Annotated in this window: 48 protein-coding genes; 29 read left to right on the top strand and 19 right to left on the bottom strand. The window is 63.8% G+C overall.

What is annotated here, in order from left to right:
• Positions 1 to 795, bottom strand: a 795-nt coding sequence (locus tag B2V90_RS15575) for an AraC family transcriptional regulator (RefSeq protein WP_293922132.1), incomplete at its 3' end; no start/stop codon positions are given.
• A 346-nt stretch (positions 796 to 1141) separates the two neighbouring features.
• On the opposite strand from B2V90_RS15575, the gene B2V90_RS15570 reads away from it, so the two are divergent.
• A complete protein-coding gene (locus tag B2V90_RS15570; RefSeq protein ID WP_009823333.1) occupies positions 1142 to 2194 on the top strand; it encodes a quinone-dependent dihydroorotate dehydrogenase in 1053 nt (350 codons plus the stop codon).
• A gap of 71 nt (positions 2195 to 2265) precedes the next feature.
• Positions 2266 to 3975 carry a gamma-glutamyltransferase gene (ggt, locus tag B2V90_RS15565; RefSeq protein WP_228221446.1) on the top strand — a complete coding sequence of 570 codons (1710 nt, stop codon included), beginning with the start codon at positions 2266 to 2268 and terminating at the stop codon, positions 3973 to 3975.
• Between the two features lie 104 nt (positions 3976 to 4079).
• On the opposite strand, the gene B2V90_RS15560 is transcribed toward ggt, so the two are convergent.
• Positions 4080 to 4760, bottom strand: a complete 681-nt coding sequence (locus B2V90_RS15560; protein ID WP_009823331.1) for an OmpA family protein — start codon at positions 4758 to 4760, stop codon at positions 4080 to 4082.
• Positions 4761 to 4916: 156 nt separating this feature from the next.
• On the opposite strand from B2V90_RS15560, the gene B2V90_RS15555 reads away from it, so the two are divergent.
• Entirely contained in the window at positions 4917 to 6236 is a 1320-nt protein-coding gene (locus B2V90_RS15555) for a hemolysin family protein (RefSeq protein ID WP_228221445.1), read from the top strand.
• Positions 6237 to 6296: 60 nt separating this feature from the next.
• Positions 6297 to 7112 (top strand): kinase, encoded by an 816-nt coding sequence (locus B2V90_RS15550; protein WP_228221542.1) that lies wholly within the window; start codon positions 6297 to 6299, stop codon positions 7110 to 7112.
• On the opposite strand, the gene B2V90_RS15545 is transcribed toward B2V90_RS15550, so the two are convergent.
• The 11 genes from B2V90_RS15545 to B2V90_RS15495 all read right to left on the bottom strand — a co-directional run bounded on the left by B2V90_RS15545 (position 7066) and on the right by B2V90_RS15495 (position 14100).
• Entirely contained in the window at positions 7066 to 7560 is a 495-nt protein-coding gene (locus B2V90_RS15545) for an MmcB family DNA repair protein (protein WP_228221444.1), read from the bottom strand. The two genes, B2V90_RS15550 and B2V90_RS15545, sit on opposite strands and share 47 nt — an antisense overlap.
• A gap of 95 nt (positions 7561 to 7655) precedes the next feature.
• Positions 7656 to 8309: a cell wall hydrolase gene (locus B2V90_RS15540; RefSeq protein ID WP_009823327.1), complete on the bottom strand. Its 654-nt coding sequence runs from the start codon at positions 8307 to 8309 to the stop codon at positions 7656 to 7658.
• Between the two features lie 175 nt (positions 8310 to 8484).
• Positions 8485 to 8796 carry a DUF1491 family protein gene (locus B2V90_RS15535; protein WP_266103068.1) on the bottom strand — a complete coding sequence of 104 codons (312 nt, stop codon included), beginning with the start codon at positions 8794 to 8796 and terminating at the stop codon, positions 8485 to 8487.
• A gap of 19 nt (positions 8797 to 8815) precedes the next feature.
• Positions 8816 to 9304: a PaaI family thioesterase gene (locus B2V90_RS15530; protein WP_228221442.1), complete on the bottom strand. Its 489-nt coding sequence runs from the start codon at positions 9302 to 9304 to the stop codon at positions 8816 to 8818.
• Complete coding sequence (locus tag B2V90_RS15525) at positions 9264 to 9731, bottom strand: PTS sugar transporter subunit IIA (protein ID WP_228221441.1); 468 nt, start codon at positions 9729 to 9731, stop codon at positions 9264 to 9266. The genes B2V90_RS15530 and B2V90_RS15525 overlap by 41 nt, the downstream gene beginning before the upstream one ends.
• A 132-nt stretch (positions 9732 to 9863) precedes the next feature.
• Positions 9864 to 10457, bottom strand: coding sequence for a ribosome hibernation-promoting factor, HPF/YfiA family (gene hpf / locus B2V90_RS15520; protein ID WP_009823323.1), 594 nt, complete (start codon positions 10455 to 10457; stop codon positions 9864 to 9866).
• Positions 10458 to 10532: 75 nt separating this feature from the next.
• The gene (gene dnaQ / locus B2V90_RS15515) at positions 10533 to 11225 is read right to left on the bottom strand and encodes a DNA polymerase III subunit epsilon (RefSeq protein ID WP_009823322.1); all 693 of its coding nucleotides are present in this window, start codon (positions 11223 to 11225) and stop codon (positions 10533 to 10535) included.
• Positions 11226 to 11256: 31 nt separating this feature from the next.
• The gene (gene coaE / locus B2V90_RS15510; RefSeq protein WP_009823321.1) at positions 11257 to 11850 is read right to left on the bottom strand and encodes a dephospho-CoA kinase; all 594 of its coding nucleotides are present in this window, start codon (positions 11848 to 11850) and stop codon (positions 11257 to 11259) included.
• Positions 11847 to 12674, bottom strand: a complete 828-nt coding sequence (gene aroE / locus B2V90_RS15505; protein WP_228221440.1) for a shikimate dehydrogenase — start codon at positions 12672 to 12674, stop codon at positions 11847 to 11849. Before aroE ends, coaE begins: the two co-directional genes overlap by 4 nt.
• Positions 12671 to 13276 (bottom strand): Maf family protein, encoded by a 606-nt coding sequence (locus B2V90_RS15500; protein ID WP_228221439.1) that lies wholly within the window; start codon positions 13274 to 13276, stop codon positions 12671 to 12673. The genes aroE and B2V90_RS15500 overlap by 4 nt, the downstream gene beginning before the upstream one ends.
• Positions 13273 to 14100 carry a pyruvate, water dikinase regulatory protein gene (locus tag B2V90_RS15495; protein ID WP_228221438.1) on the bottom strand — a complete coding sequence of 276 codons (828 nt, stop codon included), beginning with the start codon at positions 14098 to 14100 and terminating at the stop codon, positions 13273 to 13275. Before B2V90_RS15495 ends, B2V90_RS15500 begins: the two co-directional genes overlap by 4 nt.
• Positions 14101 to 14387: 287 nt before the next feature.
• Here B2V90_RS15495 and hemE point away from each other — a divergent pair, with 287 nt between their 5' ends.
• Entirely contained in the window at positions 14388 to 15446 is a 1059-nt protein-coding gene (hemE, locus tag B2V90_RS15490; protein ID WP_228221437.1) for a uroporphyrinogen decarboxylase, read from the top strand.
• On the top strand, positions 15446 to 15886 hold the full coding sequence (locus B2V90_RS15485; RefSeq protein ID WP_009823316.1) for a CopD family protein: 441 nt from the start codon (positions 15446 to 15448) through the stop codon (positions 15884 to 15886). Before hemE ends, B2V90_RS15485 begins: the two co-directional genes overlap by 1 nt.
• 15 nt (positions 15887 to 15901) lie before the next feature.
• Here the strand turns inward: B2V90_RS15485 and panC are convergent, their stop codons facing one another.
• Positions 15902 to 16747 (bottom strand): pantoate--beta-alanine ligase, encoded by an 846-nt coding sequence (gene panC, locus B2V90_RS15480; protein ID WP_228221536.1) that lies wholly within the window; start codon positions 16745 to 16747, stop codon positions 15902 to 15904.
• Between the two features lie 107 nt (positions 16748 to 16854).
• Between panC and B2V90_RS15475 the strand changes: the two genes are divergently transcribed.
• The 12 genes from B2V90_RS15475 to B2V90_RS15420 all read left to right on the top strand — a co-directional run bounded on the left by B2V90_RS15475 (position 16855) and on the right by B2V90_RS15420 (position 29808).
• Complete coding sequence (locus B2V90_RS15475) at positions 16855 to 17661, top strand: division plane positioning ATPase MipZ (RefSeq protein WP_228221436.1); 807 nt, start codon at positions 16855 to 16857, stop codon at positions 17659 to 17661.
• The gene (locus B2V90_RS15470; protein ID WP_228221435.1) at positions 17661 to 18095 is read left to right on the top strand and encodes a molecular chaperone DnaJ; all 435 of its coding nucleotides are present in this window, start codon (positions 17661 to 17663) and stop codon (positions 18093 to 18095) included. The genes B2V90_RS15475 and B2V90_RS15470 overlap by 1 nt, the downstream gene beginning before the upstream one ends.
• The gene (gene pgmG / locus B2V90_RS15465; protein WP_228221434.1) at positions 18092 to 19474 is read left to right on the top strand and encodes a phosphoglucomutase/phosphomannomutase PgmG; all 1383 of its coding nucleotides are present in this window, start codon (positions 18092 to 18094) and stop codon (positions 19472 to 19474) included. The genes B2V90_RS15470 and pgmG overlap by 4 nt, the downstream gene beginning before the upstream one ends.
• A gap of 423 nt (positions 19475 to 19897) precedes the next feature.
• The gene (locus B2V90_RS15460; protein ID WP_228221432.1) at positions 19898 to 21199 is read left to right on the top strand and encodes an OmpP1/FadL family transporter; all 1302 of its coding nucleotides are present in this window, start codon (positions 19898 to 19900) and stop codon (positions 21197 to 21199) included.
• Between the two features lie 85 nt (positions 21200 to 21284).
• Positions 21285 to 22445: a flavodoxin-dependent (E)-4-hydroxy-3-methylbut-2-enyl-diphosphate synthase gene (ispG, locus tag B2V90_RS15455; protein WP_009823310.1), complete on the top strand. Its 1161-nt coding sequence runs from the start codon at positions 21285 to 21287 to the stop codon at positions 22443 to 22445.
• A gap of 13 nt (positions 22446 to 22458) precedes the next feature.
• Positions 22459 to 23361 (top strand): DMT family transporter, encoded by a 903-nt coding sequence (locus tag B2V90_RS15450; RefSeq protein WP_228221431.1) that lies wholly within the window; start codon positions 22459 to 22461, stop codon positions 23359 to 23361.
• A complete protein-coding gene (locus B2V90_RS15445; protein ID WP_228221430.1) occupies positions 23358 to 23846 on the top strand; it encodes a GNAT family N-acetyltransferase in 489 nt (162 codons plus the stop codon). Before B2V90_RS15450 ends, B2V90_RS15445 begins: the two co-directional genes overlap by 4 nt.
• A gap of 102 nt (positions 23847 to 23948) precedes the next feature.
• Complete coding sequence (locus B2V90_RS15440; protein ID WP_228221429.1) at positions 23949 to 26270, top strand: DNA translocase FtsK; 2322 nt, start codon at positions 23949 to 23951, stop codon at positions 26268 to 26270.
• A gap of 265 nt (positions 26271 to 26535) precedes the next feature.
• Positions 26536 to 27174 (top strand): LolA family protein, encoded by a 639-nt coding sequence (locus B2V90_RS15435; RefSeq protein ID WP_009823306.1) that lies wholly within the window; start codon positions 26536 to 26538, stop codon positions 27172 to 27174.
• A 266-nt stretch (positions 27175 to 27440) separates the two neighbouring features.
• Complete coding sequence (locus B2V90_RS15430; protein WP_228221428.1) at positions 27441 to 28238, top strand: exodeoxyribonuclease III; 798 nt, start codon at positions 27441 to 27443, stop codon at positions 28236 to 28238.
• Positions 28238 to 29308: a GTP cyclohydrolase II gene (gene ribA, locus B2V90_RS15425; protein ID WP_228221427.1), complete on the top strand. Its 1071-nt coding sequence runs from the start codon at positions 28238 to 28240 to the stop codon at positions 29306 to 29308. Before B2V90_RS15430 ends, ribA begins: the two co-directional genes overlap by 1 nt.
• A complete protein-coding gene (locus B2V90_RS15420; RefSeq protein WP_228221426.1) occupies positions 29305 to 29808 on the top strand; it encodes a L,D-transpeptidase family protein in 504 nt (167 codons plus the stop codon). The genes ribA and B2V90_RS15420 overlap by 4 nt, the downstream gene beginning before the upstream one ends.
• Positions 29809 to 29834: 26 nt before the next feature.
• On the opposite strand, the gene B2V90_RS15415 is transcribed toward B2V90_RS15420, so the two are convergent.
• Both B2V90_RS15415 and mutS read right to left on the bottom strand, forming a co-directional pair.
• Entirely contained in the window at positions 29835 to 32597 is a 2763-nt protein-coding gene (locus tag B2V90_RS15415; protein WP_228221425.1) for a [protein-PII] uridylyltransferase, read from the bottom strand.
• 10 nt (positions 32598 to 32607) lie between these two features.
• A complete protein-coding gene (gene mutS / locus B2V90_RS15410) occupies positions 32608 to 35268 on the bottom strand; it encodes a DNA mismatch repair protein MutS (RefSeq protein ID WP_228221424.1) in 2661 nt (886 codons plus the stop codon).
• A gap of 147 nt (positions 35269 to 35415) precedes the next feature.
• Here mutS and B2V90_RS15405 point away from each other — a divergent pair, with 147 nt between their 5' ends.
• The 4 genes from B2V90_RS15405 (at position 35416) to B2V90_RS15390 (ending at position 40560) form a co-directional block, all read left to right on the top strand.
• Entirely contained in the window at positions 35416 to 37677 is a 2262-nt protein-coding gene (locus B2V90_RS15405; RefSeq protein ID WP_228221534.1) for an NADP-dependent malic enzyme, read from the top strand.
• A gap of 85 nt (positions 37678 to 37762) precedes the next feature.
• On the top strand, positions 37763 to 38257 hold the full coding sequence (locus tag B2V90_RS15400) for a flavin reductase family protein (RefSeq protein ID WP_228221423.1): 495 nt from the start codon (positions 37763 to 37765) through the stop codon (positions 38255 to 38257).
• Positions 38258 to 38371: 114 nt separating this feature from the next.
• Positions 38372 to 39352: a polysaccharide deacetylase family protein gene (locus B2V90_RS15395; RefSeq protein ID WP_228221422.1), complete on the top strand. Its 981-nt coding sequence runs from the start codon at positions 38372 to 38374 to the stop codon at positions 39350 to 39352.
• Positions 39349 to 40560: a carboxylate--amine ligase gene (locus tag B2V90_RS15390; RefSeq protein ID WP_228221421.1), complete on the top strand. Its 1212-nt coding sequence runs from the start codon at positions 39349 to 39351 to the stop codon at positions 40558 to 40560. The genes B2V90_RS15395 and B2V90_RS15390 overlap by 4 nt, the downstream gene beginning before the upstream one ends.
• Here B2V90_RS15390 and B2V90_RS15385 read toward each other — a convergent pair.
• Positions 40532 to 41083, bottom strand: a complete 552-nt coding sequence (locus B2V90_RS15385) for a low molecular weight phosphatase family protein (protein WP_228221420.1) — start codon at positions 41081 to 41083, stop codon at positions 40532 to 40534. The genes B2V90_RS15390 and B2V90_RS15385 overlap by 29 nt on opposite strands.
• A 163-nt stretch (positions 41084 to 41246) precedes the next feature.
• Entirely contained in the window at positions 41247 to 41966 is a 720-nt protein-coding gene (locus tag B2V90_RS15380; RefSeq protein ID WP_228221419.1) for a hypothetical protein, read from the bottom strand.
• Between the two features lie 254 nt (positions 41967 to 42220).
• Between B2V90_RS15380 and B2V90_RS15375 the strand changes: the two genes are divergently transcribed.
• The 6 genes from B2V90_RS15375 to B2V90_RS15350 all read left to right on the top strand — a co-directional run bounded on the left by B2V90_RS15375 (position 42221) and on the right by B2V90_RS15350 (position 49597).
• The gene (locus B2V90_RS15375) at positions 42221 to 42667 is read left to right on the top strand and encodes a DUF3576 domain-containing protein (RefSeq protein ID WP_228221418.1); all 447 of its coding nucleotides are present in this window, start codon (positions 42221 to 42223) and stop codon (positions 42665 to 42667) included.
• Between the two features lie 104 nt (positions 42668 to 42771).
• On the top strand, positions 42772 to 45327 hold the full coding sequence (leuS, locus tag B2V90_RS15370; RefSeq protein ID WP_228221417.1) for a leucine--tRNA ligase: 2556 nt from the start codon (positions 42772 to 42774) through the stop codon (positions 45325 to 45327).
• 58 nt (positions 45328 to 45385) lie between these two features.
• A complete protein-coding gene (gene lptE, locus B2V90_RS15365) occupies positions 45386 to 45895 on the top strand; it encodes an LPS assembly lipoprotein LptE (RefSeq protein ID WP_009823292.1) in 510 nt (169 codons plus the stop codon).
• Positions 45892 to 46932 (top strand): DNA polymerase III subunit delta, encoded by a 1041-nt coding sequence (gene holA / locus B2V90_RS15360; RefSeq protein WP_228221416.1) that lies wholly within the window; start codon positions 45892 to 45894, stop codon positions 46930 to 46932. Before lptE ends, holA begins: the two co-directional genes overlap by 4 nt.
• Before the next feature lie 31 nt (positions 46933 to 46963).
• Positions 46964 to 47368, top strand: coding sequence for a peptide-methionine (R)-S-oxide reductase MsrB (msrB, locus tag B2V90_RS15355; RefSeq protein WP_009823290.1), 405 nt, complete (start codon positions 46964 to 46966; stop codon positions 47366 to 47368).
• Positions 47369 to 47488: 120 nt separating this feature from the next.
• Positions 47489 to 49597, top strand: a complete 2109-nt coding sequence (locus B2V90_RS15350) for a transglycosylase domain-containing protein (protein ID WP_228221415.1) — start codon at positions 47489 to 47491, stop codon at positions 49595 to 49597.
• Between the two features lie 8 nt (positions 49598 to 49605).
• Here the strand turns inward: B2V90_RS15350 and B2V90_RS15345 are convergent, their stop codons facing one another.
• Positions 49606 to 50565: a retroviral-like aspartic protease family protein gene (locus B2V90_RS15345; RefSeq protein ID WP_228221414.1), complete on the bottom strand. Its 960-nt coding sequence runs from the start codon at positions 50563 to 50565 to the stop codon at positions 49606 to 49608.
• Positions 50566 to 50832: 267 nt separating this feature from the next.
• Here B2V90_RS15345 and rho point away from each other — a divergent pair.
• Positions 50833 to 51982 (top strand): transcription termination factor Rho (gene rho / locus B2V90_RS15340; protein WP_293922102.1); only part of this gene is annotated, 1150 nt, incomplete at its 3' end.

The raw sequence follows: 51982 nt of genomic DNA, 5'->3' as shown, positions 1-51982 counted from the left end.
AAAGCCGGCCTCCTCGCATAATTGCTGCCAGCTTTCGCCATCCAGCGCGATCCGGGCGGAGCAGCGCAGCGCCCGATATTTGCGCGCCAGCAATTTGGGCGGCGCGCCATAATAGCGGTTAGTGAGCCGCGCGAGCTGGCGCTGCGACAGGCCGGTGGCTTCCGCCAGCGCTTCGATACGCGGCGAACCTTCGCCGATCAGCCAGGCATCGACGGCGGCGAGCAATTCCCAAGTCGCCTTCCGCAATGGCTGCACGATCCGCCCAAGCTGGGTCCAGATCAGATCCGCCATGGCATCGCCGTCAGCCGCGTCCATATCCCGCAGGCGATCGAGCAAGGCGGCAAAGACGCCTTCGTGCACGTCGGTAAAGTCGAGCAGCCGGTCGGCAAGGTCGCTTGCATCCTGTCCGCACAGCGACCTCCAGCCAGCAGGCAACAGGGAAATGCCCAACACGCGTGCCGGGCCATTTAGCACGAACCGGGTTGCCCCCATGGTCGGTCCGAGCAGGCACACGGTCGGCGTTGCGACCTTCGCGCCGTCCTGAAACTGGTAATGACCATTGCCGCTGAGCATGAACCGCAATTGCGGCACATCGGCGCGCGTGGCGTCGGCGTAGGAATCAGCGGTCACGCTGAAATGATAGAGCGAACCAAAATAGAGACGCAGCCGCTCGGGCGGCGGCATATAGTGCAACCGCACCGGTCCCTGCGCCGCAGCCACCGCATAGGACAGTGGACCCCGCTCATCCGGCAACGCAACCGCGCCCGCCGGCTTAGATGCCTGATGCGACCCCATATTTTCACCCCGCCGCCCACTATGCGCCTGACGTCACAATACGCAAGGGCCATGAAGTCCAATGGCGACCCGCGCCAGCAATGGCAGAGGGGCAAAAAAATGACCCGACGGTTTTCACCGCCGGGTCAGGAAAAGGTCTCGTTGGCCATAGGGCCTAGGAGCCTTCGGGTCGCAGGAGCGCTTTACGCCCGAATCATTGAAAGTTTATTGGACAGAACGGACATTTCTGCGTCCGAAACGGTCTCAATGATGACGTTTGCTGTCATTAAGTAACGCGGCGTTGGGGCGTGTGGCGCGGCTGTCACAGTGACTCGACGGCGATGGGCGGCGCTGGCATAGCGCCACCATGTCCTATCGCCTGATCCGTCCGCTGCTCTTCGCGCTGGACCCTGAACGCGCGCATAATCTGTCGATCGCCGCCCTGCGTATGACGCCGACGGCGCACCCGCTGCCTGCCGACCCAATGTTGGAAAGTCAGGTTGCCGGTCTGCGCTTTCCCAATCCCGTTGGCCTTGCCGCGGGCTATGACAAAGACGGACGGGTCGCGCACAAGATGCACAGCCTGGGCTTTGGCTTTGCAGAATTGGGCACGCTTACGCCGCTGGCTCAGCCGGGCAATCCTCAGCCCCGCCTGTTCCGCCTTGTCGAGGACCGGGCCGTCATCAATCGGTTCGGCTTCAACAATGGCGGCCAGGGCGCAGCGGCCGACCGAATCGCCCGCTATCGCCGGCCCAAGGGCGAAGGTCCGGTGATCGGCATCAATATCGGCGCGAACAAGGACGCGACGGCGGCGGGCCGGGGGATTGCCGATTATGTCACGGGCGTCACCTGCATGATGCCGCTCGCCGATTATCTGACGGTCAATATCTCCTCGCCCAATACGCCGGGACTGCGGGCGCTTCAGGACCGCGCGGCGCTCGATGATCTGCTGGGGGCGGTGATGGCGGCGCGCGGCGCGGACCGGACGCCCATTTTCCTTAAAGTGGCGCCCGATCTGACGCCCGCGGACATGGAGGACATTGCCGCTGCCTGCACCGATCACGCGATAGACGCGCTCATCGTGTCCAACACCACCACCAGCCGGCCACCGCTGCGGTCCGTTTACGCGACGGAGGCCGGTGGCCTGTCGGGCGCGCCGCTCAACGACCTGTCATTGGCGCGGCTGCGCGATTTCCGGCGGCTGCTGGGCGATCGGCTACCGCTGATCGGCGTGGGGGGCATCGCAAGCGCGGAGCACGCCTATGACCGAATCCGCGCCGGCGCATCGCTGGTGCAGATCTACAGCGCGCTTGTCTATGAAGGCCCCTGGCTGGCGCGGCGCATCAATGCCGGGCTGAAGGCGCTGATGATGCGCGACGGGGTGCGCACCATCGCCGAATTGGTGGGAAGAGACGCCTGATCCGTTCAACGGAGCATGATGACGCTATCGAAAAGGTTGCGGCATGTCGCAGAGCGCCTAGGGTGCCGGTCATGACGTTCCGCCTATCGGCCGCACTGGCCCCGCTCGCCCTTCTCACGACCACCATAGCGGTTCCCGCGCCGCTGCTGGCCCGCACACCGGTCGCGCTCAACGCCACCGTTTCGGCGGCCGACCCGCGCGCGGCTCAGGCCGGGCAAGAGATATTGCGCCAGGGCGGCAGCGCCACCGACGCCGCGATCGCGATGATGCTGACGCTGGGCGTTGTCGAACCCCATAATAGCGGCATCGGCGGCGGCGGCTTCCTTATGCATCATGATGGCGGCACCGGCCTGCTGGAATCGATCGACGGGCGCGAAACCGCGCCGGCCGCCGCGCGGCCCGACCGCTTCCTTGGCCCCGATGGCAAACCCCTGCCCTTCATCCAGGCCTGGCCGGGCGGCTATTCGGTCGGGGTGCCCGGCAATCTGCGGCTGGCATGGGAAGCGCATCGCAAATGGGGCAAGCTGCCCTGGGCCGACCTGTTCCAGCCGGCGATCAAACTGGCGCAGGATGGGTTTGAACTGGGGGAGCGCACAGCGACCGCGCTCAACCGGTTGAAGGATATCTGGAAGGATTTTCCCGAAATCCAGTCCTATTTCTGGGTCGATGGCGCGCCGCCGCCGGTGGGCACGCTGCTCAAGAACCCGCCGCTCGCCGCGCTCTACAAGCGGGTAGCTGTGGAAGGGCCGGACGCCTTTTACCTGGGAGAAAACGCGCAGGCCATCGCCAGGGCGGTGACGGACGCGCCCAAAAATCCGGTGCCGATGACGACCGCAGATCTGGCCGGCTATACCGCCAAAATGCGCAAACCCGTGTGCGGCAAATATCGCGCCTATACCGTGTGCGGCATGGGTCCGGCATCAGCCGGCGGCGTGACCGTGCTCGAAATATTGGGAATGGTCGAACGCTTCCCGCTGGGCCAATGGGGCAAGGATGATCCACGCAGCTGGCATGTGATCGGCGAAGCGATGCAGCTGGCCTATGCCGATCGCGATACCTGGCTGGGCGATCCCGACTTCGTGTCGGTGCCGGTGTCCGGCATGATCGACCCCGCCTATTTGAAGCGCCGATCCGCCATGATCCGGCTGGATCGGTCGTTGCGCACCTATGAACCGGGCACACCGCCCGGAGCGCAGCCGCGCACCGCGGCAGGGCCGCAGCCCGAGGCCGGCACCAGCCATTTCGTGGCAGTGGACCGCAATGGCGATGTCGCCAGCTGGACCTCCACCATCGAAAGCTTCTTTGGCAGCCAGCTGGTCGCCAATGGCGTGATCCTCAACAATGAACTTACCGATTTCAGCTTTGCGCCGGAAAAGGACGGGAAGCTGGTCGCCAATCGCGTCGAGCCTGGCAAGCGACCGCTGTCCTCCATGTCGCCGACCATCGTCTATAATGACAAAGGCGTGCCGATTTTCACCGTGGGCGCAGCCGGCGGGCGGACCATCATCATGCAGGTGGCCAAGGCGCTGATCGCGCATTTCGACTGGGGGCTGTCAGCGCAGGACTCGATCGCGCACGGCCTTATTTATTATAACAAGGACGGTCTGGTGCTGGAGCAGGGCACATCGCTAGAGGCCATGAAGGTGCCGCTCGAAAAGCTGGGCCATCATGTGACGCTGAGCCCGCTCGGCCTCAAGGCCAATGCCGCCGAACGCACCGCCGAGGGCCATTGGGTCGGCGCGGCAGACCCCCGCAGTCCGGGCGTATCTTTGCAGGAATGACGGGATAAGGTCTGCCACTGCGACCTATCCAATAGGCCTTCCAAATAGCTGCACCCGATCCGCGAGCGGACCGGGTGCAGCCATGTTCATAAAAGCCAGACGGATCAGTTACGAACGTCGGCTTCCGTAACCGGCGCGATCTTGATTTCGACGCGGCGATTGGCGGCCTTGCCCTCCTCGGTTGCGTTGGACGCTATGGGCTGCGTTTCACCAAAGCCGCGCGTGCCGATACGCGCCGACTGGACGCCCCGGCCGACCAGATAATTGGCGACTGCCTGCGCACGCCGTTCCGACAAGGTCTGATTATAGGCGTCCGACCCATCGCTGTCGGTATGCCCATATACGTCGATATAAGTCTTGGGATATTGGGCCAGGACGCTGGCGACATCATTCAACGTCGGCTGGAACTGTGGCTGCACGTCGGCACGGTCATAGCCGAAGGTAATGCCTGACGGCATGCGCAGCAGCAGATTGTCGCCGTCACGGATCACATCGACGCCGGTGCCGGCAGTTTCCTCACGCAGCTTGCGCTCCTGCGCGTCCATATAGGCGCCAATACCCGCGCCCGCGACAGCGCCGATGCCTGCGCCCAGAATCTTTTCGGTACGATCATTGCGGCCGCCGACCAGATCGCCCAGCAGATAGCCGCCCAGCGCGCCGCCGATGCCGCCGATCGCCGCCTTGGAAATCGACCGCTGACCGGTGTTCGGATCGGTCGTGCAGGCGGTGGTTGCCAACATGGCGGCCAGACCCGCCGCGCCCATGATGCGATGAGAAATCCTCATAATATCCGTTCCCTTGTCTTTATCCGCCCGCAAAAGGAGCGCATGGCCCCCCAAATGGCCAAGCCTCGATCTTTGTTCCACAGCCGAACTGAACTACCGATGATGGCGATGTTGTGAAATTGAAAGAATAGGCGCTATAGGGGGCAACTGACCACCATGGCCACGATCCCCTCCCCAACTCCGACGCCCTTTCCCTGGGTCGACATCGTCATCATCCTGGCGCTGGTTGCGCTCAATGGCGTCTTCGCCATGTCCGAGCTTGCGATCGTATCGGCGCGGCGGCCCCGGCTGCAGGCGATGGAAAAGGCGGGGCGGAGGGGTGCCAGGGTCGCGCTCGACTTGGCGGCGGATCCCGGCCGCTTCCTGTCGACCGTACAGATCGGCATCACGCTGATCGGAATCGTCGCAGGTGCCTATTCAGGCGCGAGCTTGGGCGGTCCCGTTGGCCAGCGACTGGAAGCTCTGGGCCTCGCTTCTAATATTGCAGCCACGGCCGGCTTTTCGCTCGTTATTGGCCTTACGACCTATGCCTCGCTGATCGTGGGCGAACTGGTGCCCAAACAGTTTGCGTTGCGCGCGCCGGAGACGATTGCCCTGCTGGTCGCGACGCCAATGTTGTGGCTGGCTAAGCTGACCGCGCCGCTGGTCTGGATATTGGATGGATCGAGCGCGCTGATCTTCAAGCTGTTGCGCATGGATCGCGAATCGGAAAATCACGTCACAGCTGAAGAATTGCACCTGATCGTTGCGGAAGCCAGCCGGTCAGGCGTGATCGAGGAAAGCGAGCGCGCGATTATTTCGGGCGTGGTGCGCCTGGCCGATCGGCCAGTGCGCGAGGTGATGACCCAGCGTATGGATGTCGACTGGATCGACCTGAATGCCGACGAGGAAACGATTCGCGCCCGGCTGCTGGCGACGTCCCATACCCGTTTGCCGGTCGGGCGCGGGTCGGTCGAGGATATTGTCGGCGTCGTCCAGGCGCGCGACATCATGACTGCCCTGTTTCGGGGGGAAGCGTTGACGCTCGACATATTGATGCGCCGGGCGGAGATCGTGCCCGATCAGGTCGATGCCATGGACGCGCTGGAAGTGCTGCGCCGGTCGGATGTGCCGATGGTGATGGTGCATGATGAATATGGTCATTTCGAAGGCATTGTGACGCCGGCCGACCTTATGTCCGCGATCGCGGGGCATTTCGCGTCGGACCGCGACGCCTTTGACGAGCCGGACTTGGTGGAGCGGGAGGACGGCAGCCTGCTGGTGTCGGGCCAGATGCCGATCGACCAACTGGCAGACCGGATCGACATCAGCCTGTCGGAAGACCGTGATTATGCGACGGTGGCCGGCCACGCGCTCTGGTTGATGCGGCGCCTGCCCGAGGTAGGCGATTTCGTGGATGACCAGGGATGGCGGTTCGAGATTGTGGACATGGACGGGCGCAAGATCGACAAGCTGCTGGTGGCGGCATTGCCCTGAGCGGCTGAGGCCGATGAACAGGAAGGTGGGCGGTTGAACGCCATTGACATCGCCACGGCAATGATCGCGCGGACCCTGGCGCAGGTGTTCAATCCGCTGATGATCGTGGGGATCGCCGGCGCGCAGGGCAGCGGGAAGTCTACCCTTGCCGCAGCCATCAAGACACGCATGAACAACGCGCATGTGCCGACCGCGCTGCTGTCCATCGACGACCTGTATCTCACCAAGGCCGAGCGGACCGCGCTGGCGCGAGATGTGCATCCGTTGCTGCGCACGCGGGGGGTGCCGGGCACGCATGACATTGGCCTTGGCGTTGAGGTTATCTTGGCTCTTGAACGCGGCGTGGCTGCGGCGCTCCCGCGCTTCGACAAGGGCAGCGATGACCGCCTGCCGCAGGCGCAATGGGATCACGCCCCGACAGGCACGCGCCTCTTGCTATTGGAGGGGTGGTGCGTCGGCGCCCGGGCGCAGTCGATTGACGCTTTGGAAGCGCCGATCAACACCTTGGAGCGCGACGAGGATGCGGACGGACACTGGCGTCACTTCGTCAACGCGACATTGGCAGGACCCTATCAACGGTTGTTTGACCGGATCGATTGCCTTGTCTTTCTGGCCGCGCCCGATTTTTCGGTCGTTCATCGATGGCGCAGCGAACAGGAAGAACCCCTGCGCGCGGCCGGCAAAGGGATGGACGACGCTGCCCTGTCACGCTTCCTTCAGCATTATGAACGGATCACGCGCCACATGCTCGACCATATGCGGGCGCAGGCCGACTTGCTGATTGAACTGGACGCGGCGCGGGCGGTTGTAAAGGCGCGAGAAACAGGCGCTACCAGCCCAGTTCCACGGCATGATCCGGGTCGGCCAGCGCGGTAAGACGGCGCGCCGCACGACGGGCAAAGCGCAGGGTTTCCGCCTTGCGCCGGGCGGCGGCAAGGGGTTCGACCGGCGCAGGGCGTACCAGTTCGGCGTCATATTGGTCGGCGACGATCAGTCCCGTGCGCCCCGGCCAGAGCGATTCGCCTTCAAATGGGCTAAGGTCGAAACCTGCTGGCACAGCCCAGTAGAAACGATCACAATAGTCGAAATAATCGGGCCATTTCATGTCGCCCAGCAAATCGGCGCGGCTGCATTTGATTTCAACGATGGTCAGTCGCCCGGCGCTGTCAATCGCCATGATGTCGGCACGCCGGCCATTGGGCAGCGGCACTTCCAGGATGCCGCTCATGTCATGCCGAAAAAAGAGACGCAACGTCCCGCGCGCGACCGCCATGGCCGTGCCGTCGGTAAGCGGGGAGCAGTCGTCTTGTGCAATGCTATTCATGCCCAACCATTAGAACAATATAGGAACAAAAGAAAAGCCGATTCGGGCAGTCCGAACCGGCTCAGTCTTTTGTCTTGTCCGCAAATCCGGCGGGATCAGCGGTAGAAGATATGATTGTCGATCGAGGCCAATTTGGTTTTGCCCCAGCCCGGCGAAACCCGGCGGGCGTGGAAGAAGAGCGCACCTTCAGCCCGACTGTCCCAGCTGTCCTCCATCGCGATTTGCGCAATGGCGACGGCCTGGCGCCAGCTGCGGCTTTCCATGCGGATCGGCGGCATCGATCCGCGGCGCACGAAGCTGAACTGGCTGGGCTGATAGATGACACCGCACAGGCTGTCGGCGAAGCGGCCGGACTTGGCGCGGTTGATGATCACCCGCGCAACGGCCAGCTGGCCTTCCAGGCTTTCGCCCTTGGATTCGAAATAGACTGCTCCGGCCAGGCACTGCATGTCGCCGTCCAGCTCCTCGGGCGCGCCTTGGGCGTCGACCAGAGCAGCGAGGCTGGTTGCCGAAAAATCGGAGTCGGAAGAAGAAGAGGAACCGGCCACATGGTCGGAATCCAGCGGCTGCGCAGTTTCGCGCGGAGCGGCAAAGACGACCGCAGGCTGCGTGGCAGCGGGTACAGTCTTTGGCAAGGACGTCACCGAGGCGATGGATTCGCCAGCGATCGACATTTCAGAAGCGGACATGGCGGCGGCCGCGGACAAGGCAAAGGCTGCGACGATCGCAGCTCTCAAACGAAAACTCATTTCAGCTCAAAAACAAGCGGTTCTTGGCCGGGGCGTCGTCTATTGTAACCCTATTGTCGCGACGACCGGCCGCCTCCCGTCTGCGTGTTTACCAGACCCGCCCCCCATGGACGAAACGGCAACCTGCGCAATGGCGTCGCGCGCCTCTGCCCGGACCATGACGGTCTGTCAACGATCAGCAAATCGTTTCAGCGGCGAACCGTTCCGCTTGCGCGACATCGAGTTCGACTATCCACAGGTCCGGGTCAGACCTGCGGCGGCGTTCGATATAAGCCGATAGCGCCTCGGGCCCTTCCGCCGGGGCGGGGCCACAACGCATTAACGCATATCCGCCATCAAGGTTCGGCACTCGTTCAAAAAGTCCTGCTTCCCGTCCGCGTTCCACCGCCTGGACAAGGATGACGCCGCTTATCTCATCGCCTTTGACAAGGATGGTGGCGAATCCGCCCGCCTCCACGACTCGCCGTCGCAGCGCTCCGACCAGCATCGCGCTGGTCAGGCGGGGATCAGGCGGCATAGCCGGGAAGCGAGGACAAGGGGAATTGCGAGCGCATGAAGGTGCCCGTTCCCCGACCGACCTCTTCTCCGTCGGAGTCGATCAGGCTCGCTTCGGCGACATAGACGCGCCGCTTGCCACTGATCCAGCGCCCCTCCGCGCGTATTCGTCCCGGCCCGATCGGGCGGGTGAACAGGAGATTGAAGGCAGTCGTCAGCAGGAAGCGATCGCTCACCAGGCTGTTGGCCGCATAGAAGGCGGCATCGTCCAGCATCTTGAAATAGACCGTGCCATGCACTGCGCCGGCCGCGTGGAACTGGCTTTCATCGACATCGAAGTCGATGCGGGACCGGCCTGCTTCGGTGATGACGAGATCGGATCGAAACAGGCGGTTGATCGGCGCGGAACGATAAAGCTGCTCCAGCGCGCGAAAATGCGCGGCTTCCCCGCTCGGACTTTCAGGCTGCGTCACGCGTCCCGCTGCCTGCAAGGAGCGCATAAAGTGCTTCGGCCGAACTGGCGCCCCGCAGGCGCGCCACATTATGATCGTCACGCAGGTAACGCGACACGCGCGCCAGAGTCTTCAGATGCTCGGCGCCGCTATCCACCGGCGAAAGCAGAGCGAAGATGATATCGACCGGCGCCTCGTCCACGGCGTCGAAGGGGATGGCGGGATCAACGAGAACGACCAGAGCGCACATGCGGGCAAGGCCGGGGATCTTGGCATGCGGAATGGCGACGCCGCCGCCAAATCCAGTCGACCCAAGCCGCTCGCGGTCGAACAGCGCCTCGGCCACGATCGCAGCATCAAGGCCATAGGCATCCGCCGCCAGCGCCGCGATTTTCTGAAACAGCTGTTTCTTGCCATTGATCGCGAGCCGCGCGGCCAGCGCGTCGGGCGAGACGATATCGTTGAACTGTACCATGACCATTCCGAACCAGCCGAGCCGCGCTCAGCCAGGGGGAAGATTATGCGCGTATGCTCGGGGACTGTGAAGCCCGGCCCCATAAGCCGCCCGACCCGGAAGGTCAACAGCAGCGGGGCCGGGCGCAAGGGGTCAGGCGCGGGGCTCAACCCAGCCAATCGTCCCATCCTGGCGACGATAGACCATATTATAGGTCGATGTGCCCGCATTCATGAACAGCAGGGCATTGGTGTTGCGCAGATCAAGCATCATCACCGCATCCGATACGCTCGCCTCTGGGATGTCGACGCGCGTTTCCGCGACGATCAGGGGCGCGTCATCGGGTTCTTCCTCTTCGCGGCCGCCGGCAAAGATGGTGTAGCCTGCGCCATCGACATCATCCAGACTGAAGCCGTTGGCGCGCTGCGCTTCGGCGGCTGCGGCCTGCTGGCTGCGGTCCTTCAGACGGCGCATATAGCGACGCAGCTGCTTTTCTATCCGCTCGGCCGCCTGGTCGAAGGCCGGATGCGCCTCCTGCGCTTCGCCCGCGCCCTTGAGGATAAGACCCGTCATGACATGACAGACGATGTCGCAATGAAAAGCGCCGTGGGGCGCGCCGCGGAAGGTGACCTGGGCGGAAATCGTGCGGGAAAAATATTTCTCGGCCATCGCCTCGAGCCGATCCCAGACATGCTGCTTGAGCGCGTCGCCCGTTTCGACCTGATGCCCGGAAACACGAATATCCATATGCCTTCTCCTTATTCTTGCCGAACCGCCGGGAGGGCGGCCGGGTTGGCGTGAAGGCACAGGTCCTTGATGGGCCTATGCCTCCTCCAGCCAGAGCGGCCTGTCCAGCGTCGCGACGAACGCGGCGTGCCGTTCCAGCTCCTGCGCGCTCGCCATGAAGACGCGCGCAGGACGAACAGGGCGAACCACGGGACTTTCCGTCAGTTCCACCCTGACGATCTCTTTTGCCTCCTCCTGTGCCAGACCCAGGCCAATCTGACGGCCGCCGGTCAGTTCGATATAGAGTTGCGCCAGCAATTCCGCGTCCAGCAGCGCGCCATGCTTGACGCGATGGCTGCGATCGATGCCGTAGCGGGTGCAGAGCGCGTCCAGACTGTGCTTGGCGCCCGGATGGAGTTGACGGGCAATCGCGACGGTGTCGATCATGCGGTGCATGCCGACTTGCGGATGGCCGCATAATGTCAGTTCATGGTTGAGGAATCCGAAGTCGAAGCGCGCATTGTGCGCGACCAGCGGACTGTCCTCCAGAAAATCGAGCAGTTCCAGCGCGCCCAGTGAAAAGACCGGATGCTTGGCCAGGAAATCGGCGGACAGGCCATGCACGGCAAAGGCGGCCGCCGGCATATCGCGTTCGGGGTGATAATAAGCGTGGAACGTGCGTCCGGTGGGCACCCGATTGACCAGTTCGATACAGCCAATCTCCACCATCCGGTCGCCGGATGCAGGGTCGAACCCTGTCGTTTCGGTATCGAAAATAATCTCGCGCATCGCCCTCGCAATCGACTCTGTGGGCTAACCCTTATCTGCCTGTCTGGCGGCCAAGGCAAGCGACCAGACGGCGAACCTGTGCGGCCGTTTCGGCTAAGCTCGTACCCGTATTGATGATATAGTCAGCCCGCGTCCGCTTTACAGCATCGGGAGTTTGCAGGTTGACGATCTGCCGGAATTTGGACGCCGTCATTCCGGGCCGGGCGAGCACGCGCCGACGCTGCTTCCACGCCGGTGCGGTAACGACAATCACGCCGTTCAGCCGCCTTTCGCCACGGGTTTCGAACAGCAACGGTATGTCGAGGATGACGAAAGCGCGGGCGCGGTGGCGTTTCAGGAACCGCTTGCGCCGGTCGTGGACGGCCGGATGGACGATCGCCTCCAGCGCCTTGCGTGCTTGCGGATCGCCGAAGACGGCAGCGCCCAGCCTAGCACGATTCACGCCCTTGGGACCCGTGGTTCCGGGAAATCGGGCTTCGATAGCGGGAAGCAAGGGGCCGTCCGGGCCTTGCAACCGGTGCACCTCCGCGTCGGCATCGAATACCGGCACCCCGGCCCGGCGGAACATGGCCGCGACGGTCGATTTGCCCATGCCGATCGAGCCGGTCAGGCCATAGACCTTCATGACTGGGCGGCGAGGAGCCGTTCGCGCAATTCCCCGTCCAGTTCGCGAGGCGGCTGCGCGTCGAAGAATATGTCGAAGGCCAGAGCCGCCTGTCCAATCAGCATTTCCAGGCCATCAAGCGTCCGCAAACCCCGCGCGCGCGCAGCTTTGAGCAAGCCGGTTTCCAACGGGGCATAGACGATGTCGTAGACGATCGCCTTTTCGGGCAACGGCGTCAGGTCGAGATCGAGCGCGGGCTGCCCGACCATGCCGAGCGAGGTTGAATTGACCAGCAGGTCAGCGGCCGGCAGCGCGTCGGCCATGCCAAGCACCCTGCCCTTCACCCTGGCGCGATCAAGCAGCGCCTGACCCTTGGCGGCGTCGCGCGCCATGATGCTGATGTCGGGAACGCCAAGGCTGGCCAGCGCGAATAAAATCGCCCGCGCCGCGCCGCCCGACCCGATAATGACGGCGCTCTGGCCCTGCCAGCCGTCGCGCAGCAATGGCTGGAGGAAACCGCCCGCGTCGGTGTTGGTGCCGATCAACGGTCCGCCGGTTTCCGAGGCAATGGTGTTGACCGCCCCGATCCGGTCGCGCACGCCGCCCGGATCATCGACATAATCGAGCACTGCGATCTTATGCGGAATGGTGACATTGCAGCCGAGCCAGTCCGGGTCGGCGCGCCGCTGAAGGAAATAGGTGCTGAGGCTATCGGCTGTCACGTGCGTCTTGCGATATTCCGCCTCAATATTGAGGGCCTCAAGCCAGAAATTATGGATGAGGGGCGACTGGCTGTGCGCGATCGGATCGCCGATTACCTCGGCATAGGGAAGTTTGTCGGTCATGCTTTCAGAACGCCACGCACGCGCAGAAAGTCAAGCAGGGGAAGAAGCGGCAGGCCCTGGATCGCGAACTGACTGCCTTCAATCTGGCTGAAGAGCTGCGCGCCTGGTCCTTCGATCCGGTAACAGCCTACGCACCAGCGGCATTCGTCCCAGTCGCTGTCCAGATAGGCAGTAATAAAGTTTTCCGACAGCGGCCGCACGGTCATGCGCACCCGCTCGACATGCCGCCAGATCGGCTCACCGTTCAATACGATCACCGCAGCGCTGTGAAGATGATGCACGCGGCCCGAAAGCTGGCGCAGGATGCGCTCCGCATCGGCCCGATCAATCGCCTTGTCGATCATCTCGCCCCGTTCCGCGCCGTCGCCGATGCTGAGCGTCTGGTCGCAGCCCAGCACCAGCGCGCCAGGCACGCGACGCGACACCTTCAGCGCCTTCAGTTCCGCCAGGGCATCGGCGAGCGCGCGGGCGTCCAGCCCGTCGGCGCGCAGCGCCGCCTTGGCGGCATCTTCGTCCACGCCGGGGGATAGCGCCTCGAAGGACACCTGCGCCGCCGTCAGCAGCGCCCGGCGGCTGGCGCTTTGCGAGGCAAGGACGATCATGCGCCGTCTCCCTCCGCGAGCACTCGGTCGTTGAAGAGGTTGATGATTGCCGCGGCGGCTTCCTCGATCGACCGCCGCGTCATGTCGATGACGGGCCAGCCATGGTCAGCGAACATGCGCCTGGCAAAGGCCAGTTCATCCTGCACCTTGTCGATATCGACATAAGCGGTTTCAGGCGCCTGGTTGAGCGAGAGTAACCGGTTACGTCGAATCTGGATCAACCGTTCGGGACTGACGGTCAGCCCCACGACCATGGGATGACGCAGAGTGTAGAGACTGCGCGGCGGCGGCGATTCCGGTACGAGCGGGATATTGGCGGTCTTGTAGCCGCGATTGGCGAGATAGATGGAGGTTGGCGTTTTGGACGCACGCGAAACGCCCGCCAGGACGATATCGGCCTCCTCCCAATTCTCATGGCCAACGCCGTCATCATGCGCGATGGTGAATTGGATCGCCTCGATCCGCGCGAAATAGGCTTCGTCCAATATATGTTTGCGGCCTGGCCGGGTGCGGGTTTCCTGCCCCAATATGTTGGAGAGGGCGTCTGCCACGCTGTCGAGCGCCGCGACATGCGGCAGACCCAGCGCGCGACAGCGGGTTTCCAGCCGCCGCCGCAGCATATGGTTCGTCAGCGTGAACAGCACGAGGCCCGGATTGGCGGCGATATCCTCCATGATCCGGTCAAGGTGCACATCCGACCGCACCATCGGCCAGAAATGGCGGATCGCCTCGACATTTTCGAACAGGCCGATCGCCGCCTTGGCAATATTTTCAAGCGTTTCCCCGGTGGAATCTGACAGAAGGTGGAGGTGGATACGCGCCATGTGCCCATCTGTGTGGAAGGGCTGTGGATAAAGCAAGGGAGGAATCAGTGGATGAAATCGCGGTTTTGGTCGCTCCCCACTGACCGGACTCTTATCCACACCCCTCCCACAGGCGCTGGATTTCATCCACAGCCTGTGGATAGCGGGGGCAATTGCCTGACTCGGACGCGATTGCGTCAATCGCCAGAGTCAATCTGTTGGCAATTCCGGGCACAGCGCATTAACCCCGCTGCCAACGCACCAACATCTGCATCATCCTTTTTGAATCTTAATTAAGTGAGAGTCTGATGAGCCTGAACGGCCCGGCCCATGGCGCCGACAAGAAACTTCTGGGCGTGCTCCGGGGTGAACGTCCGGCAGTGCCGCCAGTCTGGCTGATGCGCCAGGCAGGCCGCTATCTACCGGAATATCGCGAGTTGCGCGCCGATAAGGGCGGCTTTCTGGAACTGGTCTATGACAGCGCCGCCGCGGCGGAAGTGACGCTGCAACCGTTGCGCCGGTTCGGCTTTGACGGAGCGATCCTGTTTTCGGACATCCTGATCGTGCCCTATGCCATGGGGCAGGATTTGTGGTTCGAGGCCGGCGAAGGCCCACGCCTCGCGCCGATCCTGGCGGAGACGGACCTGTCGGCGCTGACGCCCGACTGGTCGCGTTTTGACGCCGTCTATGACACGGTACGCCGCGTGAAGGCCGCGCTGAACCCCAATGTCACCTTTCTGGGCTTTGCCGGCAGTCCCTGGACGATCGCAACCTATATGGTGGCGGGCCAGGGCAGCAAGGATCATGGGGCTGCGCGGCGCATGGCCTATGGCGAGCCCGATCGCTTTGCCGCGCTGATCGACGCGATCATCGCGGCGACTGTCGAGTATCTCAGCGGCCAGATCGCGGCCGGGGTCGAGGCCGTACAATTATTCGATAGCTGGTCCGGCAGCCTGGCGCCGATCCAGTTCGAACGCTGGGTGATCGACCCCAACCGCCGCATCGTCGCGGCGCTGAAAGAACGCCATCCCGATGTTCCGGTCATCGGCTTTCCAAAGGGGGCGGGCGCGAAGCTGGCCGATTATGCGGTGCAAACCGGCGTCGATGCTGTCGGCGTGGACGAAACGATCGATCCGCATTGGGCGCATGGCGCCTTACCGGCAGGCATGCCAGTGCAGGGCAATCTCGATCCCCTCGCCCTGATCGCGGGCGGCCGCGCTGTGGAGGAGGCGGTGGACGCGATCCGCGCCGCCTTTGCCGATCGCCCGCATATCTTCAACCTTGGCCATGGGATTTTGCCCGACACGCCCATTGCGCATGTCGAGGCGCTTCTTAGCTATGTGCGACAGCAAGGAGATTGCAGCTGATGGCCTATCTTGGCGCCGCTTATCTGTGGGTGAAGGCCGCCCATCTGATCTTCGTCATCTTCCTGATGGCGGGCTTGTTCATGATGCCGCGCTTCTTCGTCTATCATCAGGAAACCGTGCCGGGGTCGCCAGAGGACCAGCGCTGGATCGAACGCGAAGGCCGCTTGCTCAAGATCATCCTCAATCCCTCGCTGGTGCTGGTCTGGGTGCTGGGGTTGATGCTGATGGTTGAAATCGGCGCGTGGCAGTTCGGCTGGTTCCACCTCAAGCTGCTCTTCGTGCTGGGCCTGACCGGCTATCATGGCTGGATCGCGAGCTACACGAAGAAGCTGGCCAAGGGGCAGCGGCCACTGGGTGATCGGCAATTGCGCCTGCTGAACGAAATTCCTGGGATCGCGGCGGCCGTGATCGTGATCGCGGTGATCGTGAAACCCTTCTGATCCCCCTGCTTGCGTTTAGGCAGGATCGACTGCGATATTGTCGATAAGGCGTGTGGTGCCCAGTTTTGCTGCGCCGAGCAGCCGCGCCGGCCGATCAAGCCTATGTATCGGCTCGAGCGTTGTCGCGTCGCACAGGGTTATATAGTCGATCGGGCCAAAACCATGGGCCGACAGCGTCGCTATCGCCTGCGCCAGCGCGCCATCGACGGGATCGCCGCGTTCCATCTGTCGCTTGGCTTCGCCCAGCGCGCGCGGCAGCGCCAACGCCTTTTTGCGTTCGTCTTCGGTCAGATAGGCATTGCGCGACGACAGGGCGAGGCCGTCCTCGGCCCGCTGCGTCGGCAGGCCGACAATCTCGATAGGCAGGTCAAGGTCGGCCACGAAACGGCGGATGACGGCAAGCTGCTGATAATCTTTTTCACCAAAGATCGCGACATCGGGCCGGACCTGATTGAACAATTTGGTCACGACCGTGGCGACGCCGTCGAAATGACCGGGCCGCGCTGCGCCATCCAGTCCTTCGCTGATGCCAGACACGCTGATATTGGTGGCAAATCCGGCGGGATACATGACGTCGACGCTCGGCGCCCAGAGAATGGCAACGCCGGCTGCCTGAAGCAGCTGCGCGTCCTTGGCTTCGCGCCTTGGATAGGCGTCCAGATCCTCGTTCGGGCCGAATTGCCGGGGATTGACGAAGATCGACACGACGACATGGCGTCCGTGGCGGCGCGCTTCCTCCACCAGGGCCATATGCCCGTCATGCAGCGCGCCCATGGTGGGCACCAGAGCGATCGGCCGTCCGTCGCTGCGCAGGGCATCGACAGCGGCGCGGAGGGCGGGCAGGTCACGCAGCGTTTGCACGGGAGGATGGGCTCCGATAAGGGCGAGGAAATAATGGCGTCCTGCTATGCCGGTGCCGGCGCGAGCGTCAATCATCATTGCGACAGTCAACGGGGTTATCAGGGGCAATGGGCAATCCTCAGCCGCATCTCATCATCTTCGCCAATGAAAAGGGCGGTACGGGCAAATCGACGACGGCCGTTCATACCGCCATCGCGCTCAGCGCCCTGGGGCACCAGGTTGGCCTTATCGACCTCGATCCGCGGCAACGGACGGTCACCCGCTATATGGAAAACCGCGTTGAAACCGCACGTCGCCGCGGCATTGACCTGCCAGTGCCCGATTTTTCGGTCTTTACCGGCGACAGCACCGACGCGCTGGACGATCTGGTGGTGGAGATGGCGCAGGGCAAGGATTTCCTGGTCGTCGATACGCCGGGACGCGACGATGTCTTCGCGCGCCATCTGGCGCCCCACGCCAACACGTTGGTGACGCCGATGAACGACAGTTTCGTCGATTTCGACCTCATCGGTCAGGTCGATCCTGAAACATTCAAGGTGCGGCGCTTGTCCTTCTATTCGGAACTGATCTTTGACGCGCGCAAGACGCGGGCAAAGGTGGACGGGGTCACGATCGATTGGGTGGTGCTACGCAACCGCGTCCAGCATCATGATGCGCGCAACAAGAAGCGGGTGGGCGACGCACTGATGGAATTGTCGCGCCGGGTCGGTTTCCGGGTCATCCCCGGTCTGTCGGAACGCGTGATCTTTCGCGAGCTTTTCCCGTCAGGCCTGACCCTGCTGGACAAGGGGCATCTGGGCGAACTGGGTGTCAGCCACATTGCCGCGCGACAGGAATTGCGGGAGATGGTGGCGGGCTTTGCCCTGCCGACGCAGGGTGGCGCCGCCTCTGTGGATCTGATCGGCGCGGCCTGATGGGCGTGTTGACGCTGCTGATCGCAGCTCTCGCCATCTGGCTGATCTGGACCGGCAAGCTGCAACGCATGACCGCGAAGGACGGGATTGCCCTGGGCGCAGCGCTGGTGGGGGCGGTGCTGGCGGCAAAGGGCAAGCCAGTGATCGGCGCGCCGCTGCTGATCAGCGTCGCGCTGTTCTTCGCGCAACAGGGGCAGGCGCGCGCGCGGCGGCGCAAACGGGCGATCCCTCCTGCCCCGACGGCTGATTACGCCGACATTGCGCGCGCACGCGCGCTACTTGGGCTTGGCCCGGATGCCGATGCCGATGCGATCCGCGCGGCGCATCGGCGCCTGATCGCGTCTGTTCATCCCGACAAGGGTGGGACAGAGGCGCTGGCGGCGCAGATCAATGCCGCGCGCGATCTGCTGCTGCAGGAGCGGGCAGGGCGGTGAGCCATCGCTTCGATCCCACGCTGCTGCGCGACTATGACCTGCGCGGCACGGTGGGACGAACATTGCAAGAGGCCGACGCCTGGGCGCTGGGGCGTAGTTTCGGGACGATCGTCGCGCGCAGCGGCGGGCGGCGCGTCGCGGTGGGCTATGACGGGCGGTTGAGTTCCCCGATGCTGGAGGCGGCTCTGGTCGACGGCCTGGTTACGACCGGAATCGATGTGGCGCGTATCGGCCTAGGGCCGACGCCGATGCTATATCATGCCGAATATACGGGCGATGTGGATGGCGGCATTCAGATAACCGGCAGCCATAATCCCGCCGATCAGAATGGCTTCAAGCTGGTGAAGGGGCATGCGCCTTTTTTCGGGGCTGAGATACAGGCGTTGGGCGCTCTGGCTGCGGCGGGGGATTGGGATGAGGGCGTGGGCTGCGTTCAAAGCCATCCTGTTCTGGACGCTTACGTCGCGCGACTGATGCAGGGCTTTGACGGTCCGGCGTGCCGTGTCGGTTGGGATGCGGGCAACGGCGCGGCCGGGCCTGCGGTGGAGCGTTTGACGCAGCTGCTCCCTGGTGAGCATCATCTGCTCTTTACCGATATAGACGGTCAATTTCCCCATCATCATCCCGATCCCAGCAAGGATGCTAATCTGGCTGACCTGCGCACGCTGGTCCTGGAGAAGCAGCTCGATTTCGGCGTGGCTTTCGATGGGGATGGCGACCGGATCGGCGTGATCGACGGACAGGGCCGTGCGATTTCCGGCGATCAGTTGCTCGGTTTGTTCGCCGAAGAGGTGGTCAAAGCGCGGCCTGGCGCGCCGATCGTGGCCGACGTCAAGACCAGCCAAACCGTGTTCGACCGGATCGCCGCGCTGGGTGGCCAACCCATGATGTGGAAGAGCGGGCATAGCCATATCAAGTCCAGAATGAAGCAGATTGGCAGCCCACTGGGCGGGGAAACGACAGGGCATCTCTTCTTCGCCGACGATTATCCCGGTTATGACGACGGACTTTATGCCGCCGTCCGACTGATCCGCGCCGTTGGCGGATTGGGGCGGAGCGTGACCGACATGGTTGAAGGCTTGCCCCGAAGCATCATCACGCCGGAAATCCGCATATCGGTGCCGGAAGCGCGCAAATTTGCGGTGGTGGATGAGGTGCGCGGACGGCTGGAGGCCAAGGGCGCCGACCTTAATCTGGTTGATGGCGTACGCGTGCGCGAACCGCTGGGATGGTGGCTTCTGCGAGCGTCCCACACGGAAGCAGCGCTGGTGGTCCGGGCAGAGGCCACGGACGAACCGGCACTGGCCGATATGCTCATGATCCTCGATTCGCAGCTGGAAAAGTCCGGGATCCACAGGAATCCGGCCGGGGAAGGATGAGGGGGGTGTATCCCAACGGCAGAATGATGCAGGTCTTAACGCGACTTTCCCCTAGGGAAAGGAGGCAAAAATCATCCAGTTGCAGAAAATGCAATCATCGATGATCCATTCGCATTTGCGATAGTCCGTGCTGCACCGCAAACAGAACAGGCCTTTCAGGCATCCTCTCCTAAAACTTCAAGGCCGCCTTTCCGGGCGGCTTTTTTTTGCCTTCGTTGCCGGGCTTCATCGTCTGGCAGCCGTAGCGTCAGTGAGGTGCGCGCCTGCGCGACCACCTGCAAAAGTGCGATGAACGACGGCGCATATACTGGAAATTCACGACATCTTTGGTAAGTCGCCTGCGTCATAAGCCCGGTTCGCGCGTTGCAGCCAGCGTCCGCCCGGGACCGAAGAAGAGTCGCCAACAATTAGAGGATGCACCCCATGTCTTTAAACCGCCGTTTGCCTTGGTCCCTTCTTGCAACCGCCGCACTCGCTTTGCCGGTGCCCGCGCTCGCCGGCGGTTTCTACCTGCAGGAACAGTCGCCGATCGAGATTGGCCGCGCGCTTTCGGGCGGCGCTGCGGCCGGGGACGACCCGTCCACCATCTATTTCAATCCCGCGGCGATGACGGAACTTCAGGGCGTGCAGCTGTCGGCTGGCGCATCGGCGCTGATGGCGTCGGCGCATCAGACCAATCGTGGCAGCTATCGTTCGGTCCCCGGATCGACAGTGCGCGTGCCCGTGACGGGCGGCGATGGTGGCAATCCGTTCGAGAGCGTGATCCCGGTGCCGAGCTTCTATGCCAGCGCGCAGGTGACCGACAAGCTGTGGCTGGGCCTGGGCGTGAACGCGCCCTTTGGCCTGAAACTGGAATATGACGATGACTTCTTCGGGCGTTATGATTCGCTCTACACCAACCTCAAAACCTATAATATCCAGCCTTCGGCCGCCTATAAGCTGACTGACAATCTGTCGATCGGCGGCGGCGTGGACGTGCAATATGTGAAGGCGACGCTGACCAACGCGCTGCCGCAGGTGTCGCCGCTTGTCCCGACGGATGGTTTCACCAGCCTGAAGGGCGATGACTGGTCGGTGGGCTGGAATGCGGGCCTGTTCTATACCACGGGCGACACGAACTTCGGTGTGCATTATCGGTCGGGCATCAGTCACAAGCTGCAGGGTACGCAGATCATTTCGGGCGTGGCCGCGCCGCTGACGGCCGCCAATGGTGAATTTGCCGCGACGGCTCCGCTCGATCTGCCTGATATCGTTACCGTCAGCATGATGCATCGCCTGACGCCGCAACTGCGCGCGATGATTACCGGCAAATGGTATAACTGGTCGAAGTTCAAGGGCATTGCGGTCACGTCCGCCACTGGCACAACCAACAAGGAACTGGATTACAGGGACAGTTACTCAGTCAGCGTCGGTGGTGAATATGATGTCAGTCCCGCGCTGACGCTGCGGGCCGGCACGATGTTCGACCGCACGCCCACCAATCCGCAATATCTGACCACCCGCGTGCCCGACGGCGATCGCGTCTGGCTGACCGGCGGCGCGACCTGGAACGTGTCGCAGATGATGGCGCTCAACCTCAGCTACGCGCACACCTTCGTCGAGAAGGCGAATATCATCCGTCCCGACAGCTATTTCCCGGCGCCCGCCACCGTCACCGCGACCACCCTGGCGCAGACCAGTGGCAACGCCGACCAGGTCGCAGCGTCGCTGACCGTCCGCTTCTGATCAGGCGTTCGTTTCTGCGCGTCTGCGGTTTCAACCCGCCGCGCGAATGACTATAGGGGCTTCGTAACCACGGAGCCCCTTTTTCATGTCTGACCATAATCCCGGCCTGCGTCCCTGGCGCGATATCGCCCGCCGCCAATGCCGGCAGATCATGGTCGGCAATGTTCCCGTGGGGGGCGATGCGCCGGTCAGCGTCCAGACGATGACCAACACGCCCACGCACGACGTCAAGGCGACGATCGACCAGATTCGCCGCTGCGAGGAGGTGGGTGTGGATATCATCCGCGTGTCCTGCCCTGACGAGGCATCGACCGCCGCCTTGAAGCAGATTGTGCGCGCCGCCCGCGTGCCGATCGTTGCGGACATCCATTTTCATTATAAGCGTGCCCTGGAGGCGGCGGACGCGGGTGCGGCGTGCCTGCGCATCAACCCCGGCAACATCGGCAGCGAAGCGCGGGTCAAGGAAGTGGTGGATGCGGCCAAGGCCAATGGCTGCTCGATCCGCATCGGCGTCAACGCTGGCTCCCTTGAAAAAGACCTGCTGGAAAAATATGGAGAGCCCTGCCCCGAGGCATTGGTCGAAAGCGCGCTCGACCATATCAAGCTGCTCCAGGATCAGGATTTCCACGACTATAAGGTCGCGGTGAAGGCGAGCGACGTGTTCCTTGCCGTCGCCGCCTATATGCAGCTGGCCGAGGCGGTCGATTGTCCGTTGCATCTGGGCATTACCGAAGCGGGTGGGCTGATCGGCGGCACGGTCAAGAGCGCGATCGGCATCGGCAATCTGCTCTGGGCCGGCATCGGCGACACCATCCGCGTGTCTCTGTCCGCCGAACCGGAAGAGGAAGTGCGGGTCGGCTACGAGATATTAAAGTCGCTCGGTATCCGCACCCGCGGGGTCAAGGTGATTTCCTGCCCATCCTGCGCGCGGCAGGGCTTCGACGTCATCCGAACGGTGCAGGCGCTGGAGGAGAGGCTCCAGCATATCCACACGCCCTTGTCGCTCTCGGTCCTGGGCTGCGTTGTCAACGGCCCGGGTGAAGCGCGTGAAACCGACATCGGCCTGACCGGCGGCGGCGCGGGCAAGCATATGGTCTATCTGTCGGGTGTCACCGATCATACGGTTCAGGACGCCGATATGGTCGACCATATCGTTCGCCTGGTGGAGGCCAAGGCAGCCGAGATCGAGGCGGCGAAGCTGGAGGCCGAAAGCACCGACGCCGGCAAGATCGAAGCGGCGGAATAGGCAGCGCGCGACCATGGACGCCTCGCCGCGTGGCGTCGCGGCCCCCTTTGCCGTCTGCTGCCTGGGCGTCGCGCTGTTTTCAGTGATGGACGCAACGATGAAGGGGCTGGGGCTGGAGATAGGTCTCTACAATGCCCTTTTCTGGCGGGCGCTCGCGGGGACCATACTTGGTCTTATATTGATGCTGGGAACGCGGCAGCGTTGGCCCGGCGCGGCAGTGCTGCGGATCCATCTGCTGCGCGGCGTCGTCGTCGCCGCTATGGCGGCGTTGTTCTTCTGGGCGATCCTGCGCCTGCCGCTGGCCGAGGCGATCGCCCTGTCCTTCATCGCGCCGTTGATCGCCCTGTATCTGGCTGCATGGCTGCTTAAGGAACGTGTCGGGCGGCGCGCGATCGGCGCATCGCTCCTGGGTGTGATTGGGGTCGCGGTCATCCTGTCGGGCCGGTTGCAGGGGCGCTATGAACCCGATGCGCTGATCGGGGCGCTGGCGGTATTGGGCTCGGCGCTCCTCTTCGCGTGGAACCTTATCATCCAGCGCAGGCAGGCGCAGCTCGCCTCCCCGATCGAGGTCGCCTTTTTCCAGCATCTCATCATGCTGGGCGTATTCACGCTGGCGGCGCCATTCTGGCTGACCGTGCCTTCGCTGGATGCTGTCCCATTGATAGTCCTTGCCGCGACCCTGGCCTTTACCTCGCTCGCGGCGCTGGCTTGGGCCTATGCGCGGGCGGAGGCACAGCGCCTGATCCCGGTGGAATATAGCGCGTTCATCTGGGCCGCGATCATCGGCTGGCTGGTATTTGGCGAACCCTTGACCATACCGACGCTGGCGGGCGCCTTGCTGATCATTGCCGGCTGCCTTATCGCGGCGCGCTCGAAACGGGTGGCAATCGCCCATGTGGAGGCAGGAACGGCATGAGCGCCATCATCATTCGCGCGGCACAGGCCGACGACATCGATACGATACAGGCCTTCATTCGCGCGCTCGCCGATTATGAACGGCTGGCGCATGAGGTGAAGGCCGATCGCGAAACGCTTGGCCGCTATTTGTTCGGACCCCGCCCGATGGCTGAGGTACTGATTGCGGAGGCGGACGGGTCGGCGGTGGGCTTTGCCCTGTTTTTCCATAATTTCTCGACCTTCGAAGGACGACCCGGCCTGTATCTGGAGGACCTGTTCGTACTGCCGGAGGCACGCGGGCTGGGCGCGGGCAAAGCGCTCCTGTCCCGCCTTGCAGCGCTCGCGATGGAACGCGACTGCGCGCGGTTGGAATGGTCGGTGCTCGACTGGAATGAACCGTCCATCGCTTTCTATCGAGCCTTAGGCGCGCGTGCGATGGACGAATGGACAGTGCAGCGGGTCGATGGGCAGGCGCTCGTCCGCTTGGCCGCACTCCAGCCCTAGACCACGGATCGTTACGGTAGATCGACGGGGCGCGGACTTGACGCGGACTCCCCGCTCGGCGCATTGTGCCGAAACGGAACATTTGGGGGACATGGGTAAGTTATGGCCGTCGGCCGCACCGTCAAACGCACGCCGGAATGGCGTGAAATGCTCAAGCGCAGCCTGATACGCAGCGGCGCGCTGATCGGCGCGATCGCGCTGATGCTGGGAACCTTGTTCCTGGCACTGGCGCTGCTCAGCTATGCGCCGAGCGACCCGTCGATGAACACGGTGGCCGGCGATCATGTCGCCAACATCATGGCCTCGCCCGGAGCTTGGGCGGCCGATTTCCTGCTCTGGCTGCTGGGTGTGCCGGTAGCCTTGATCCTGCCGCTGATGGCGGTCACCGCTCGTCGCCTCTGGGGCGATCAGGACATGGCGGGGTGGAAGGGCCAGTTTGGCAAATGCCTTTTCGGCATCATTCTGGTCGGAATCGCCTTGGCATTGTTCCAGACCGACCCGCTGGTCGGCCTGCCCGCCGGCTGGGGCGGGGTGATCGGCCTGGTGACGGCCAAGGGGATTGGCAGCCTGCTGGTGCAGGCTCCCGCCGCCGCGCCGTGGATCAAGGGCGGCTTGATCATCCTGGCACTGATCGTCGGCCTGTTCACCTGCTATCGCAGCCTGGCGCTGGAAAAGCCGATCATCGCGCTGCGCCGCCCTGCGTTGCCACGGCTGAACCTGCCGCGTCCCAGGCTTGCGCTGGCAGGAAGCCCAGCCGCCGACGAACCCGTGTCGCAGGACGAGGAGGATGAGCGGGTCATCGCGCCGCGCCGGCAGGTGTCGAATGAACCCAAACCGCCGATCACGATCCAGGCGCCCAAGCCGGCGCCTGTGCAGCGCGCCATGGCTCCTGTCAGCCAGGACGATCTATTCGGCAACAGTTCGCTGCCGTCGCCCGATTTGCTCAACCCCATTCCTGCCAATCAGGGCGGCAAGATCGACAAGGCTGCGCTGGAGCGCAACGCCCGCCTGCTCGAATCCGTGCTCGACGACTTTCATGTGAAGGGCAACATCACCGAAGTGCGGCCCGGCCCGGTCGTCACCATGTATGAACTGGAGCCCGCGCCCGGCATCAAGGCGAGCCGCGTCATCGCGCTGGCGGACGATATCGCGCGCAACATGTCGGCGCTGTCGGCTCGCGTGGCGACGATTCCCGGACGCACCGTCATCGGCATCGAACTGCCCAATGCCAATCGCGAGGGCGTGTCCTTCCGCGAACTCATCACCAGCGAGCAATTCGGGCAGGAAGCGACTTTGCCCATCATCCTGGGCAAGAATATCTCGGGCGAGCCGATCATCGCGGACCTGGCGCCCATGCCGCACCTGCTGATCGCGGGGACGACCGGGTCGGGCAAGTCGGTGGGCTTGAACGCGATGATCCTGTCATTGCTGTATCGCATGACACCCGATCAGTTGCGCCTGATCATGATCGACCCAAAGATGCTGGAATTGTCGACCTATGACGACATCCCGCATCTCCTTTCGCCGGTCGTGACCGAACCCAACAAGGCCATCCGTGCCTTGAAATGGGCCGTCGAGCAGATGGAGGATCGCTATCGTATGATGGCGTCCATTTCCGTGCGCAACCTTGCCAACTATAATGAGAAGGTGCGCGCCGCCAAGGCGAAGGGCAAGCCGCTCGGCCGCCGCGTCCAGACCGGCTATGATCCCGAAACCGGCAAGCCGATCTATGAGGAGGAACAGCTCGATTTCCAGCCGTTGCCGCAGATCGTGGTGGTGGTGGACGAGTTGGCCGACCTCATGATGACGGCGGGCAAGGAGGTCGAATTCCTGATCCAGCGGCTGGCGCAGAAGGCGCGGGCGGCGGGCATCCACCTCATTCTTGCAACGCAGCGCCCCTCGGTCGACGTCATCACCGGCGTCATCAAGGCGAACCTGCCGACCCGCATCAGCTTCTTCGTCACCTCCAAGATCGACAGCCGCACGATCCTGGGCGAACAGGGCGCTGAACAGCTGCTGGGCAAGGGCGATATGCTCTATATGCATGGCGGCAAGGGGCTGACCCGCGTCCATGGTCCCTTCGTGTCGGATGACGAAGTGCGCATGGTCGCCGACCATTGGCGCGCGCAGGGCCAGCCAGACTATATCTCCGCCGTCACCGAGGAGCCGGAGGAAGGCAGCTTCGCGCTTGATGGCGTCGATCTGGGCGATGACAGTCCCGACGCACAGCTGTTCCGCAAGGCATGCCAGCTCGTGTTCGAGAATCAGAAGGCATCGACCAGCTGGCTCCAGCGGCAATTGCGCGTGGGTTATAACAGCGCGGCGCGCCTGATCGAACGGATGGAGGAGGAAGGGCTGGTCGGCCCGCCCAACCATGTCGGCCGCCGCGAAGTGCTGCGCGACGAAAATGGCAATCCCATCTGAGGCGGTTGCAGGACGTGCAATCGTCATCGAATGCTTCGCATTTGAACGCAGGCGCGCGTGAAGGCATAGGGAAAAGGCCTTTCAGGCATCCTCTCCTAAAAACTTTCAGGGCTGGTCTTCGGACCGGCCCTTTTTTTCCGCCATTGGAGCGGCGGAAATTTGGCTTGTAGAAATCCTTGCAGTTTCGGAACGAGCAGGTTCACAGCGGGTTCAAGCCGCGCCTACTAGGCCATAAGGCCATAGGAACGAACCGGAGTTAGACGCCATGAAGCGCATCGTTGCGCCCCTTATGCTGGCCCTTGCCGCTGCGCCGCTGGTCGTGCCGACCCTGCCGGCCGCCGCGCAGCAGGGCGATGCCGACCTGTCGCGGGTCAATGCCTATATCCGCGCGGTCACGACCATGACCGCTGATTTCAGCCAGACCGACCGGAATGGTCAGACGCTGACCGGCAAGCTGACGCTGAAGCAACCTGGCAAGATCCGCTTTCAATATCAGAAGGGCGTTCCTTTGCTGATCGTGGGCGATGGCAAGGCGCTGACCGTCATCGACTATGAAGTGCGGCAGGTGCAGCGCTGGCCGATCGGAAATTCGCCGCTGGGTGCGCTGATTGATCCGAGCAAGGATCTGTCGAAATTCGGCAAGGTGATCCCGACCGATGATCCCTCGATCCTGTCGGTGCAGGCGCGCGATCCCAAGCGGCCGGAATTCGGCACTATCACCATGATTTTCAAGCGCGACGCGGCCAGCCCGGCTGGCCTTCAACTTTATGGCTGGGTAGCCCTCGATTCGCAGAATAACCGCACCGCCGTGCGCCTGACCAACCAACGCTATGGCGCGCCGGTGGAGGATTCCGCCTTTCGCTGGACCGATCCGCGTCCGCGCGGCCGGTCGGCCGGCGGCTGACCGGAGCATCGGGCGCGGTGGATGGAAAAACTTTCCAATCCGTTCATCTGCCGCTCATATCGGCAGCGCTAATCAGCATTTCACGGCGGAAGGCTAAACCGGGATTTCCCCCCTGTTACCCGGTCCCCATCTTTCGCCGCGAAGCGCTTCAAGGGCGCGATCGAGACCCCCGTTCCACGCCCCCGGAGCGGGGGTCTTACATTGTCCGGTATAAGCGCCGAAGTCCGCCGCTTGCGCAACGACCCGCGGGCTTTTAGGGCATCGTCATGGCCCAAACCCTTTCAGTCTGTTCCTGGAACATCAACAGCGTTCGCGCCCGCATCGACATCGTCGAACAATTGCTGCGAGAGGAAACGCCCGACATCCTGTGCCTTCAGGAAACCAAGGTGGTGAATGAGACTTTCCCCACCGAGATGTTCCGGCGGCTGGGCTATGTCCATCAGGTGTTGAACGGCCAGCGCATGCATCATGGCGTCGCGATCCTGAGCAAGGTGCCGATCCATGAGGATGACCGGCTGGACTGGCAGGCCAATGGCGAGGCGCGCCATGTCGGCGTGCGACTGGACAATGGCGTGCGGATCGAAAATGTCTATGTGCCTGCCGGCGGCGATGTGCCCGATCGCACTGTGAATCCCAAATTCGGCCAGAAGCTGGATTTTCTGGAGCGGATGATCGAATGGTCGGCCGCTCTGGAGGACAAGCCCACCATCCTGACCGGCGATTTCAACATCGCGCCGCTGGAATGCGATGTGTGGAGCCATCGCCAATTGCTTGACGTGGTCAGCCATACCCCGATCGAGTGCGAGATATTGGGCCGGTTGCAGGCGTCGAACGACTGGGTCGATATCGGCCGCCATTTCCATCCTGCACCCGCCCGGCTCTACACCTGGTGGAGCTATCGGGCGAAGGATTGGGCGGCGTCGGATCGCGGGCGGCGGTTGGACCATATGTGGATGACCCGCGACGTCGCGGAAAAAGCCGTCGGCCATCGCGTGATCGAACCGGCGCGGAGCTGGATCAAGCCGTCGGACCATATTCCGATCATCACGGACTTCGCCTTCTGATGGCAGGCAGGGTAGGGCGCAACGCCGCGCGCGCGATCGACGCGCTGCGCCGGGGCTGGCCGGTGCGGCTGGTCGCGGACGATGGCGCGATCCGGCTGATGGCGATCGAGGGCGCGGACGCGGTGACGCTGGCCGACTTCGATCCCGACGCCAACGCCGACATTTTGATCTCCGCGGCCCGCGCCGAGACGCTCAACCTCGCCAACCAGCTGGCGGCCGCCGACCCCGAACGCCCAGTGCTGATCGCACGCACGCCCTGGATCGACGCCGACGTCGCGACCAGCATCGCCGATCCCGTGCTGGATCTGGGCTCGCCGCTCAAGGGACCTTTCCGGGCGCGGCCGCTCGTCAGCCCCCATGCCGCCCAGGCGGCGCTTCGGCTGGCGCGGCTTGCAGGTATTTTGCCGGCCTATTTTGTGAGCGCTGCTGATGGCGATGCGGAGGCGGAGGCAAGCGCTGATGATATCGCCGCCTATGACGACGCCATCCATCTGGCCATCGCGACACGCGCGCGTCTGCCGGTCTCGGCGAGCGAGACGGCGGAGATCGTCGCCTTCCGCAGTCCGGACGAGCCGCGCGAGCATGTCGCGCTGATCGTCGGCAAACGCGATGGTTCGCCTCCGGTCGTCCGCCTGCACAGCGAATGCCTGACCGGCGATGCGCTGGGCAGCCTGAAATGCGATTGCGGGCCACAATTGCATGAGGCGCTGCACAGGATCGCGGACGCGCCATGGGGCATCTTGCTCTATCTGCGGCAAGAAGGGCGCGGCATCGGTCTGGTCAACAAGCTGCGCGCCTATGCGATGCAGGACCAGGGGTTCGATACGGTCGACGCCAATGTGCGGCTGGGCTTCGCCATCGATGCGCGCGACTTTTCGGTCGCGGCGCGGATGCTCGATCTGCTGAATGTGGGTGCGGTGCGATTGCTGACCAATAATCCCAAAAAGGTAACGGGACTGGAGGCGGCGGGAATCACAGTAACCGAACGCCTGCCGATCATCCTGCCGACCAATCCGCACAACGAACGCTATCTGGCGACCAAGCGGGACCGGACCGGCCACCAGCTATGAGCGTAATCCGCGTCGATTGCGCCGCAGGGCGGCTTACCTTCGGCGAACTGGCGATGGACTGCACAATCGGGCGAGGCGGCGCCCGCTTAGCGGCCGACAAGCGGGAAGGGGATGGGTGCACGCCGGTCGGACTTTGGCCGATCCGGGGCGTGTTGCTGCGGCAGGGCAGGGTGGAGTCGAGCGATATCCATCTGCCCTGGCGCTGGATCCGCAAAAGCGACGGCTGGTCCGACGATAGTGCGGACCCCGCCTATAATCGTCCTGTCCGGTTGCCCCGCGCCTTTTCCGCAGAGAGCCTGATTCGCAGCGACGATGCCTATGATGTCATCATGGTGCTGGGCCATAATGACGCGCCGCCCGTCGCAGGGCAGGGGAGCGCCATTTTCTTCCACCTGTCGGAAGGCCGGCCGACCGCCGGATGCGTGGCGGTGGAACGGTCAGACATGCTGCGCCTGCTGCCGCTGTTGCGGCCCGGCGATAGGATGGACATCCGGCGCTAACGATCTTCCGTTTTGCCGTTGGGCCCTTATGCCCGTTGCAGCGCCTCGCCGACCTCGCCACCGGCCGCAGCCAGCAACCGGCGCTCAAGCGTCTGGAGCCGTGCCTTGCTCTCGATCTTTCCGCCGATCAGGTCGGTGATGTAGAAGGTGTCGACCGCACGCTCGCCATAGGTGGCGACATGAGCGCTGTGGACGGTGACTTTCGACTGGAAGAGCGCGTTGGCGAGGCTGAACAGCAGCGCTGGGCGATCGCGGGCATTGACCTCGATCACGGTGAAGCGGTTCGACGCCTTGTTGTCGATCAGCACATTGGGTTCGATGCGAAACGCCTCGGCGCGGGTGCGGGGCAGGGGGCGCGCCGCCAATTTGGTAATGAGGCGGTGTCGGTTCGACAGGGAATCCTCGATCGCGCTGCGAATGCGCTTCAACTGCTCGGGGCTGTGAAACGCGCCGCCGAGCGGGTCCTGTACCAGGAAATTGTCGATGGCGACGCCGTCGCGCGTCGTATGGATGCGCGCGTCGATGATATTGCCGCCGGCCAGATGGATGGCGCCCGCGACACGATAGAAAAGACCCGGATGGTCGGCTGCATAGACCGTGACCAGCGTCGCGCCGCGTTGCGGATAATATTGCGCGGCGATCGACAGCGGCGAATCGCCCGATTCCAGGATATGCTGGACGTTATGAATCAGGATGTCTTCAGGCTCCGCGATCCAGTAGGATTCGGGCAGGCGGCTGCTGAGCGCGTCGAAAGTCTCCTCGCTCATGCCCAATGTCTGGCGTAGCATATCCTGTTTCGCGGCGACCCGTTCGCTACGGCCCTTCTGTTTGTGGCCAAGGCGAAGCACCTCCTCTGCCGATTCGTAGAGATCGCCGAGCAGTTGCCGTTTCCAACTGTTCCATACGCCCGGCCCCACCGCGCGAATATCGACGACGGTCAGGCACAGCAGCAGGCGCAGCCGCTCGGCGCTTTGCACTACCTCCACGAAATCGAGGATGGTCTTATAGTCGGCGAGATCGCGCTTGAAGGCCGTGGCCGACATGAGCAGATGATAGCGCACCAGCCAAGATACGGTCTCTGTCTCCGCCGCCGTCAGGCCAAGGCGCGGGCAGAGCGTGTCGGCGATGTCCGCGCCCAATATGCTGTGGTCGCCGCCCCGACCCTTGGCAATGTCATGCAGCAGCACCGCGACATAGAGGACGCGGCGCGACAGCAATTTGCCCATCAGGTCGGTAGCGAGCGGGTGGTCGGTGCCAAGCTCTCCCTTTTCGATGCGCGCGAGAAGGCCGACAGCACGGATCGTATGTTCATCGACTGTGTAATGATGATACATGTCGAACTGCATTTGCGCGACGACGCGGCGAAAGTCGGGGATGAAGCGACCAAAAACCGTCGATTCATTCATCCAGCGCAGCACCGTTTCGGGATCGCGCGGCGACGTCAGCACGTCCATGAAAAAGCCGTTGGCGCGCGCGTCCTTGCGCACCTTGTTGGTGATAAGGCCAGCATCGCGGCTGGCCGCGCGCATGGCGCTGGGGTGAATCTGAAGCCCGTGCTTGTCCGCCAGCGCGAATATCTCCAGCAGGCGCACCGGGTCCGCCTGGAAAAAATCGTCGCTCGGCAGGCTCAATCGCCCGCGATCCAGCACGAACCCCTCCAGCTTCTTGGGCCGGCGGAACAGGCTGGGGATATAGCGTCGACCCTTGGGGCCAAGCTGGTCGTCCAGATGCGCCAGGAAGACGGCGGTCAGGTCGCCCACCGTCTTGGCGTTCAGGAAATAATAGCGCATGAAGCGCTCCACGCCTGAACGGCCGGCGCGGCCGGTGAAATGCATCCGGGTCGCGGTTTCCAGTTGCAGGTCAAAGGTCAGCCGATCCTCAGCCCGGCCGGTAATGCTGTGGAGATGGCAGCGAACCGCCCAGAGGAAATCCTCCGCCTTCTGGAACTGGCGCAGCTCCGCCTGGGTGAGCAGGCCCACATCGACCAATTCCGCGACGGAGCGGACGCGGTTTACATATTTGCCAATCCAGAAGAGGGTGTGGAGGTCGCGCAGGCCGCCCTTGCCTTCCTTGACATTGGGTTCGACGACATAGCGGCTGTCGCCCATGCGCCGGTGCCGTTCGTCGCGTTCCTCCAGCTTTTCGGTGACGAAGGCGCGGGCATTGCCCTGCATCACTTCGGTGTCGAACCGGGTCGAACTTTCCTCATAAAGCGAGCGGTCGCCCCAGATATAGCGCGCTTCCAACAGGGCGGTGCGGACCGTCAGGTCGCTTTTGGCCATGCGGATCGTCTCATCGACCGACCGGCTGCTATGCCCGACCTTCAAGCCGAGGTCCCAGAGCGAATAGAGCATGGATTCGATCACCTGCTCGGTCCAGCCGGTCGGTTTCCAGGGGGTGATGAAGCCGATATCGACATCGCTGTGCGGCGCCATTTCGCCCCGGCCATAGCCGCCCACGGCGATCAGCGCGATCCGCTCGCCCGTGCTGCGATTGCCGGCTGGATAGAGGTGATGCGTCGTCGCGTCATAGAGCAAGCGCAGAATCTGGTCGATCAGGAAGGCAAAGGCGCTCACCGTTTCGCGTCCACGCGTCGGCCGCTCCTCCAATCGGCGCGCGACATCCGCCCGGCCATGGTCGAGCGCATCTTTGAGTTCCTGCACGATCAGGCCGCGCAGCCGCATGGGATCGCCGCGGTGCTCCAGCGCCAGGGCGTTGATCCGATCGGAAATGGCGCGCCGGTCGATGATCGCGCGACGCGATCCTAAGGCGGGAAACTGCATGACCATGCTGCGCTATCTAGTCGTGCTGCTCCTGCACGACCAGTTGTTTCAATCGATAGATGTGATCGAGCGCTTCACGCGGAGACAAGGCATCCGCATCGATTGCTTCGATCGCCTCGCGCAACGGGTCGACCGGCTCATCCTCCTGCGCCGCGGCCGCCGCGAACAGGGGCAGGTCGTCAAGGCCCGCCGCAATGCCGCCGGTCTTCGCCTTGCCTGCTTCCAGCCGCGCGAGAACATCCTTTGCCCGCTTGAGCACCGCGGGCGGCAGGCCGGCGAGCCGCGCAACCGCCAGGCCATAGCTGCGGTCGGCCGGCCCCTGCGCAAGTTCGTGCAGCAGGACGAGGTCGCCCTTCCACTCACGGGCGCGGACATGGTGCAGCGAGAGCGAGGGGAGAGTTTCGGCCAACCGCGTCAATTCGTGATAATGAGTGGCGAAGAGGCAGCGGCACTGGTTGACCTCATGCACCGCCTCCACCACGGCCCAGGCCAGCGCTAGCCCGTCATAGGTCGATGTGCCGCGCCCGACTTCATCCAGAATGACGAAACTCCGCTCGGATGCCTGCGCCAGGATCGCGGCGGTCTCCACCATTTCGACCATGAAGGTGGACCGGCCCTTGGCGAGATTGTCCGATGCGCCAACGCGGCTGAACAAGCGATCGACCAATGTCATCGTCGCCGACTGGGCGGGGACATAGCCACCCGCCTGCGCCAATATCACGATCAGCGCATTTTGCCGCAGGAAGGTCGATTTGCCCCCCATATTCGGGCCTGTGACCAGCCACAGCCTATCGCTTTCGCCAAGCCGGCAATCATTGGCGACGAAGGGCTGGCCTTCCTTGCGCAGCGCATCCTCCACGACCGGGTGGCGCCCGCCGACGATGTCGAGACATTGCCCCCCATGACCACCGACGCCATCAGCAGCGACGAAATGGGGCCGCTGCCATCCCCCCTCCGCCGCACGCTCGGCCAGCGCAGCGGCGACGTCGAGCCGAGCGAGCGCATCGGCCGCGCGGGCAATATCGGCCTTGCGACCGAGTACGGCGTTGGTGAGGTCCTCCAGATGCGCGGCTTCGGCGACCAGCGCATGCGCGCCGGCCTGGGCGACGCGCCCGGCTTCTTCATGCAGGTCCACCGAATTGAAACGCACCACGCCGGCCAGCGTCTGGCGATGGGTAAAGCCGCTGTCGGGCGCCATCAGCGCGTCGGCGGCGCGGGCGGGGACCTCCACATGATAGCCGAGCACGCCATTGTGCCGGATCTTGAGCGCGCCGATGCCGGTTTGCTCGCGATATTTCGCCTCCAGCGCGGCGATGGCGCGGCGGCCGTCCCCGGCCATGCGGCGCAGTTCGTCCAGCGCCGCGTCATAGCCATCGGCGATATAGCCGCCATTGGCGGTTTCGGTTGGCGGCGCAGGGATGAGCGCGCGCGCTAAGGCGTCCACCATCTGCCCATGGCCGTCGAGCGCAGGGAGCAATTGTTGCAGCAGCGGCGGCTGGTCGGGCAGACGGCCCAGCCGTTCGCGCAGCATCCGGGCTTCGCCAAGACCATCGCGCAACTGGCCCAGGTCGCGGGGGCTGCCCCGGCCGACCGCGACGCGCCCCAGCGCGCGGCCAATGTCGGGCAGGGCGCGCAGGGCGCCGCGCACTTGATCGCGCAGGCCCGCATCATCATGGAACATCTGCACCAGGCCCAGCCGCGCTTCGATGGCGGACAGGTCCATCAGGGGCGCGGAAATATCCTGCGCCAGCAGTCGCGCGCCCGCGCCCGTGACTGTCCGGTCGATGGCGGCGAGCAGGCTGCCTGCGCGCGTGCCGGCGGTGGTGGCGACGATCTCCAGGCTTTCCCGCGTGGCCGCGTCAATCGCGACATGTGCGCCGCTCGCCTTGCGCATCGGGGGCGCAAGGAAAGGCAGTGTGCCCTTGCCGGCATGATCGAGATAGGCGACCAGCCCGCCCATGGCGGCAAGTTCGGCGCGGCCGAATTGGCCAAAGCCATCCAGCGTTGCCACGCCGAACAGCCGCTTGAGCGCAGCTTGCGCCCGGCTGCTGGAAAAGGCGGCGTGGTCAAAGGCTGTGGCGCCCGGAACATCCATCGTCGCGCCGTCCGCCAGCACGGTTTCGCTCGGCCGCAACCGGGCCAACTCGGCGGGCAGGTCGACGATGGGGCAGGTCAATGTCTCAAACCGGCCAGTCGATATATCGGCGGCGGCGATGCCGACTTCGCCCGACGTCTCGCCCCCCACCTGCGCCAGCGCCACCAGCATATTGTCGCGCCGCGCGTCGAGCAGCGTTTCTTCGGTCAGCGTGCCGGCGGTGACGTAGCGAACGATGTCGCGCGCCACCAGCGCCTTGCTCCCGCGCGCCTTGGCCTGCGCAGGGGTTTCGGTCTGTTCGGCGATGGCGACACGGTGGCCGCCCTTGATCAACCGCGCGAGATAGGATTCGGCACTGTGCACTGGAACACCGCACATCGGGATCGGTGCGCCTTCATGATCGCCGCGGCTGGTGAGCGCTATGTCCAGCGTCGCGGCGGCCAGTTTTGCGTCGTCAAAGAAAAGTTCGAAGAAGTCGCCCATCCGGTAGAAGAGCAGGCAGTCCTGCGCCTGCGCCTTGAGCGCCAGATATTGGGCCATCATCGGCGTGGGCTGGGCGGTCGTGTCGCTGGATTTCGCCATGGCGCAGCCGATAGCCCGAACGCCGGCCTGAAACCAGAGCGTCGCGAAAGGTGCGGGAAAATTGCGTATCTCGCACTTGCCCACAAGATAGGCGCACCGCTAGGGCCTGTTCATCTTTCCAAAAGTTCCAATAGTTGGGAGCCCATGATGTCCGACCGATCCAATGTGGAATTTTCCGAACGCGAGGCGCTGTTCTTCCACGCAACCGGGCGGCCTGGAAAGATCGAGATCATCGCGTCCAAGCCAATGGCGACGCAACGCGACCTTTCCCTTGCTTATTCCCCTGGTGTCGCCGTTCCGGTCCGCGCCATCGCGGCCGACCCCGCAACCGCCTACGATTATACCGCCAAGGGCAATTTGGTTGCAGTCATCTCCAATGGCACCGCAATTCTTGGCCTTGGCAATCTGGGCGCGCTCGCCTCCAAGCCGGTGATGGAAGGCAAGGCGGTGCTGTTCAAGCGCTTTGCCGATGTCGATTCGATCGACATCGAACTGAAGACCGAGGATGTCGACCGCTTCATCGATGCGGTCGAGCTGATGGAGCCGAGCTTTGGCGGCATCAACCTGGAGGATATCAAGGCGCCCGAATGCTTCGTTATAGAAACGACGCTGAAGGAGCGGATGAATATTCCCGTCTTCCACGACGACCAGCATGGCACCGCGATCATCGCCGCTGCGGGCGTACTCAATGCCGCACTCCTAACGGGCCGCGACATGAAGACCATGAAGGTGGTGGTGAATGGAGCCGGGGCCGCATCGATCAGCTGCACCGAACTCATAAAGGCGCTGGGCGTGCCGCACGACAATGTCATCATGTGCGACAGCAAGGGCGTGATCTACCAGGGCCGCAGCGAAGGCATGAACCAGTGGAAATCGGCCCATGCGGTCAGGACCGACGCACGCACTCTGGCCGAAGCCGTGAAGGGCGCGGATGTGTTCCTGGGCCTTTCGGTTGCCGGCGCGATGAGTCCGGAAATGGTAGCGTCCATGGCGGACAAGCCGATCATCTTCGCCATGGCCAATCCCGACCCCGAAATCCTGCCTCCCGATGCCAAGGCGGTGCGGCCGGACGCGATCGTCGCGACCGGGCGGTCCGATTTCCCCAATCAGGTCAACAATGTCCTGGGTTTCCCCTTCATCTTTCGCGGGGCGCTGGACGTGCGGGCTACCGGCATCAATGAGGCGATGAAGCTGGCGGCGGCCAAGGCGATCGCCGAACTGGCGCGCGAACGCGTGCCTGAGGAAGTGGCCAAGGCCTATGGCCGGTCGCACAGTTTCGGGCCCGATTATATCATTCCTGCCCCCTTCGATCCGCGCCTGATGGAAGTGGTGCCGGCCGCTGTCGCTCAAGCGGCGATGGAAACCGGCATGGCGCAGCGACCGATCGAGGATCTAGGCGCCTATCGCCAGTCCCTAAAGGCGCGGCTCAATCCCACGACATCGGTGCTCAACAGCGCCTATGAAATCGCCAAGGCCAATCCCAAACGCGTGGTCTTTGCCGAAGCGGAGGAGGAGGTGGTGCTGCGCGCCGCGATCCAGTTTCGCGAACTGGGCTATGGCGTCCCCGTCCTGGTCGGGCGCGGCGACGTGATGGACAAGTTGCGCGCGCTGGGCGTGCGCGATCCCGAGAGCTTTGAACTGCATAACAGCGTCAATTCGCCATTGGTGCCCGATATGGTCGACATGCTCTATGCGCGGCTTCAGCGCCGCGGCTATCTGCGCCGCGACTGCGAGCGGATGGTGAACCGCGATCGCAATATCTTTGGCACCTTGCTGGTGAAGATGGGCGTTGCCGACGCGATGCTGACCGGCATGACCCGGCCCTATGCCCAGACCCTGCGGGAGGTAAAGCGGGTCATGGACCCGGCGGCCGGCCGCACGCCCTTTGGCATCCATGTCATGGTGGCGAAGGACAAGACGGTGTTTCTGGCCGACACGACGGTGAACGAGCGACCGAGCGCGGCGGAACTGGCCGACATTGCCATGGGCACAGTCGCGGTTGCGCGCCGCATGGGCCATGATCCGCGTGTTGCTTTCCTGTCCTACGCCAATTTCGGAAACCCGCCCGGCAGCTTCCTCGACAATATTCGCGGCGCGGTGAAGCTGCTGGACGAACGAACGGTCGATTTCGAATATGAGGGCGAAATGACGCCTGACGCGGCGCTCAATCCGGCGGTGATGAAAAATTATCCCTTCAGCCGGTTGTCGGGTCCCGCCAATGTCCTGGTCATGCCGGGCCTGCATTCCGCCAACATCTCGGCCAAGCTGCTGCGTGAACTGGGTGGCACCTCGATGATCGGCCCGCTGCTGGTGGGGATGGAAAAATCCGTGCAGATCGCGACCATGTCCTCCAACGCGTCGGAATTGCTGACTTTGGCGGTGCTGGCGGCGGGCGGCGTGGCGCTCTGACCGGTTCCCTGTCGCTTTTCGCTTGCGCCAGAGCGTCTCGACGCGACAGGGAAGGCGCGACAACAGCAATGGGGAGCGTGACGCCATGGGCATGACCGGTTTTGACAGCGCGACCTTTCGTCGCGTGCTCGGCCATTACCCGACCGGTGTGTGCGTCGTGACCGCCGTCGAAGAGGATGGCGCGCCGGTGGGCATGGTGGTCGGTTCCTTCACCTCCGTCTCGCTCGATCCGCCCTTGGTCGCCTTTTTCCCGGCCAAGACGTCGAGCAGCTGGCCCCGCATTGAAAAGGTCGGCCGCTTTTGCGTCAATATCCTCGCCAGCGATCAGCTGCCGGTATGTCGTCAGATTGCCGCGCCCGGAGTCGATAAATTTGCCGGCATCGCCCATCGCGTATCGGCCCACGGCTCTCCGATCCTGGACGATGTCGTCGCCTGGATCGACTGCACGCTCGATGCGGTGCATGAAGCGGGCGATCACCACATCGTGCTGGGGCGCGTAGTCGCGCTGGAGGTGGAGCGGCCCGAGCGGCCCCTGCTCTTCTTCCAAGGCAGCTATGGCGAGTTCGCACTGCTCGATTGACAAAATCGGTCCTCCATATTGCGCAGCGGCGCGCATGCCGACATATCCCGGACATAATACGGCTCCTTAACGCATTGCGCCTACAGGAGCAGGACACTCTGGCCGGATCACCGCATGACCGCGTTGCTCATCACCGTCGATACCGAGCTGTCCGCCCTGTTGCAGCAACGCGGGCTGAGCCTCGACGAAAATCTGCGACGATCGATCCATGCCGAAACAGGTGGCCGGGCCTGTGGCATTGGCTGGCAGATGGATGTGCTGGATCGCCATGGGCTGACAGGCGTGTTCTTCCTCGACCCGCTGCCTGCGCTGGTTCATGGCGCGGCCTTCCTTACGCCGATCGTCGGTGAGATCGTCGGTCGCGGGCATGAGGTGCAATTGCATATCCACACCGAATGGCTCGCCTGGGCCAGGGACTCGCCTGTCGAAGGGCGTCAGGGGCGCAATATCGGCGATTTCTCGCTAGGCGATCAGGTAACGCTGCTCGGTTTGGCCAAAGACTATCTGGAGCAAGCCGGCGCGCCGCCGATCACGGCCTTTCGCGCCGGCAATTTCGGGGCCAATGACGATACGCTGCGTGCACTGGCGGCTGTCGGCATCGACTGGGACAGCAGCGTCAACCCTGCCTATCTGGGCGGCGACTGCCGCATTTCGGCAGATCATGGACAGATTGGCGCAAAGCGTATCCATGGCGTGGCCGAATTGCCCGTTTCAGGCATCATCGACCGTCCCGGCGGATTTCGACCGGCGCAGATTTGCGCCATGTCGGCGGACGAGATGCGCGCCGGCCTGCGTCACGCCGTCCGCAACGGTCATGACGCCTTTGTCGTGGTGACCCATAGTTTCGAAATGCTGTCGCGCGATCGCGCGCGGCCGAACGGGGCCGTGATCCGCCGGTTCGAACAGCTGTGCCGCGAAGCTGCTGGATTGCCGGGGGTGCGCGGCATGGGCTTCCGTGATCTTTCACCGGCGCTGGCCGACGCGCCTGAACGTCCCCTGGATCGCGTGCCGCCCAGCCGGTTGCGCACCGGAATGCGCATGGCGGCGCAGGCACTGGCCACGTGGCGCTACGAGCATCGGCTTATCCCTGCGTGAGCGCGCTGCCCGGCGTTCTCCTCCTTGGCATGGAAAATGCCATCGCCCTGACGATCACGCGAGAGTTGGGGGAGCATGATGTTCCTGTGCATGGCGTCGCGCGTGATGCGTCCGCCATCGCTGTCGCCTCGCGTCATTGCCGGGGCTGGACCCGGCGCCCTGACGGGTTGATTGCATCCTGGCTGCCCGATCTTATCGCGCGGACAGGCGCGCGCGCCGTGTTGGCGATCGCTGAATCCGACCTGATGGAATTGGCGACGATGCCGCCGATGATCGGCGATTGTCATATTCTCGCGCCTCGGCTCGATCGCCTGGCGCGCGTGCTGGACAAGCGGCAGACGCTGGAGGCCGCAGCCGGGGCGGGCCTGCTTACCCCGCAGACATGGCAACCGGTGCCTGGTGAGGATTTCGCCGCGCGCCTTGCGGACATGCGCTATCCCCTCGTCGCCAAATGGGCGAACCCGCAGGCGATCTTGCCCGTGCTGGAGGCCGCGGGCCTGGAGTGGCGCAAAACGGATTATCTGCACGGTCCCGATGATCTGCGTATCTTGCTGGATCGATTTGCCCCCATCGGCCGCTGGCCCCTGATCCAGCAATATTGCGCCGGTCATGGCCTGGGGCAGATGCTCTACATGCAGGGCGGCCGCGCCACGCTGCGCTTTCAGCATCGGCGGTTGCATGAATGGCCGCCCGAAGGTGGCGTATCGACGCTTTGCCGGGCAGAACCGATGGACCGCCATGACGCGCAAATGGCGCTGTCGGAAAAATTGCTGCGGGCCATTGGGTGGGAGGGTCAGGCAATGGTCGAATATCGCCATGATCCTGACAATGATCGATATTGGCTGATGGAGGTCAATGGCCGCTTCTGGGGCAGCCAACCGCTTGCCTGGCATTGCGGCGCGCATTTCGCCTGGGAGGCCTATCGCCGTGTCGTCCTGGGGCAGACCGATCCGGCTCGGGCGCCCCGCGACGATCTGCGCGCGCGTTACATGGTGCCCGAAACCAAGCGGCTGGGGCGCATTCTGCTGCGGCCGCGCACGATCGACGATCCCTATTTCCGTCGGCGGCCGCTGGCGGAGCTGGCGGGCTATCTGATGGGATTTCTCGATCCGCGATCGCGTTATTATGTGTGGTCCTGGCACGACTTCCGGCCGTGGCTGCGCGACATGGCGCAGATAGTCAGGAAAGCCGTGCGCCGGGAAGGCTGACAGCGATCCGGGCGACCGCCCTTTCGATGCGGGTCAGGCACTGCACCATATATTCCTCGTCCAGCCCATAAGGGTCGTGCAGATGCGGCGTCATCGGTCGGGTCCATCGGCCGAGCAATGTGCGCGGCACGTCGCGCAGGCGCGGATCTGCGGCCAACCGGGCCAGTTGCCGCACTTCCATCACCAGCAGCAGGTCGCCCGGCTGCGGCTGATAATCTGCAAGATCGGTGGCGCGATGGGCGTGGAGGTCGTGGCCAAGCGCGTGCGCGGCCGCGATTGCGGGCGGATGGGCGGGGCGACCGGGCGTGGTGGAAAGGCCCACGGATACCGCGCGCAGGCCGGCACGACGCGCTACCGCCTCGGCAAAGGCGCTGCGGCAGATATTGCCCTGGCAGACGAAGACCAGTCGGCGCACGCAGGCGGGATCGAACGACCTGCCCGTGGACAGGCCCAGAAACATCTGTGGATAGGAGAGGGCAAGCCGCACCAGTCCGCGAAACGTGCCGAAGTGCCGGCGAATCATCGGCAAGGGTGAAGGCGGGGGGGCATCACGACGTTGATAGCCAAGCCATGGATGGGATCAACCAGGTTGGGGGCCGTTCGTGGTTCAGATTCACGCAACACCGCGTTGCGGAAACCCGTGCCGCGCATTGATCACCGGCGCGAATCGATCCACGGCCAAGCCGTCAGAATTTGAAGCTGGTGCCCAAATAGACGGCCTGACTGTCCTGTCGGTCGTCGGTCATGGGGGTCAAACGGCCCACGACATTATTGTTGTAGCGCACGCCCGCCGTTACGTTGAGGTTACGGGTCAGCGAATAGGAACTGGCGAGGTCCAGCGAATAATCCTTCTCAGCCGCCGGGTTGCGCGCGGCGCTCGGTTCGCGACGGCTCTCGATCAGTACCTTGGTGCTGAAACGGTCCTTCTTGCCATCATCGAGGGAGAAATTCTTGGCATCAACCATCGTTTCGACCGGCACCGGGTCAAGCGCCTTGCGGCCCACCGATTCGGGCAGGGCAAATTTGCGCCAGTTATGCGCGCCGTTCAGGCTGAAGGCCATGGGCTTGATATCGACGGGCGTCTCGGTCTTGTCCGAGCCACCGCGATCGCTCGCGCGGACCATGATGGTGATTTCACGCTGGCCGCTCAGCGATCCGCTGGTGGGCGTGAAGCGGAAACCCTGCCGGCTGGCGGATGCTGCGATCTTGGCGTAAGCCGCAGCAAGCTGAGGATCCTTGGTGGTGGGGGTGAAGGAGGAAATGCTGCCGAGCGCGCCCAGCGATACCGGCGCATCGGGGCGCAGCGGCGCCAGATCCGTCGCCGCGCCAATGGCGGGAGACAGCAGGAAGCCGGCAACGGCAATTGCCGATCCTGCTACCGCTAAATATCCCCTGTTCATGCGCATGACCCGAATCTCGTCCCCGCCAACTTGTATTTGTTAACGCATTACACCGACAAAGCCGCCACTGGCTAGAGGCCCGGCGGCTTTTTATCCAAGCTGTTGCTCCAAACCCACATGTTTGTCGAAGGTGCCGGCGGCGCAATAATTTCGCGGTCAACGCCCGCGCGCGACGGACTGATCCAGCGCCCCTTGCCCAATGGCGCGCGGACACTATAGAAGCGGGCTGATTTTCGTCTTTTCAAGCTAGGACATGCCTGATGGCCCGTCGCCTTCCCGCCCCTGTTTCCGCCGGTCTGCTGCTGGCTGCGCTTCTGCCGCTCGCGGCGTGCGGCGGTGGTTCCAAGGACCGGCCCAAGGCGGATCTCGCCGCCTCTCGCGTGACGACGATCGGCGTCAACGCCTATCTGTGGCGCGCGACGCTCGACACCTTGTCCTTCATGCCGCTGGCGCAGACCGACTCGAACGGTGGCGTGGTCGTCACCGACTGGTATATCGATCCCAATACGCCCGGCGAGCGGATGAAGCTGACCGTGTCGATCCTGGATCAGGATCTGCGCGCCGATGCGGTGCGCGTCGCTGCCAGCCGCCAGGTCAGCCAGAATGGCGCCTGGGTCGATGCCCCGGTCAAGGCCGCCACGGTGCAGAAGCTGGAGGAGATCATCCTCACCAAGGCGCGCGACCTGCGCCGCATGGCGATCGGCTGACCCTACCCCAATTTCCAGGGGCCGCGCGGCGCGGCCCGTTTTTCAGCATCCGGGGCTGGGCTTCATCGCAGGCCCAGCCCCGCGCGTATGTGTAAGGATTAGAGATGCAAAGGCGCTTCAACCCGCTGGAGGCCGACGCCCGCTGGCAGGCGATGTGGGACGAAAAGCAGAGCTTTCGCGCGAACGATGCTTCGCCCAAGCCGCGATCCTACGTGCTGGAGATGTTTCCCTATCCATCGGGGCGCATCCATATCGGCCATGTGCGCAACTATTCGATGGGCGACGTGCTGGCGCGGTTCCGCCGCATGACCGGGCATGAAGTGCTGCACCCGATGGGCTGGGACGCCTTTGGCATGCCGGCCGAAAACGCCGCGATGGAAAAGAAGGTGCATCCAGGCGACTGGACCCGTTCCAACATCGCCAACATGCGCGCGCAGCTGAAAAAGCTGGGCTTCGCGATCGACTGGAGCCGCGAACTCGCCACCTGCGAACCGGACTATTATGGCCATGAACAGGCGCTGTTCCTGGACATGCTGGAGGCTGGCCTCGTCTATCGCAAGGAATCGTCGGTCAACTGGGACCCGGTCGACATGACCGTGCTGGCGAACGAACAGGTGATCGACGGCAAGGGCTGGCGATCGGGTGCGCCGGTCGAAAAGCGCAAGCTCAACCAGTGGTTCCTCAAGATCACCCAGTTCGCCGACGACCTGCTGGACGGGCTGAAGAGCCTCGACCAATGGCCCGAAAAGGTGCGGACCATGCAGGAAAACTGGATCGGCAAGTCGGTTGGGCTCCAATTCCGGTTCGACTTCGCGCCCTTCCCGGAACGCGAAGCGCTGGAGGGTCTGGACGCGGGCGCGGGGATCGCGGTCTATTCGACCCGGCCGGACACCATCTTCGGCGCCAGTTTCGTCGCGATCGCCGCGGATCATCCCGTGGCGCAGGCGATCGCCGCCAACAATGCGGACGCCGCCGCCTTCATCGAGAAATGCAAAGAAGGCGGCACCACCGCGGCCGAGCTGGAGACGGCCGAAAAGCTGGGTTTCGATACCGGCTTGTCGATGGTTCATCCGTTCGACCCTGATTGGCAGCTGCCCGTCTTCATCGCCAATTTCGTGCTGATGGACTATGGCACGGGCGCGGTCATGGGCGTGCCCGGCCATGACCAGCGCGACCTCGACTTCGCTCGCAAATATATGCTTCCCGTGGAGCGCGTGGTCGCCGCCGAGGGCGAGGCCGACGAGCCCATTCATGACGAGGCCTATACCGGCCCCGGCCGTCTGGTGAACTCCCGCTTCCTTGATGGAATGGCGGTGGAAGAGGCCAAGGCCGCCGTCATCGCCCGCGCCGAGAGCGAAGGCTGGGGCGAGGGCAAGACCGTGTTCCGCCTGCGCGACTGGGGCGTGTCGCGTCAGCGTTACTGGGGCACGCCGATCCCCGTGATCCATTGTGACGGCTGCGGCGTGGTCCCGGTACCCAAGGATCAGCTGCCGGTCGTGCTGCCAGAGGATGTCAACTTCGACATTCCCGGCAACCCGCTCGACCGGCATCCGACCTGGAAGCATGTCGACTGCCCGGCCTGCGGCAAGCCCGCCCGGCGCGAAACCGACACGCTCGATACGTTCGCCGATTCCAGCTGGTATTTCATTCGCTTTGCCAGCCAGCCAAAGGACAGGCCGTTCGATCGCGCCACGGTCGAGCAATGGCTGCCGGTCGGCCAATATATTGGCGGCGTCGAACATGCGATCCTGCATCTTCTCTACGCCCGCTTCTGGACGCGCGCGCTCCAGCATATGGGGCAGCTGGGCTTTGCCGAGCCGTTCACCGGGCTGTTCACCCAGGGCATGGTGACGCATGAAACATACAAGGCCGGCGATGGCAGCTGGCTGTCGCCCGGCGAGGTGAAGAAGTCCGGCGACGACTATACGCATATCGAAAGCGGCGCGGCCGTTACCGTTGGCCGCGTCGAAAAAATGTCCAAGTCCAAGAAAAATGTCGTCGATCCCGATGACATCATCGAACAATATGGTGCGGACGCGGTGCGCTGGTTCATGCTGTCCGACAGCCCGCCCGAGCGCGATCTGCCCTGGACCGACAGCGGCATCGAGGGCAGCTGGCGTTTCGTCAACCGTGTCTGGCGGCTGTTCGCTGAGGCCGATGCGGCGGCGGAAGGCCAAGACAAGGCGCTGGACCGCAAGCTGCACCAGACGATCGACGGCGTGGCGAAGGATATTGAATCGCTGGGCTTCAATAAGGCGGTCGCCAAGATCTACGAGCTGGTGAACGCGGTCGAAAAGGCCAGGCCATCGGCCAGCCGCACCACCGCCATTCGTACGCTGGCGCTGCTGGTCGCGCCGATGACGCCGCATCTGGCCGAGGAAGGCTGGGCGCAGATGGGGCAGGACAATGGCTGTTCCAGCCTGATCGCCGAGGCTTCATGGCCGGCGGTCGATCCCGCGCTGCTGGTCGATGATGAAGTCACCATCGCCTGCCAGGTCATGGGCAAGCTGCGCGACACCATCACCGTGGCCAAGGGAACGCCCCGGGACGAACTGGAAAGGCTGGCGCTCGCTGCCCCCAATGTCGCCCGTATCCTGGACGGTGCCAGCCCCAAGAAGGTGATCGTGGTGCCCGACCGGCTGGTCAATCTGGTCATCTGAATCGAACCTCGTCGTTCCCGCTTTCGCGGGAACGACGGAAGGTTTAAGGGTCCGGATCATGAAGCGCATCCTTCCCGTCATCGTCCCCCTTATCGGCCTTGCGTCCCTTACCGCCTGCGGGCTGCGGCCGGTCTATGGTGGGGGCGGCGCTGGGCCGGTCGCGCGGGCGCTGGGCAATGTCGAGGTCGCCCCCATCGAGGGCAAGGCGGGCTGGCTGGTCCGCAATGCCCTCAACGATCGGCTGGCCGCGATGCAGAGCGGCAGCGGCCCGCGCTACCGACTGGTCGTCAAGCTGGACGATAATATTGCGGGCCTGGGTCTGCGCGCCGACGCGGCGATCACGCGCGAGCGGCGGACGCTGCGCGCGCGCTATCAGTTGGTGGATGAAAGCACCGGCGCACAGATATTGGACGACACCGCCGGGTCGGACGCGGGCATCGACGTCACGTCCAGCGAATATGCGACCATCGCGGCTGAGGATACCGCGCTGGAACGGCTGTCGCAGACGGTCGCTGATCAGATTATCACCCGCCTTGCTCTCTATTCGCGCAAGGCCGCCAATCCTTGAAGGCCAATCGCGGCCAGATGGAAAAGGCGCTGGACGCCCCCGGTCAGGGTGCGGCCGCGAACACCCGGTTCTTCCTGCTCTACGGCCCCGATGAGGCGGGCAGCCAGGCGCTGGCGAAGCGTCTTGAACGCGCCATGGGGCCGCAGGCGGAGCGGATCGATCTCGACGCGCCGACCCTGCGCGAGGATCCGGCGCGCCTGTCCGACGAAGCGGCGGCCTTTTCCATGTTCGGCGACAAGCGGTGGATTCGCGTCAACGGCATTGGCGATGATTGCCTGCCCGCCCTCAACGCCTTGCTGGACGCCGAAGCGGCGGGCAACCCGGTGATCGCGGTCGCCGGCGCGCTCAAGCCGACGTCGAAGCTGGCCAAGCTGGCGCTCGATCATAAAGGCATATTGGCCTGCATCTCCTATCAACCCGACGGGCGGGAGGCGGAGCAGATCGCCATCGGTATTGCGCGGGACGGCGGGCTGCGCCTGTCGTCTGACTTGGCCCGGCGGATCGTCGACCTGTCGGGCGGGGACCGGGCGCTGATGGCGGGCGAGATCGAAAAGCTGATTCTCTATCTCGACGCGGCGCCCGACCGGCCGGCCGAAGCCACGGCGGAAGCGCTGGATGCGCTGTCGGCGGATAATCCTGAAACGGAAGTCGGTCCCCTGGTCAACGCCGTGCTGGGCGGCGACCTTCGGGCGATGCATCGCGAATTGACGGCATTGGCGCAGGCGGGCGCCGCAATGGCGGCTGTGATCCGCCCGTTGCTCACCCGCGCGATGCTGCTGGCGACGATCCGTGACGCCTTCGACGCCAGCGGGCGGCTGGAGGCGGCGGTCGATCAGGCCGGCCGCGCGGTGTTCTGGAAGGAAAAGGGGCTGGTGACGCGGCAGGTGCGACTTTGGGACGCGCCCGGCATCGCGCGCGTGATCCAGCGATTATTGGCAGCCGAGCGATCGAGCCGCGGGGGCAGGGGCCTGGGCGACCTGATGGTGCGGCATGAGTTGCTGGCCATCGCGCGGCAGGCAGCGCGGGAGCGGGCTTGATCCGCCTTCGCCCCATGGCCATATTGCCGCCATGGAAAAGATCAGCCTCACCGACGCCGAATGGCGCCAGCGCCTGACCCCCGAACAATTTCATGTGCTGCGCGAAGGGGGCACGGAGCGGGCCTTCACCGGCAAGCTCAACGCCAACAAGATCGATGGCGTCTATTATTGCGCCGGCTGCGGCGCGGAACTGTTCGATGGCGAGGAAAAATATGATAGCGGATCGGGCTGGCCCAGCTTCACAGCGCCCGTCGACATCGACGCGGTCGAGGAAATTCGCGACACCAGTCACGGCATGATCCGCACCGAAGTGCGCTGCGCCAAATGTGACGGGCATCTGGGCCATGTCTTTCCCGATGGCCCCGGCGTCAATGGCCTGCGTTACTGCATGAACAGCGCCAGTCTGGACTTCAAGCCGCGCGAACAGCATCCATGATCGTTCATCGCTGGTAAAGCGCGTATCGCCATGGAAGGGGCGAAGCGGTCCATTTCGAATGCCGGACGCATGATTTGCGCTGGCCCGGACCAGGTTTAGCGCGTATCCGGGGCGGCACAGATGGCAGGATCAGGCAAGAGCAAGGGCACGCCCCGCGGCGTCAGGAAATGGCTGATGCGCGGGCTGAAGATCGGCCTGGCGGCAGCGGTCGCGGCCATGTTGGCGCTGGTGATCGCTGTCGTGATCGCGCTTCAGTCGCTGCCCGACTATGAAAGTCTCAAATCCTCGCCCAATGGCCAGATGATCCGCGTCCATGCCGCCGATGGCAGCGTGATCGTTTCGCTTGGTCCCAGTTTCGGCCGCTGGATGACCTATGATCAGATCCCGGCGGTCATGGTTGACGCGATGGTCTCGACCGAAGACAAGCGTTTCTACATGCATCCCGGCATCGACCCCGTCGGCATGGCGCGCGCCGCCTGGGTTGCGGTGGAACGGCGCGGGTCCGGCCGCCGCCTGCAGGGCGCATCGACCATTACGCAGCAGGTGACGCGCAACATCTTCCTCAACAACAGCTATAGTTTCGGGCGGAAGATCCGCGAAATGGTGCTGGCGTTGGCGATGGAACGCAAATTTTCCAAGCGGCAGATCCTCGAACTCTATCTTAACAAGGTGTATTTTGGCGGCGGCGCCTATGGCATCGATGCCGCCAGTCGCAAATTCTTTGGCCATCCCGCAACGACGATCGACTTGCCAGAGGCCGCGATCATCGCCGGACTTGTCAAGGCGCCTTCCAGCTATTCCCCCACCGCCGACGCCGAGGCGGCGATCGGCCGCGCGGGCGTCGTGCTCGACCTGATGCAGGATAATGGCAAGATTTCAGCATCGGAGCGCGCCAGTGTAGACCTGGACGACGTCAAGATGGCGCCCGAACCGCCGCAGAACAGCGTGCGCTATTTCACCGACTGGGCGTTGCCGCAGCTCGACCTGCTGATCGACGAACCCAATGAGCCGCTGGAGGTCTATACCACGATCGACCTTGGCATGCAGCGGGCCGCGACCGCAGCGGTGCAGGCCAACGCGCCCAAGGGCGCGCAAGGCGCCATGGTCAGCCTGGATCGCGACGGCGCCGTGCGTGCGATGGTCGGCGGCCTTGATTATGTGTCGTCCAACTATAACCGGGCCGTCACCGCCACCCGTCAGCCCGGTTCCGCGTGGAAGATCTTCGTCTATATGGCAGCGCTCGAGGCGGGCTATACGCCCGACACCGGCATCACCGACGAGCCGGTAACGATCAACGGGTGGAGCCCCCGCAACAGCAATGGCCGCTTCGCCGGCGCGATCGATATCCGCACCGCCTTTGCCTATTCCATCAACACGGTCGCAGCCAAGCTGGGCGTGGAAGTGGGCTTTTCCACCGTCGCCGACATGGCCCGCCGCTTTGGCATATCGACGCCGATTAACACCCATCCTTCCATGGTGCTGGGCACGTCCGACGTGCGCCTGATCGACATGACGCGCGCCTTTGCCTCGATCGCGCGCAAGGGGATCGCGGTCACGCCCTATGGCATCACCAAGGTGACGACGGCGGACGGGCGACTGCTCTACGAACATCAGGATGACACCAGCCGCGTGCTGGTTGCGCCCTGGGTGGCCGCTGGGATGACCGACTTGATGCAGACCGCGGTCAGCACCGGGACGGGCCGCGCTGCACAGATCGGCCGGCCAGTCGCGGGCAAGACTGGCACCACCAGCAGCAACAAGGATGGCTGGTTCCTGGGCTTTTCCAGCGGCATCACCACCGGCGTCTGGATGGGCCGCGATGATGCGCGTGCGGTGGGCGGATTGCAGGGGGGCCGCGCCCCGGCCCGCGCCTTCGCGGACTATATGAAGGTCGCCGTCGCCAAGCGACCGGTCGAAAAGTTCGACACCGAAGTCACCCTGCCCGAATGGCAGCTCGAACCGGATGAAGAGGCCTATTATGAGGGCCCCGACAATGGCGCCTATGCCGGCGGCATGATGGTCGATGAAAATGGCTATCCGATCGAGCCGCCAGCCCCCGCGCCTTCGCAGGGCTATGAGGATGAGCCGGATATGGAGGTCGACCCGCAGGATCGCCCGCAGCCGCCGCGGCTCGACCAGCAGTGGATCGACAATGTGCTGGGCCGCGACCCCGCGCGCCAGCCGGCGCAACAGCCGCCGTCCAACCGGCCGCCATCGCAGCAGCCCTGAAACGCGGCTCAGCCGTCCGCCGGTTGGTTCGCCGCCAAGCGTGTGGGCGTGATCGCATTGGCGTCGGGTAACAGGAAGTCGACCTTTCCCCGCGCGAAATCGATCGCCACCCGGTCGAACACGCGCAGCGCGCTGATGCCCAGCAGCAAGGCGGGCTTGTCCTGCATGCCCAGTTCCGCAAAGGGGCTGGCGTCGGCAAAGATCACCGGCACTTCGGTCAGGTTGACGCGGCCCAGCGCCACCGATCCTATGCGGCCGACTTCCCCGATCAGCGTGCCGCCCGTGACGCTGGTGAGTGTCGCGGTCAGCAGGTCGGGCGCGCGCTTTTTGCGCAGCAGCTTGTCGCGTAGCGCCAGGTTGCCGATGCTGTAATGGCTGCCGGTATCGAGCATGATGTTGACCCGCATCCCGTTGACCCGCGAATCCAATAGAATCAGCTGCCCGCGCTTGCGCCGCGCCTCCACCACGATCGTGTCGGGATCGGTTGGAAATGTCCGTCGGCGGCCACTGTCGGCAATGTCCATCGTGCCGCTGCGGAAATTCAGGACGACGCGCCTGTCGTGCAGGCTATCCAGCCCCAACAGGCCCGCCGCGCCCAGATGCTCCCCCTCCAGCACAGGCGCTTCGATATCGTCGATCACGCCCGCACCGAATGTCAGGCGCGGCAGGGCGACCGTTGCGACCTGGGACCGCCCGGTCATGCTGAGGATCGTGACATCGGCGCGCGGCGGCAACGCCAGGCGTTGAGCCAGGTCGCGCGCGATCACCGTGCGCTGCGATCCAGTATCAATGACGAAGGGCCATGGCCCCTTGCCGTCGATGGAAATGGGGATGGTGACGCGATCGTCCAGGCTGGCGGTGCGCACGAGCGCGGGAGGTACTTGTGGATCGAGCGGCGGCGTCTGCGCAGCCAGGGGCGCGTTGACGAACGCCAGCATGATCGCCAGCAGGGCAGGGAGCCGTCCCATATCCTCATCCTTTTCGTGTCTTCTGCCGCCCTTATAGCATGACAGGCGACAATCGCGCCATGTGCACCGCTGACCGCGCCATTGGCGAACGGGCCCCAGATTTGCGGATTTTGGATGCCTGTCCCAGCTTGACGGAAGGATGCACGGCCCGCTACACGCAATCAACCTGTCCACGCCCTTCCGGAGCGCGGAGTCCCGGCGGTCCTCGCCGGCTAAATCCTTCCTTTCCGGCCTTTTCCTTCTTCACCTCATCGGACCGACTCGCTCATGCACCTCAAGGACCTCAAGAAAACCGTCCCCGCCGACCTCGTCACCATGGCGGAGGAACTGGGCGTAGAAGGCGCATCGACGTTGCGCAAACAGGACCTGATGTTCGCGATCCTGAAGGCCGAGGCGGAAAATGGCGAACAGATCATGGGTGAAGGCACGATCGAGGTGCTGCCCGATGGTTTCGGCTTCCTGCGCAGCCCGGAAGCCAATTTCCTGGCTGGTCCCGATGACATCTATGTTTCGCCTAATCAGGTCCGCAAATTCGGCCTGCGCACTGGCGACACGGTGGAAGGTGAGATCCGCGCGCCCAAGGATGGCGAGCGCTATTTTGCCCTCACCAAGCTGACCACGGTCAATTTCGATGATCCCGATGTGGTTCGCCACCGCGTCAATTTCGACAATCTGACGCCGCTCTATCCGGACGAGAAGCTGCGGCTCGATACGCTGGACCCGACCGTCAAGGACAAGTCGGCCCGCGTCATCGACATCGTTTCCCCGCAGGGCAAGGGCCAGCGCACGCTGATCGTCGCGCCGCCGCGCGTCGGCAAGACGGTGATGCTGCAGAATATCGCCAAGGCGATCACCGACAATCATCCCGAAGTCTTCCTGATCGTGCTGTTGATCGACGAGCGGCCCGAGGAAGTCACCGACATGCAGCGCAGCGTGAAGGGTGAGGTTGTCTCCTCCACCTTCGACGAGCCCGCCACTCGCCACGTCCAGGTCGCCGAAATGGTGATCGAAAAGGCCAAGCGTCTGGTCGAGCATAAGAAGGACGTCGTCATCCTCCTTGACTCCATCACCCGCCTTGGCCGCGCCTACAACACCGTCGTTCCTTCGTCGGGCAAGGTGCTAACCGGCGGCGTCGACGCGAATGCGCTCCAGCGGCCCAAGCGTTTCTTCGGTGCGGCGCGCAATATTGAGGAGGGTGGTTCGCTCTCCATCATCGCCACCGCGTTGATCGACACCGGCAGCCGTATGGACGAAGTCATTTTCGAAGAGTTCAAGGGCACCGGCAACTCGGAAATCGTGCTGGACCGCAAGGTTGCGGACAAGCGCATTTTCCCGGCGCTCGATGTTGGCAAGTCCGGCACCCGCAAGGAAGAGCTGCTGGTCGACAAGCCCACACTCAGCAAGATGTGGGTGCTGC

It is taken from the genome of Sphingobium sp. UBA5915 (assembly GCF_002431195.1).
GTDB classification, from domain to species: Bacteria; Pseudomonadota; Alphaproteobacteria; order Sphingomonadales; family Sphingomonadaceae; genus Sphingobium; species Sphingobium soli.
This window is presented reverse-complemented; position numbering and strand designations above follow the sequence as displayed.

Bases quoted from the DNA above. Each gene is read 5' to 3' on its own strand.
- B2V90_RS15570 (WP_009823333.1), top strand. From the start codon at position 1,142: ATGTCCTATCGCCTGATCCGTCCGCTGCTCTTCGCGCTGGACCCTGAA.
- ggt (WP_228221446.1), top strand. From the start codon at position 2,266: ATGACGTTCCGCCTATCGGCCGCACTGGCCCCGCTCGCCCTTCTCACG.
- B2V90_RS15560 (WP_009823331.1), bottom strand. From the start codon at position 4,760: ATGAGGATTTCTCATCGCATCATGGGCGCGGCGGGTCTGGCCGCCATG.
- B2V90_RS15555 (WP_228221445.1), top strand. From the start codon at position 4,917: ATGGCCACGATCCCCTCCCCAACTCCGACGCCCTTTCCCTGGGTCGAC.
- B2V90_RS15550 (WP_228221542.1), top strand. From the start codon at position 6,297: ATGATCGCGCGGACCCTGGCGCAGGTGTTCAATCCGCTGATGATCGTG.
- B2V90_RS15545 (WP_228221444.1), bottom strand. From the start codon at position 7,560: ATGAATAGCATTGCACAAGACGACTGCTCCCCGCTTACCGACGGCACG.
- B2V90_RS15540 (WP_009823327.1), bottom strand. From the start codon at position 8,309: ATGAGTTTTCGTTTGAGAGCTGCGATCGTCGCAGCCTTTGCCTTGTCC.
- B2V90_RS15535 (WP_266103068.1), bottom strand. From the start codon at position 8,796: ATGCTGGTCGGAGCGCTGCGACGGCGAGTCGTGGAGGCGGGCGGATTC.
- B2V90_RS15530 (WP_228221442.1), bottom strand. From the start codon at position 9,304: ATGCGCTCCTTGCAGGCAGCGGGACGCGTGACGCAGCCTGAAAGTCCG.
- B2V90_RS15525 (WP_228221441.1), bottom strand. From the start codon at position 9,731: ATGGTACAGTTCAACGATATCGTCTCGCCCGACGCGCTGGCCGCGCGG.
- hpf (WP_009823323.1), bottom strand. From the start codon at position 10,457: ATGGATATTCGTGTTTCCGGGCATCAGGTCGAAACGGGCGACGCGCTC.
- dnaQ (WP_009823322.1), bottom strand. From the start codon at position 11,225: ATGCGCGAGATTATTTTCGATACCGAAACGACAGGGTTCGACCCTGCA.
- coaE (WP_009823321.1), bottom strand. From the start codon at position 11,850: ATGAAGGTCTATGGCCTGACCGGCTCGATCGGCATGGGCAAATCGACC.
- aroE (WP_228221440.1), bottom strand. From the start codon at position 12,674: ATGACCGACAAACTTCCCTATGCCGAGGTAATCGGCGATCCGATCGCG.
- B2V90_RS15500 (WP_228221439.1), bottom strand. From the start codon at position 13,276: ATGATCGTCCTTGCCTCGCAAAGCGCCAGCCGCCGGGCGCTGCTGACG.
- B2V90_RS15495 (WP_228221438.1), bottom strand. From the start codon at position 14,100: ATGGCGCGTATCCACCTCCACCTTCTGTCAGATTCCACCGGGGAAACG.
- hemE (WP_228221437.1), top strand. From the start codon at position 14,388: ATGAGCCTGAACGGCCCGGCCCATGGCGCCGACAAGAAACTTCTGGGC.
- B2V90_RS15485 (WP_009823316.1), top strand. From the start codon at position 15,446: ATGGCCTATCTTGGCGCCGCTTATCTGTGGGTGAAGGCCGCCCATCTG.
- B2V90_RS15475 (WP_228221436.1), top strand. From the start codon at position 16,855: ATGGGCAATCCTCAGCCGCATCTCATCATCTTCGCCAATGAAAAGGGC.
- B2V90_RS15470 (WP_228221435.1), top strand. From the start codon at position 17,661: ATGGGCGTGTTGACGCTGCTGATCGCAGCTCTCGCCATCTGGCTGATC.
- B2V90_RS15460 (WP_228221432.1), top strand. From the start codon at position 19,898: ATGTCTTTAAACCGCCGTTTGCCTTGGTCCCTTCTTGCAACCGCCGCA.
- ispG (WP_009823310.1), top strand. From the start codon at position 21,285: ATGTCTGACCATAATCCCGGCCTGCGTCCCTGGCGCGATATCGCCCGC.
- B2V90_RS15450 (WP_228221431.1), top strand. From the start codon at position 22,459: ATGGACGCCTCGCCGCGTGGCGTCGCGGCCCCCTTTGCCGTCTGCTGC.
- B2V90_RS15445 (WP_228221430.1), top strand. From the start codon at position 23,358: ATGAGCGCCATCATCATTCGCGCGGCACAGGCCGACGACATCGATACG.
- B2V90_RS15440 (WP_228221429.1), top strand. From the start codon at position 23,949: ATGGCCGTCGGCCGCACCGTCAAACGCACGCCGGAATGGCGTGAAATG.
- B2V90_RS15435 (WP_009823306.1), top strand. From the start codon at position 26,536: ATGAAGCGCATCGTTGCGCCCCTTATGCTGGCCCTTGCCGCTGCGCCG.
- B2V90_RS15430 (WP_228221428.1), top strand. From the start codon at position 27,441: ATGGCCCAAACCCTTTCAGTCTGTTCCTGGAACATCAACAGCGTTCGC.
- ribA (WP_228221427.1), top strand. From the start codon at position 28,238: ATGGCAGGCAGGGTAGGGCGCAACGCCGCGCGCGCGATCGACGCGCTG.
- B2V90_RS15420 (WP_228221426.1), top strand. From the start codon at position 29,305: ATGAGCGTAATCCGCGTCGATTGCGCCGCAGGGCGGCTTACCTTCGGC.
- B2V90_RS15415 (WP_228221425.1), bottom strand. From the start codon at position 32,597: ATGGTCATGCAGTTTCCCGCCTTAGGATCGCGTCGCGCGATCATCGAC.
- mutS (WP_228221424.1), bottom strand. From the start codon at position 35,268: ATGGCGAAATCCAGCGACACGACCGCCCAGCCCACGCCGATGATGGCC.
- B2V90_RS15405 (WP_228221534.1), top strand. From the start codon at position 35,416: ATGTCCGACCGATCCAATGTGGAATTTTCCGAACGCGAGGCGCTGTTC.
- B2V90_RS15400 (WP_228221423.1), top strand. From the start codon at position 37,763: ATGGGCATGACCGGTTTTGACAGCGCGACCTTTCGTCGCGTGCTCGGC.
- B2V90_RS15395 (WP_228221422.1), top strand. From the start codon at position 38,372: ATGACCGCGTTGCTCATCACCGTCGATACCGAGCTGTCCGCCCTGTTG.
- B2V90_RS15385 (WP_228221420.1), bottom strand. From the start codon at position 41,083: ATGATTCGCCGGCACTTCGGCACGTTTCGCGGACTGGTGCGGCTTGCC.
- B2V90_RS15380 (WP_228221419.1), bottom strand. From the start codon at position 41,966: ATGCGCATGAACAGGGGATATTTAGCGGTAGCAGGATCGGCAATTGCC.
- B2V90_RS15375 (WP_228221418.1), top strand. From the start codon at position 42,221: ATGGCCCGTCGCCTTCCCGCCCCTGTTTCCGCCGGTCTGCTGCTGGCT.
- leuS (WP_228221417.1), top strand. From the start codon at position 42,772: ATGCAAAGGCGCTTCAACCCGCTGGAGGCCGACGCCCGCTGGCAGGCG.
- lptE (WP_009823292.1), top strand. From the start codon at position 45,386: ATGAAGCGCATCCTTCCCGTCATCGTCCCCCTTATCGGCCTTGCGTCC.
- msrB (WP_009823290.1), top strand. From the start codon at position 46,964: ATGGAAAAGATCAGCCTCACCGACGCCGAATGGCGCCAGCGCCTGACC.
- B2V90_RS15350 (WP_228221415.1), top strand. From the start codon at position 47,489: ATGGCAGGATCAGGCAAGAGCAAGGGCACGCCCCGCGGCGTCAGGAAA.
- B2V90_RS15345 (WP_228221414.1), bottom strand. From the start codon at position 50,565: ATGGGACGGCTCCCTGCCCTGCTGGCGATCATGCTGGCGTTCGTCAAC.